The sequence below is a fragment of the Ruegeria sp. genome, assembly GCF_965199275.1.
GTDB lineage: Bacteria > Pseudomonadota > Alphaproteobacteria > Rhodobacterales > Rhodobacteraceae > Ruegeria.
In genome coordinates, this window is sequence record NZ_CBDAQX010000035.1 from 169126 (window position 1) to 226796 (window position 57671).

Annotated in this window: 53 protein-coding genes, 1 tRNA gene and 1 pseudogene (2 of these 55 only partly in view); 17 read left to right on the forward strand and 38 right to left on the reverse strand. The window is 57.8% G+C overall.

The genetic code is table 11. From position 1 onward, the window contains the following. The 8 genes from murD to mraZ all read right to left on the reverse strand — a co-directional run. Window positions 1–210: the 5' end (the start) of a UDP-N-acetylmuramoyl-L-alanine--D-glutamate ligase gene (gene murD / locus ACOERD_RS29430; protein ID WP_419741407.1), read on the reverse strand. It extends 1191 nt beyond the left edge of the window; only the first 210 of its 1401 coding nucleotides appear in the window; the start codon lies at window positions 208–210; its stop codon lies beyond the left edge, outside the window. Window positions 211–356: 146 nt separating this feature from the next. Next, a complete protein-coding gene (mraY, locus tag ACOERD_RS29435) occupies window positions 357–1439 on the reverse strand; it encodes a phospho-N-acetylmuramoyl-pentapeptide-transferase (RefSeq protein WP_419741345.1) in 1083 nt (360 codons plus the stop codon). A gap of 35 nt (window positions 1440–1474) precedes the next feature. Next, window positions 1475–2869 (reverse strand): UDP-N-acetylmuramoyl-tripeptide--D-alanyl-D-alanine ligase, encoded by a 1395-nt coding sequence (locus tag ACOERD_RS29440; RefSeq protein WP_419741346.1) that lies wholly within the window; start codon window positions 2867–2869, stop codon window positions 1475–1477. Further along, on the reverse strand, window positions 2866–4347 hold the full coding sequence (locus ACOERD_RS29445) for a UDP-N-acetylmuramoyl-L-alanyl-D-glutamate--2,6-diaminopimelate ligase (protein ID WP_419741347.1): 1482 nt from the start codon (window positions 4345–4347) through the stop codon (window positions 2866–2868). The genes ACOERD_RS29440 and ACOERD_RS29445 overlap by 4 nt, the downstream gene beginning before the upstream one ends. 22 nt (window positions 4348–4369) lie before the next feature. Next, window positions 4370–6157, reverse strand: coding sequence for a peptidoglycan D,D-transpeptidase FtsI family protein (locus ACOERD_RS29450; protein ID WP_419741348.1), 1788 nt, complete (start codon window positions 6155–6157; stop codon window positions 4370–4372). After that, window positions 6154–6522, reverse strand: coding sequence for a cell division protein FtsL (ftsL, locus tag ACOERD_RS29455; RefSeq protein WP_170374977.1), 369 nt, complete (start codon window positions 6520–6522; stop codon window positions 6154–6156). Before ftsL ends, ACOERD_RS29450 begins: the two co-directional genes overlap by 4 nt. After that, the gene (gene rsmH, locus ACOERD_RS29460; protein WP_419741408.1) at window positions 6519–7511 is read right to left on the reverse strand and encodes a 16S rRNA (cytosine(1402)-N(4))-methyltransferase RsmH; all 993 of its coding nucleotides are present in this window, start codon (window positions 7509–7511) and stop codon (window positions 6519–6521) included. The genes ftsL and rsmH overlap by 4 nt, the downstream gene beginning before the upstream one ends. Window positions 7512–7515: 4 nt before the next feature. Beyond that, window positions 7516–8019 carry a division/cell wall cluster transcriptional repressor MraZ gene (mraZ, locus tag ACOERD_RS29465; protein ID WP_170460901.1) on the reverse strand — a complete coding sequence of 168 codons (504 nt, stop codon included), beginning with the start codon at window positions 8017–8019 and terminating at the stop codon, window positions 7516–7518. A 780-nt stretch (window positions 8020–8799) separates the two neighbouring features. Between mraZ and ACOERD_RS29470 the strand changes: the two genes are divergently transcribed. After that, a complete protein-coding gene (locus ACOERD_RS29470) occupies window positions 8800–9147 on the forward strand; it encodes a DUF1127 domain-containing protein (protein ID WP_419741349.1) in 348 nt (115 codons plus the stop codon). Between the two features lie 374 nt (window positions 9148–9521). Then, entirely contained in the window at window positions 9522–9812 is a 291-nt protein-coding gene (locus ACOERD_RS29475; protein WP_419741350.1) for a DUF1330 domain-containing protein, read from the forward strand. Window positions 9813–9815: 3 nt separating this feature from the next. On the opposite strand, the gene ACOERD_RS29480 is transcribed toward ACOERD_RS29475, so the two are convergent. Continuing rightward, complete coding sequence (locus ACOERD_RS29480) at window positions 9816–12212, reverse strand: ATP-dependent helicase (protein ID WP_419741351.1); 2397 nt, start codon at window positions 12210–12212, stop codon at window positions 9816–9818. A gap of 180 nt (window positions 12213–12392) precedes the next feature. Between ACOERD_RS29480 and ACOERD_RS29485 the strand changes: the two genes are divergently transcribed. From ACOERD_RS29485 to ACOERD_RS29505, 5 genes and pseudogenes are all read left to right on the forward strand, one after another. Beyond that, complete coding sequence (locus ACOERD_RS29485) at window positions 12393–14171, forward strand: diguanylate cyclase (protein ID WP_419741409.1); 1779 nt, start codon at window positions 12393–12395, stop codon at window positions 14169–14171. Between the two features lie 39 nt (window positions 14172–14210). After that, a complete protein-coding gene (locus ACOERD_RS29490; RefSeq protein ID WP_419741352.1) occupies window positions 14211–15347 on the forward strand; it encodes an alpha-hydroxy acid oxidase in 1137 nt (378 codons plus the stop codon). Window positions 15348–15493: 146 nt separating this feature from the next. Beyond that, a pseudogene (locus tag ACOERD_RS29495) lies at window positions 15494–18931 on the forward strand (pyruvate carboxylase). A 73-nt stretch (window positions 18932–19004) separates the two neighbouring features. After that, entirely contained in the window at window positions 19005–19388 is a 384-nt protein-coding gene (locus ACOERD_RS29500) for an MAPEG family protein (protein ID WP_170468037.1), read from the forward strand. Between the two features lie 321 nt (window positions 19389–19709). After that, window positions 19710–19785: transfer RNA gene (locus tag ACOERD_RS29505), tRNA-Thr, on the forward strand. Window positions 19786–20310: 525 nt separating this feature from the next. Here ACOERD_RS29505 and istB (ACOERD_RS29510) read toward each other — a convergent pair. The 7 genes from istB (ACOERD_RS29510) to ACOERD_RS29540 form a co-directional block, all read right to left on the reverse strand. Next, window positions 20311–21042: an IS21-like element helper ATPase IstB gene (istB, locus tag ACOERD_RS29510; RefSeq protein WP_419737606.1), complete on the reverse strand. Its 732-nt coding sequence runs from the start codon at window positions 21040–21042 to the stop codon at window positions 20311–20313. Further along, window positions 21029–22531: an IS21 family transposase gene (istA, locus tag ACOERD_RS29515; RefSeq protein ID WP_419741353.1), complete on the reverse strand. Its 1503-nt coding sequence runs from the start codon at window positions 22529–22531 to the stop codon at window positions 21029–21031. The genes istB (ACOERD_RS29510) and istA (ACOERD_RS29515) overlap by 14 nt, the downstream gene beginning before the upstream one ends. Window position 22532: 1 nt before the next feature. Continuing rightward, complete coding sequence (tnpC, locus tag ACOERD_RS29520; protein ID WP_419737621.1) at window positions 22533–24239, reverse strand: IS66 family transposase; 1707 nt, start codon at window positions 24237–24239, stop codon at window positions 22533–22535. A gap of 55 nt (window positions 24240–24294) precedes the next feature. Beyond that, the gene (gene tnpB, locus ACOERD_RS29525) at window positions 24295–24648 is read right to left on the reverse strand and encodes an IS66 family insertion sequence element accessory protein TnpB (protein ID WP_419737608.1); all 354 of its coding nucleotides are present in this window, start codon (window positions 24646–24648) and stop codon (window positions 24295–24297) included. Continuing rightward, a complete protein-coding gene (gene tnpA, locus ACOERD_RS29530) occupies window positions 24645–25055 on the reverse strand; it encodes an IS66-like element accessory protein TnpA (RefSeq protein ID WP_419737609.1) in 411 nt (136 codons plus the stop codon). The genes tnpB and tnpA overlap by 4 nt, the downstream gene beginning before the upstream one ends. A gap of 284 nt (window positions 25056–25339) precedes the next feature. After that, window positions 25340–26956 (reverse strand): hypothetical protein, encoded by a 1617-nt coding sequence (locus ACOERD_RS29535; protein WP_419741354.1) that lies wholly within the window; start codon window positions 26954–26956, stop codon window positions 25340–25342. Between the two features lie 43 nt (window positions 26957–26999). After that, complete coding sequence (locus ACOERD_RS29540; RefSeq protein WP_419741355.1) at window positions 27000–28220, reverse strand: APC family permease; 1221 nt, start codon at window positions 28218–28220, stop codon at window positions 27000–27002. Between the two features lie 438 nt (window positions 28221–28658). Here ACOERD_RS29540 and ACOERD_RS29545 point away from each other — a divergent pair, with 438 nt between their 5' ends. Further along, complete coding sequence (locus tag ACOERD_RS29545; RefSeq protein ID WP_419741356.1) at window positions 28659–28814, forward strand: hypothetical protein; 156 nt, start codon at window positions 28659–28661, stop codon at window positions 28812–28814. Window positions 28815–28989: 175 nt separating this feature from the next. Here ACOERD_RS29545 and istB (ACOERD_RS29550) read toward each other — a convergent pair whose 3' ends face one another. From istB (ACOERD_RS29550) to ACOERD_RS29560, 3 genes are all read right to left on the reverse strand, one after another. Beyond that, a complete protein-coding gene (gene istB / locus ACOERD_RS29550; protein WP_419737606.1) occupies window positions 28990–29721 on the reverse strand; it encodes an IS21-like element helper ATPase IstB in 732 nt (243 codons plus the stop codon). Then, window positions 29708–30259 carry a Mu transposase domain-containing protein gene (locus tag ACOERD_RS29555; RefSeq protein ID WP_419741357.1) on the reverse strand — a complete coding sequence of 184 codons (552 nt, stop codon included), beginning with the start codon at window positions 30257–30259 and terminating at the stop codon, window positions 29708–29710. The genes istB (ACOERD_RS29550) and ACOERD_RS29555 overlap by 14 nt, the downstream gene beginning before the upstream one ends. Window positions 30260–30339: 80 nt before the next feature. After that, complete coding sequence (locus tag ACOERD_RS29560) at window positions 30340–32082, reverse strand: IS1634 family transposase (RefSeq protein WP_419737624.1); 1743 nt, start codon at window positions 32080–32082, stop codon at window positions 30340–30342. On the opposite strand from ACOERD_RS29560, the gene ACOERD_RS29565 reads away from it, so the two are divergent. Continuing rightward, window positions 32075–32257: a hypothetical protein gene (locus ACOERD_RS29565; protein WP_419741358.1), complete on the forward strand. Its 183-nt coding sequence runs from the start codon at window positions 32075–32077 to the stop codon at window positions 32255–32257. The two genes, ACOERD_RS29560 and ACOERD_RS29565, sit on opposite strands and share 8 nt — an antisense overlap. On the opposite strand, the gene ACOERD_RS29570 is transcribed toward ACOERD_RS29565, so the two are convergent. Then, window positions 32196–32750 (reverse strand): ATP-binding protein, encoded by a 555-nt coding sequence (locus ACOERD_RS29570; RefSeq protein ID WP_419741359.1) that lies wholly within the window; start codon window positions 32748–32750, stop codon window positions 32196–32198. The genes ACOERD_RS29565 and ACOERD_RS29570 overlap by 62 nt on opposite strands. After that, on the reverse strand, window positions 32737–34245 hold the full coding sequence (gene istA / locus ACOERD_RS29575) for an IS21 family transposase (RefSeq protein ID WP_419737605.1): 1509 nt from the start codon (window positions 34243–34245) through the stop codon (window positions 32737–32739). Before istA (ACOERD_RS29575) ends, ACOERD_RS29570 begins: the two co-directional genes overlap by 14 nt. Window positions 34246–34343: 98 nt before the next feature. Here istA (ACOERD_RS29575) and ACOERD_RS29580 point away from each other — a divergent pair, with 98 nt between their 5' ends. Continuing rightward, window positions 34344–34682 (forward strand): fluoride efflux transporter FluC, encoded by a 339-nt coding sequence (locus ACOERD_RS29580; protein ID WP_419741410.1) that lies wholly within the window; start codon window positions 34344–34346, stop codon window positions 34680–34682. A gap of 8 nt (window positions 34683–34690) precedes the next feature. Here the strand turns inward: ACOERD_RS29580 and ACOERD_RS29585 are convergent, their stop codons facing one another. The 8 genes from ACOERD_RS29585 to ACOERD_RS29620 all read right to left on the reverse strand — a co-directional run bounded on the left by ACOERD_RS29585 (window position 34691) and on the right by ACOERD_RS29620 (window position 40259). Continuing rightward, window positions 34691–35017 (reverse strand): cytochrome o ubiquinol oxidase subunit IV, encoded by a 327-nt coding sequence (locus tag ACOERD_RS29585; protein ID WP_419741360.1) that lies wholly within the window; start codon window positions 35015–35017, stop codon window positions 34691–34693. After that, complete coding sequence (locus ACOERD_RS29590) at window positions 35010–35642, reverse strand: cytochrome c oxidase subunit 3 (RefSeq protein WP_419741361.1); 633 nt, start codon at window positions 35640–35642, stop codon at window positions 35010–35012. Before ACOERD_RS29590 ends, ACOERD_RS29585 begins: the two co-directional genes overlap by 8 nt. After that, entirely contained in the window at window positions 35639–37324 is a 1686-nt protein-coding gene (locus ACOERD_RS29595) for a cbb3-type cytochrome c oxidase subunit I (protein ID WP_419741411.1), read from the reverse strand. Before ACOERD_RS29595 ends, ACOERD_RS29590 begins: the two co-directional genes overlap by 4 nt. Window positions 37325–37435: 111 nt before the next feature. Next, the gene (locus tag ACOERD_RS29600; RefSeq protein ID WP_419737675.1) at window positions 37436–37612 is read right to left on the reverse strand and encodes a hypothetical protein; all 177 of its coding nucleotides are present in this window, start codon (window positions 37610–37612) and stop codon (window positions 37436–37438) included. 28 nt (window positions 37613–37640) lie between these two features. After that, the gene (locus tag ACOERD_RS29605; protein WP_419737676.1) at window positions 37641–38309 is read right to left on the reverse strand and encodes a hypothetical protein; all 669 of its coding nucleotides are present in this window, start codon (window positions 38307–38309) and stop codon (window positions 37641–37643) included. Between the two features lie 3 nt (window positions 38310–38312). Beyond that, window positions 38313–39035, reverse strand: a complete 723-nt coding sequence (locus ACOERD_RS29610; protein WP_419737677.1) for a DNA methyltransferase — start codon at window positions 39033–39035, stop codon at window positions 38313–38315. 34 nt (window positions 39036–39069) lie between these two features. Further along, window positions 39070–39999 carry an IS1595 family transposase gene (locus ACOERD_RS29615; RefSeq protein ID WP_419739252.1) on the reverse strand — a complete coding sequence of 310 codons (930 nt, stop codon included), beginning with the start codon at window positions 39997–39999 and terminating at the stop codon, window positions 39070–39072. Window positions 40000–40061: 62 nt separating this feature from the next. Then, window positions 40062–40259, reverse strand: a complete 198-nt coding sequence (locus ACOERD_RS29620; RefSeq protein ID WP_419741362.1) for a cbb3-type cytochrome c oxidase subunit I — start codon at window positions 40257–40259, stop codon at window positions 40062–40064. Between ACOERD_RS29620 and ACOERD_RS29625 the strand changes: the two genes are divergently transcribed. Beyond that, window positions 40258–40473, forward strand: coding sequence for a hypothetical protein (locus tag ACOERD_RS29625; RefSeq protein ID WP_419741363.1), 216 nt, complete (start codon window positions 40258–40260; stop codon window positions 40471–40473). The genes ACOERD_RS29620 and ACOERD_RS29625 overlap by 2 nt on opposite strands. A gap of 2 nt (window positions 40474–40475) precedes the next feature. On the opposite strand, the gene ACOERD_RS29630 is transcribed toward ACOERD_RS29625, so the two are convergent. Then, window positions 40476–41681, reverse strand: a complete 1206-nt coding sequence (locus ACOERD_RS29630) for a cytochrome ubiquinol oxidase subunit II (protein ID WP_419741364.1) — start codon at window positions 41679–41681, stop codon at window positions 40476–40478. Between ACOERD_RS29630 and ACOERD_RS29635 the strand changes: the two genes are divergently transcribed. The 4 genes from ACOERD_RS29635 (at window position 41592) to ACOERD_RS29650 (ending at window position 46817) form a co-directional block, all read left to right on the forward strand. Beyond that, window positions 41592–42827 (forward strand): lytic murein transglycosylase, encoded by a 1236-nt coding sequence (locus tag ACOERD_RS29635; protein WP_419741365.1) that lies wholly within the window; start codon window positions 41592–41594, stop codon window positions 42825–42827. The two genes, ACOERD_RS29630 and ACOERD_RS29635, sit on opposite strands and share 90 nt — an antisense overlap. A gap of 404 nt (window positions 42828–43231) precedes the next feature. After that, entirely contained in the window at window positions 43232–44125 is an 894-nt protein-coding gene (galU, locus tag ACOERD_RS29640; protein ID WP_419741366.1) for a UTP--glucose-1-phosphate uridylyltransferase GalU, read from the forward strand. A gap of 40 nt (window positions 44126–44165) precedes the next feature. After that, the gene (locus tag ACOERD_RS29645; RefSeq protein WP_419741367.1) at window positions 44166–45596 is read left to right on the forward strand and encodes a mannose-1-phosphate guanylyltransferase/mannose-6-phosphate isomerase; all 1431 of its coding nucleotides are present in this window, start codon (window positions 44166–44168) and stop codon (window positions 45594–45596) included. Window positions 45597–45746: 150 nt separating this feature from the next. Then, a complete protein-coding gene (locus ACOERD_RS29650; protein WP_419741368.1) occupies window positions 45747–46817 on the forward strand; it encodes a DUF2793 domain-containing protein in 1071 nt (356 codons plus the stop codon). Window positions 46818–46849: 32 nt separating this feature from the next. Here ACOERD_RS29650 and fcl read toward each other — a convergent pair whose 3' ends face one another. After that, window positions 46850–47827, reverse strand: a complete 978-nt coding sequence (fcl, locus tag ACOERD_RS29655) for a GDP-L-fucose synthase (protein WP_419741369.1) — start codon at window positions 47825–47827, stop codon at window positions 46850–46852. Between the two features lie 10 nt (window positions 47828–47837). Then, window positions 47838–48962 (reverse strand): GDP-mannose 4,6-dehydratase, encoded by a 1125-nt coding sequence (gene gmd / locus ACOERD_RS29660; protein ID WP_209253444.1) that lies wholly within the window; start codon window positions 48960–48962, stop codon window positions 47838–47840. Window positions 48963–49128: 166 nt separating this feature from the next. On the opposite strand from gmd, the gene ACOERD_RS29665 reads away from it, so the two are divergent. Beyond that, window positions 49129–50433 carry a UDP-glucose dehydrogenase family protein gene (locus tag ACOERD_RS29665; RefSeq protein WP_419741370.1) on the forward strand — a complete coding sequence of 435 codons (1305 nt, stop codon included), beginning with the start codon at window positions 49129–49131 and terminating at the stop codon, window positions 50431–50433. A 9-nt stretch (window positions 50434–50442) separates the two neighbouring features. Here ACOERD_RS29665 and ACOERD_RS29670 read toward each other — a convergent pair whose 3' ends face one another. Next, the gene (locus tag ACOERD_RS29670) at window positions 50443–51303 is read right to left on the reverse strand and encodes a phytanoyl-CoA dioxygenase family protein (protein ID WP_419741371.1); all 861 of its coding nucleotides are present in this window, start codon (window positions 51301–51303) and stop codon (window positions 50443–50445) included. Between the two features lie 103 nt (window positions 51304–51406). On the opposite strand from ACOERD_RS29670, the gene ACOERD_RS29675 reads away from it, so the two are divergent. After that, window positions 51407–52297 carry a LysR family transcriptional regulator gene (locus ACOERD_RS29675; RefSeq protein ID WP_419741372.1) on the forward strand — a complete coding sequence of 297 codons (891 nt, stop codon included), beginning with the start codon at window positions 51407–51409 and terminating at the stop codon, window positions 52295–52297. Here the strand turns inward: ACOERD_RS29675 and ACOERD_RS29680 are convergent. The 5 genes from ACOERD_RS29680 to ACOERD_RS29700 form a co-directional block, all read right to left on the reverse strand. Further along, entirely contained in the window at window positions 52270–53349 is a 1080-nt protein-coding gene (locus tag ACOERD_RS29680) for a helix-turn-helix domain-containing protein (protein ID WP_419741373.1), read from the reverse strand. The two genes, ACOERD_RS29675 and ACOERD_RS29680, sit on opposite strands and share 28 nt — an antisense overlap. A 139-nt stretch (window positions 53350–53488) precedes the next feature. After that, entirely contained in the window at window positions 53489–54304 is an 816-nt protein-coding gene (locus tag ACOERD_RS29685; RefSeq protein ID WP_419741374.1) for a hypothetical protein, read from the reverse strand. A gap of 327 nt (window positions 54305–54631) precedes the next feature. Beyond that, window positions 54632–55102, reverse strand: coding sequence for a hypothetical protein (locus ACOERD_RS29690; RefSeq protein ID WP_419738688.1), 471 nt, complete (start codon window positions 55100–55102; stop codon window positions 54632–54634). Continuing rightward, complete coding sequence (locus ACOERD_RS29695) at window positions 55087–56313, reverse strand: phage minor head protein (RefSeq protein WP_419738687.1); 1227 nt, start codon at window positions 56311–56313, stop codon at window positions 55087–55089. Before ACOERD_RS29695 ends, ACOERD_RS29690 begins: the two co-directional genes overlap by 16 nt. A 172-nt stretch (window positions 56314–56485) precedes the next feature. Further along, window positions 56486–57671, reverse strand: the 3' portion of a protein-coding gene (locus ACOERD_RS29700) for a phage portal protein family protein (RefSeq protein ID WP_419741375.1). It continues 386 nt past the right edge of the window; 1186 of the gene's 1572 nt are visible here — the last part of the coding sequence; its start codon lies beyond the right edge, outside the window; its stop codon occupies window positions 56486–56488.

Below are 57671 nucleotides of genomic sequence, written 5' to 3' on the forward strand. Positions count from 1 at the left end.
CAGCGTGGCGATCTCATCAAACGCCCCATGGCGGCGCAGGTCGAGGCATTGAAACCCCTCCCCTTCAGCAGTTTCGCGCGCGGCCGGATTGTCGTCCCAACAGATCGCCTCTGCCCCACCGGCACGCAACGCGCGTGCCGTCGCCAAACCCGACCGACCAAGGCCCAAAACGGCGACCTTCTGCCCTGAGAAACCTTTGACCGGGATCATGCCGCCCCCTTCTTTCAACTTGAATGCGCGCCACACTGCACCGAAGGAAATCCCGATGGCAAGGGCGCTTTCAGGCTCGCGCGTCAGCGCGAGCCGGGCCCAACAGGTGGCAAGGGACCGCAGGTCCTCCGAACCTGGCGGGAGCGTTACCGAACTTTCAGCGTTGCCAGACCGATCATCGCGAGGATCAGCGAGATGATCCAGAACCGGATCACGATGGTGGGTTCTGCCCAGCCCTTTTTCTCATAGTGGTGATGGATCGGAGCCATCAGGAACACCCGCTTGCCGGTGCGTTTGAAGTAGAGCACCTGAATGATCACACTCAGCGCCTCGACCACAAACAGGCCGCCAACCACCGCCAGCACCAACTCGTGCTTGGTCGCCACGGCGATCGCGCCTAACGCGCCGCCCAGAGCCAACGATCCGGTATCGCCCATGAACACAGCCGCAGGCGGTGCGTTATACCACAGGAACCCAAGGCCGCCGCCGAACAGGGCCGAGGTGAAGATCAGAATCTCACCCGTTCCGGGTACGTAGTGCACATCCAGATACTCGGTAAAGTCGACGCGACCCACCGCATAAGCGATGATACCCAGCGTCGTGGCCGCAATCATCGCGGGCATGATTGCCAAACCGTCAAGCCCATCGGTCAGGTTCACGGCATTGGCAGAGCCCACAATCACGATAACGGCAAACGGGATGTAGAGGATCCCTAGATTGACAAGCGTATCCTTGAAAATCGGCACGGCCAGTTGGTTCTGCAAAGCCTCCGGATGATGCAAAGACGCCCAGAAGGCGGCCAACACGGCGATGATGATTCCCAGTACCAGGCGCATTTTGCCGGACACGCCTTTGGTGTTCTGCTTGGAGGCCTTGGCAAAGTCATCGGCGAACCCGATCGCCGCGTAAGCCAGCGTAACGAACAGCACCATCCAGACGTAAGGATTGTCCCAGCGCGCCCAAAGCAGCGTCGACGTCACCAGCGCGCCTACGATCAGCAAGCCACCCATGGTAGGCGTTCCGGCTTTGGAGAAATGCCCCTCGGGACCGTCATCACGGATCGGTTGGCCTTTGCCCTGCCTGCGGCGCAGTACGTTTATCAGAGGTTTGCCAAACAGAAACCCAAAGATCAGCGCCGTCAAAAAGGCCCCACCCGCGCGGAACGTGATATAGCGGAAGAGGTTCCAGAAATCCCCTCCGTCCGACAGGGCGGTCAACCAATACAGCATTACAGTACCTTTCTCACACGAGGCGCACGGGCGCGCTACCCGTCAAGCGCGCCCCCTTGCCCCATTTTCCGCAGACCGTCAACAATCCGGGCCAAAGTCATGCTGAGCGAGCCTTTCGCCAGCACGGTATCGCCGCTTTCGATCAATTCCGGCAGGTGTTCAGCCATCTCGGCGCTGGTTTCGAACCACAGGCCCTTTTTGGTATCCGGCAAAGCCTCGTGCAGCGCTTTCATCAACGGGCCTATACAGTGAACCTGATCGACCTTCGCCATCGCGCTCACGTCGGACATGCCAGCATGCATTGCGACCTTTTGAGGGCCCAGTTCCTTCATGTCGCCCAAAAAGGCGATACGGCGCGTTCCGTTCGAGGCGGCCAACACATCCAACGCAGCCTCCATCGAGGTCGGGTTCGCATTGTAGCTATCATCCAAAAGTTCGATCTTTCCGCCACTCGCCAACGACAGAGTTTCCCGAACACCACGCCCCTTGACCGGGGACCAACGGCGCAAACCGTCTATTGCCTGATCCAAGTCGACACCCATCTCAACACAAGCGGCCAACGCGCCCAGCGCATTCATCGCAAAATGAGTGCCTGCCGATTGGACGTCGAAGTTAAACAGGGTGTCACCAACCTCAGCCCGTGCGTGAACGGAGTCTGGTCCAGTCGTCACGTTTGTCAGGTTGTAATCTGCAGCCTGCCGACCGAACTCAACGATTCCAGCGCTAAGGCCTTGTGCTGTCTGGCGCAAGATACCCGCATGTTCGATATCAGCGTTCACGATGGCTGCGCCACCGGGTTCCAACCCTTCAAAGATCGCCGCTTTCTCATGCGCGATGCCGGCAACGGACTCGAACGCTTCGAGGTGCACGGCCGCCACCGTAGTCACCAAACCCACATGCGGGCGCGCCTGACGTGTCAGTGGGGCAATCTCGCCAGGATGGTTCATCCCGATCTCAATCACCGCAAATTCAGCGTCTTGCGGCATCCTTGCCAATGTCAGAGGTACACCCCAGTGATTGTTATAGCTGGCGACACTGGCATGGGTTTTTCCCTGCGTTTCCAGAATGGTGGCCAGCATTTCCTTGGTTGAGGTCTTGCCAACACTCCCTGTCACGCCCACCACACGCGCCTCGGTCCGGGCACGAGCGGCCTGTCCGAGTGCTTCCAGCCCGGATTGCACATCGTCCACAATAAGCAAAGGCGCATCTTCGGACACCCCTTCAGGGACATAAGACACCAAGGCGGCGCCAGCGCCCTTCTCCAGCGCCTGAGCTACAAAATCATGCCCATCCCGCGCGGCCTTCAACGCGACAAACAGGTCTCCCGGTTGCAAAGTCCGCGTATCAATCGACACGCCATTCACAGTCCAATCACTGGTGGCGCGCCCTCCTGTCGCGGCGGCGGCCTCTGCCGCAGTCCAGAGTGTCATGCTACCCTCCCGTCTAGGGCAGCCACGGAAATGCTCGCTTGTTCCACATCATCAAAAGGTAGCACCTGATCACCTACGATCTGACCTGTTTCATGGCCTTTGCCTGCAATCAGCAGCGCATCGCCGGGTTGCAAAGCGTCAATACCCCGCAGAATAGCCTCGGCGCGATCACCTACTTCGGTCGCCTCTGGCGCACCGTCCATCACGGCGGCGCGGATAGAGGCCGGGTCTTCGCTGCGCGGGTTGTCGTCAGTGACAAAGACGATATCGGCGTGGTTGGCGGCGGCCTTTCCCATCAGCGGGCGCTTGGTTGCGTCGCGATCTCCGCCTGCGCCAACGATCGCGATCAGACGTCCCATCACATGCGGGCGCAACGCTTTCAAAGCCGTAGCGACCGCATCCGGCGTATGGGCGTAGTCCACAAACACCGCCGCGCCATTGTCGCGGGTTGCGGCCAGTTGCATGCGACCTCGAACCGTTGTCAGATGCGGTAGGGTTTCAAAAACCCGCTCAGGATCGTCGCCTGCTGCGATGACCAGCCCACAGGCCAGTAGGATGTTTTCGGCCTGGAACCCTCCGATCAGGTTCAAGCGCGTCTGGAAGGTCTTGCCCTGCCACGAGAACCGCAAATCCTGCCCGGTCGAGTCAAACCGCTGGTTCATCAGACACAGGTCGGCCTCGCCCAGCCCGACGGTCAGCACAGACTGCCCCCGCGCTTCAGCAATCTTGCGCACCTGCGCACCCTTCGGGTCGCTCAGGTTGATGACTGCGGTGCCGTCTTGCGGCAGAACCCGGTCGAACAAGCCCATTTTGGCCGCGAAATAGGCATCGAACGTCTCGTGATAATCCAGATGATCCTGCGTGAAGTTCGAAAAGCCTGCCGCGGCCAGATGCACTCCGTCAAGACGGCGCTGTTCCAGCCCATGCGAGGAGGCCTCCATCGCCGCGTGGGTCACTCCATTCTCGGCGGCCTCAGACAGGCAGCGATGCAAGGTGATTGGTTCGGGCGTGGTGTGAGCCAGCGGCGCGGTCCATGCGCCTTCGACCCCCGTGGTGCCAAGGTTGACGGCGGCGTGACCAAGCTCGGACCAGATCTGGCGGACGAATGTGGCGACCGAGGTTTTGCCATTGGTTCCGGTGACCGCAACAATCGTCTGCGGTTGCGCACCGAACCAAAGTGCAGCGGACCCGGCCAACGCTTGGCGCGGGTCTTCAACCACAACCAAGGCAGCATCGGATGCGGCCAGTTCGGCCTCGGCGATCTGCGCGCCTTCAGCGTCGGTCAGAATAGCAGCAGCGCCCATGCGCAGAGCGAATTGGATAAACTCACCCCCGTGGACACGCGTACCGGGAAGCGCTGCAAACAGGAAACCGTCTTTGACCTCGCGGCTATCGACGGCCAGCCCGGTGATGTCGGGATTCGCGCCTCCGCGCGCTGTCAGGGCCAGTTGGCTGAGTTTCTTTGTTCTTGCGCCCATGACCCACCTGTTCTCTGGCACCTTAATTCGAGGTCAGGGTTATAGCAGCGCTCGCCTCAGGCTCAAGCCGGGGTCGCAGGCCCAAAAGCGGCGCGACACGGCCGATCAACTCAGCCGCAACGGGCACCGCAGTCCAACCTGCAGTGCGGCGTTTTTCGCCATAGGCCAGAATGGAGGGTTCATCCAAAGTGACGATCAGCACATATTTCGGATCGTAAGCCGGGAAGATGGTGGCGAAGGTGGCGATCACCTTGTCATCATAATAGCCGCCACGCGGTTTGGGCTTATCGGCGGTACCGGTCTTGCCCGCCACATCATAACCTTTGACCTCAGCAAAGCTCGCCGTGCCGTCCGTCACCACTTTGCGCAGCATCTTCTGCGCCTGACGCGCGGTGTTCTCCGACATCACCCGTGGGCCGTATTGAGGGCCATTGCGGCGCAGGATCGTTGGGCTGACATAGTGCCCGCCATTGGCAATCGCCGCATACCCTGACGCCAGATGCATCGGGCTGGTCGACAGACCGTGGCCGTAAGAGATGGTGACCGTGCTCAACTCACCCCATTTCTTGGGCTTGAGGGGCGCACCGCCTGCCGCTTCGACGATCTCGAACGGGGTGGGTTCGAACATGCCCAGCGTTTCCAGAAAGCTCTGCTGGCGTTTTGAACCGATCTGCAAAGCCAGCCGTCCAGTTCCGCGGTTCGAACTGTGAACGATCACATCCGCCACGCTGATCTTGCCATAGTTCTTGCCGTTGAACTCACCAATTGGGAAACGGCCAATCTTCATCGGACCGGAGGTGTCGATGATGGTATCGGAGTTCACCAATCCAAGCTGAACCGCCTGAGCGGCGGTGAAGATTTTGAAAACCGATCCAAGCTCATACACACCCTGCACGTAACGATTGAACAGAGGGCTATCTGACGGATCAAATCCCGAGGTTGGCGGGCGCGGACGGTCATTGGGGTCAAACGAAGGCAGAGACGCGGCCGAAATCACCTCGCCCGTATGCGCATTCATCAGAACCGCTGAGGCCCCCTTGGCGTTCATGATCTTCATCCCGCCATACAGCACCTGCTCGACCGCTGCCTGAATGGTCAGGTCGAGCGACAGTTGCAGCGGCTTGCTGCCGTTGGCCGGGTCGCGCAGATAGTCGTCGAACTTCTTCTCGACCCCGGCAACACCGATCACTTCGGCAGCACTCACGCCTTCGCGGCCAAAACCCGAACCGCCAAGAATATGCGCCGCCAGCTTCCCATTCGGGTAGAGGCGCATTTCGCGTGGCCCGAACAGGATGCCCGGATCGCCGATGTCATGCACCGCCTGCTTCTGCTCGGGCGAGATGCGTTTCTTAATCCACAGGAACTTGCGTTTACCGGTGAAGTCCTTGACCAGACGATCTTTGTCGAGATCGGGGAAAATCGCGACCAGCTGATCTGCCGCCGCAATCGGGTCAATCATCAAAGGCGGTTGGGCGTATACTGAGTAGGTATCCAGATTGGTCGCTAGTATGCGCCCTTCGCGATCAACGATATTGGCGCGCTGCATTGCAATCGAAGCACCGGGCGCACTGGCCAACGGCTCTTGCGCCTCTGACGTGGCCAGCATACCCATGCGGACGCCCACAACCGAAAAGGCGCAAAAGAAGAACAGGCCCAAAACTAATAGTCGCCCCTCGGCACGAGCACGGGCGCGGTCTTTCATCTTTTCATGGCGTTGGCGGATATTCTCGCGCTCGATGACCTTTGGGTTTTCACCCTTCGCGCGGGCATCCAGAACGCGGGCCAGAGGGCGGAGGGGAGTGCGGGTCATGGAATCTGCACCTCACCCAAGGCCTGAATATCGGTGATCGCCTGCAGCTCGATCGGGTCAACAACCGGCAGGTCGGGGTCCTCGGCATAAGCGATCTGGTCCGCACGTCCGAATTGCTCAGCCCGCAAGGGCAACAGGCCCATGCGTTCGAAATTCAAATCGGCCAGCTCACGCAGGCGATCCGGGCGATTCAGATAGGCCCATTCGGCGTTCAGAACCGCCAGCCTAACCTGCGCCACGCCGATCTCACCCTGAAGGGCCTGCATTTCTTTCACAACTTGCTGGGTCCGGTAGTTCTCCTGATAGGCCCACAAGGCCAATCCGAACACGGACAGAGCGGTCAACACATACAGAATACTCTTCATCTTGCCCTTCCCCCAAGTTGCGGCATCCCGATGGCGCGGGCGTCAATCTCCCCAGCCGGAGCCTCGGTACGGATCGCGACACGCAGCTTGGCTGATCGCGAACGCGGGTTTTCCTGCAATTCCTGCTCGTCTGGCCCGACGGCCTTGCGGGTCTTAAGCGTAAACTGCGGCAGTTCCTGTTCCATCTCGGGCGCGTACCGGTTGGCACGACCCGTCTTACCAGCCCGAGACTGGAAGAACCGTTTAACCATCCGGTCTTCGATGGAGTGGAAGGTCACAACGGCCAATTGCCCGCCGGGCTTCAAAGCCCGCTCGGCAGCCATAAGACCTTGAAACAGCTCATCATATTCGGCGTTCACTGCAATCCGCAGGCCCTGAAAACTGCGCGTCGCCGGGTGCGATTGCCCCGGCTTGGGACGCGGCAGGCAGGATTCGATGATCTCGGCCAGTCGCAAGGTCGTGGTGATCGAATCCTCGGCGCGGGCTTTGACGATGGCCTTGGCGATACGCCGACTTGCACGCTCCTCACCGTAGTGGAACAGGATGTCGGCCAATTGCGCCTCGGTCGCCGTGTTGACCAGATCGGCGGCGCTTTCACCCTCCTGGCTCATGCGCATGTCGAGCGGGCCGTCTTTCATGAAAGAAAAGCCGCGCTCGGCCAGATCCAGCTGCATGGACGAAACCCCAAGGTCCAGCACTACACCGTCGAGATCCTGGGCATACTCATCCAAGCGCGAGAACACTCCGGGCTGCATTACTAGCCGGTCGCCATAGTCACCCGCCCAGTCCGCGGCCATCTCAAACGCAAGAGGATCGCGATCCACGCCAATCACTTTCTCAGCCCCGGCCTCAAGCAAACCCCTAGTATAGCCGCCTGCGCCGAAGGTGCCGTCCAGCCAAGTGCCCTCCACCGGAGACACCGCTGCTAGCAAAGGGCGCAGCAGGACTGGAATATGTGGGTTAGAAGATGAGGAGACCGCGCAGGACATGCCGTTACGCGTCCCCAACGCCATCGAGATAGACCATCGGGTCGAAATCATCCGGCAGATCGTCCATCCATTCCTCGGCCTTGGCGAGTTCCTCGACCTCATAGGTCTCGGGCTTCCAGATCTGGAAGGTGTCACCGGCGGCTATGAAGAACGCCTCATTCTCTAGGTCGATCTTATTGCGCAGCTTGGCCGGCAAAACCAGACGCCCGGTTTCATCTACATTGGTGGGAAAGGACTGACCATGGAACATACGCTGAAGCATCTTGCGCTCCATCGAGCCACGCGGCAGAGCGTCGATCTTATCGTCGACCTCATCAATCGCCTGCATGGTATAGCATTCAAGGTATTTGCGGCGGTGGTCGCCATAGACAATCACAAGCTCAGGATTGTCACCGGGCTGCCAATTGGGATCAGACGATTCAAGCACACGGCGAAACGAGGCCGGGATCGAGACCCTGCCCTTCGTGTCCACCTTATGGTGGCTTTCACCTCTAAACCTGCGCGCCAAGACGACTGTCCCTTTCGCTTGCGCCCCACTTGAATTTCACGTTCCCCCGGATGAAAAACGGCGAGTTGATCTGCTGCCACTGATCAACCCGCCGCATTGGCCCGCTTTGCGGGATGTCCAGCTGCACGCGCCACCTGGGGGGGATGTCTGCTCGCCCGCGCGCCGGATCTCTTGAGTGATGAAAGCGAGATGCCTGTATGAAACCTGATTATTTTTGGTTGGGGTCGTTTGCTGCCCCTGCTGCCTCGTCCTCATCGGATGCATTAGGGATGACATGGGAATTCATGGAAATCAATAGGAATTTTTGGGCACCGTCTAGTACGGGCTATGAAAACAAGGCGGATTTTGAGCCAATTTCAGAACCAACACACCTCATATCGACATCTAAAGTCATTCGATCGCTAGATATGGTGACCCCAAGAACCTCCCGCGATCACCCATGATTTCCCAAAAAAATTTCGAATTCTCGGAATAAATGCCGACTGAGACCCGTCAGCAACGCAGAAATCAAAGAATCACACAGAAGGAAACCGCGTGGAATGTGGCCGCTTTGATCTTCTCCCACGAATTCCCAAGCCAAGATCCAAGATCGCTTGCTCGTGATCGAGTTGAAACAAAGCGTCCATTAAACGCACAAACTTTCGCAGCTGCGCTCAAACTCCGGGCAAGTCGAATGGTGAGAAGGAAACTTTGCTCGACCAAGACTTAGCGCCCAAGGTCCCGCAAACCCCAAAAAATCATGGGTGATTTCAAACCGAGACTGACAAGGCTCTGATATCCATGCATTTGCTGCATAGCAGCATTGACGTTGCGGGCTATTGTGCAATCGCAGCATTCACTTATTTTCATCCTCAAGCAAACGCTGGCACCGGTCAGCAAGACAAGAATGAACGGAATAACAAGATGGCAATGGCAACAAACACACCGGCACTTAAAGGCACTCACTTTGGCGGTATCACCACCATGATCGAGGCCGCAAAGACACGTTTTGCCCGCTACCGCCTGTACCGCCAGACGGTAAGTGAGCTGTCCGCGCTGTCGAACCGCGAGCTGGCCGATCTCGGCCTGAGCCGAGCAATGATCCGCGGCCTGGCCCGTCAGGCCGCTGACGACTTCACCGCGCGTTAAGCGCACAGGAATACTCGAGATCAGACCCTTCCTCCTCCCTTTAGGGTCTGTAATTAGCGGCGGCGTCTCTTCTCCTCCCTGACGTCGCCGCACCAAATACCGGCCCTGCGACGCCGGACCTAGACACACCGGGCTCTCCTCCTCCCTGCTCGGTGTTGAAAGCGCGCGGTGACGTCTTCCTCCTCCCTGACGTCGCCGCGTCTTCCTCATACCGGGCTCAAACCCGGGTTCAGATACATCGGGGCTCTCCTCCTCCCTGCCCTGATGTAGAAAAGAACGGCGGTTTCCCTTCCTCCTCCCTGGGAAACCGCCGTTTTTGCTTTTTGGGCAAACGGAATAAGATCGGCGCAGTTACGATTATTCAGGAGTGCGTCATGGCCGCCTATTTCATCGCCCAGATTTCCATTCAGGACCCGGACGGGTATCAGAAATATCTTGAAGGTTTCATGCCAATCTTTGACCGGCACGGCGGGCGCCTGCTGACCATTTCGTCAAAACCCGTCGAGATCGTCGAAGGCAATTGGGCCGGAGAAGGCATCGTGCTGATGGAGTTCCCAGACATGGCCGCAGCCCGGGCGTGGAAAGACGCCCCGGACTATGTCGAATTGGCCAAGATCAGACGCAAGACAGCAACGGTCAACCTGGTGCTAGTCGAAGGTCTCTAGCGCTCAGAACGGAACGTCGTCCTTCGCGGTCAGGAAACGGGAAACAACCTTTTTCACGCCCGCTTTGTCGAAATCGACTTCGACCTTATCCCCTTCGATGCCGGTAACCGCGCCGTAGCCGAATTTCTGATGAAACACCCGCTCACCCAAGGTGAAGCTGGCAATTGCCGTGGCATCAATCACCGTATTCCGACTTTCCTTCGGCTGGGAAATTCCATACTGGCCCTGCCGCGCCTGCATCCGCTTCCAGCCCGGAGAGTTGTATACATTCGCCTCGGCCGCGCGGGTTTCGATCGTCGCAGCTGGTTGCCCACCACCATAAAGCCCCGGAGGCGTCAGAACCTCCACATGATCCTCGGGCAATTCGTCGATGAACCGCGACGGCATCGCGTTCTGCCATTGCCCGAACACCCGTCGATTGGCTGCGAAAGAAATCGTGCAGACCTCCTCAGCGCGGGTAATGCCCACATATGCGAGACGCCGTTCTTCCTCGAGGCCCTTGAGGCCCGACTCATCCATGGAGCGTTGCGAGGGGAACAAACCGTCCTCCCACCCGGGCAGGAACACGGCAGGAAACTCCAACCCCTTTGCCGCGTGGAGGGTCATGATTGAGACCTTCGCCCCGTCGCCCTCTTGTTCATTGTCCATCACCAGACTGACATGTTCCAAAAACCCTTGCAGATTCTCGAAATTGTCCAGCTGGTTCACCAGTTCCTTGAGATTTTCCAACCGGCCCGGCGCTTCCGGCGTCTTGTCGTTTTGCCAATGCCCGGTATAGCCGGATTCGTCCAAGATGATCTGCGCCAGCTCGATATGCGTGTGCTCCGGCTCACCATAGCGAATGGGCGAAACCCCATCGTCAATGACCGAGTCGTCATCGACCTCGATCCGAGGCCCCCGCGTCAGCGCATTCCACCGCGCCAATCCGTCGATCAATTCGCGCAGAGCCTTGCCGCCCTTGCCCTTTATCAACTGGTTCTCAACCGCAATCCGCGCCCCTTCGACCAGAGATACCCCGTTCTCACGCGCCACAACCTGAATCGTCTGCTGCGCCTTGTCACCAAGACCGCGTTTTGGTGTGTTCACAATCCGCTCAAACGCCAGATCGTCCTCAGGGCTGACCACCAACCGGAAATAGGCCATGGCATCGCGAATCTCCATCCGCTCGTAGAACCGAGGGCCGCCAATCACCTTGTAAGGCAGACCAATCGTCAGAAACCGATCCTCAAACGCGCGCATCTGGTGTGAGGCGCGAACCAGTATGGCGATCTGGTCGAGGTTCATCGGACGCACACCTCGCGTGCCGCCCTGCATCGCGTCGATCTCTTCCCCGATCCAGCGCGCTTCTTCCTCACCATCCCAATGGCCGATCAGACGGACCTTCTCGCCGTCCTCGGCATCGGTCCAAAGTTCTTTGCCCAGACGGCCTTCATTGCCGCGGATTACATTGGAAGCCGCGGCCAGAATATGCGGGGTCGAGCGGTAATTCTGCTCCAATCGCACCACGAAGGCGCCGGGAAAGTCCTTTTCGAACCGCAGGATGTTGCCCACCTCGGCGCCGCGCCAGCCATAGATCGACTGATCGTCATCGCCCACGCAACAGATGTTCTTGTGCCCTCCGGCCAGCAGACGCAGCCAGAGGTACTGGGCGACGTTGGTGTCCTGATACTCATCCACGAGAATGTAGCGGAACCAGCGCTGGTATTGCTCCAGCACGTCCTGATGGGTTTGGAAAATCGTGACCATGTGCAGCAGCAGGTCACCGAAATCCACCGCATTCAACTCGCGCAGGCGGGTCTGGTACTGAGCATATAGCTCCACACCCTTGTTGTTATAGGCCCCGGCATCCGCGACCGGCACTTTGTCAGGCGTCAAAGCGCGATTCTTCCAGCCGTCGATAATTCCGGCCAGCATCCGCGCAGGCCAGCGCTTGTCATCTATGTTGGCAGCCCGCACCAGTTGCTTGAGCAAACGCAACTGATCATCACTGTCCAAAATGGTGAAATTCGACTTCAGTTCGACAAGCTCAGCGTGGCGACGCAGCAGCTTGACACAAATCGCGTGGAAGGTACCCAACCATGGCATCCCTTCGGCGGGCTGACCAAGAAGACGGCCCACCCGCTCTTTCATCTCCCGCGCAGCCTTGTTGGTGAAGGTCACGGCTAGAATCTCGTTCGGACGCGCCTTGGCAGTGGTCAGAAGATGCGCAATCCGTGTGGTCAGAGCTTTGGTCTTACCTGTTCCCGCGCCCGCAAGCATCAGCACCGGACCGTCCAGCTGCTCAACCGCTTCGCGCTGCGCTGGATTGAGGCCGTCCAGATAGGGCGTAGGTCGCGCGGCCATGGCGCGCGCCGATAGCGATGCGCCCTCAAAGGCGTCCATTTCATCAAAACTGCTCATATCGGCAAACTACGCTGGATGGGCCAAAAGGAAAAGGGTTTGTTCACGGCTTGTTCGCGCGAATTTTCCCTCGGGGTCATACAAATCTTAATCATTTTCGCGCCCCCACATGCAACGAAGTTAATACTCTGTCAAAACCTCTTGCCGATGCTGCTCCGCACTTTGTGGGAGAATGTGGGCATGGAACAGACGGCAAAAGCACGCCTTATTGGCAAGCTAAAGGTCTTTGTCAGCACGGCAGTGCTGGTCGCTCTGACAGCTTTGGCTGGTTGGGGGATATATACTCTGCCCGCACCTCTTGTAGACCGCATGCTGGAATCGGATCTGCGCCATCACGCCGTACGCTTGGAAAAGAAAGTGGAAAGCCAGCTTTTTGACGTCAAGACCAGCTTCGAACGGCATATCCTCAGCCAACATGATGAGGTTTTTCTGAGCTTGCTGCCCGAAACCTCGGATATCTACCGCTTCAAGCTGTTCGATTCCTCGGGTGAGGTGTTCTGGTCGACCCGCGATGGTGATGTCGGTTCGGTGATTACCAAACCTTATTTCACGGACGTGGTGGCCATGGGCAACCTGTTCTACAAGCATGAGGAAAAGCCCATTGCCGAGGTGGATTCGCTGAACGCCAACCAGTTGGAGAATCTGGACAGCAACACCCGCCACGTCGCCGAAATTTATACGCCTGTGATTCAAAGCGGAAAATTCCTCGGCGCGATTGAGTTCTATTCCGACATCACGGATGTGAGGAACCTGTTCATTGATCGGGTTCGCATGTCGCTGATCGCGATCAGTGCGGTGGTCCTGCTGGCCTTGTCGGCGGTGATCCTGATCGTACATCGTAACAATCGCAGGCAATTGGGCGTGCTGCGCGTGCGTGCGGAGAAAGAACGAGAGTTGATGGACGACCAACTGCGTCTCGCGCGCGAGGTCCGGTTGCTGGGTGAATTGAATGAATGGCTGCAATCCAGCCGCTCGCTGGACGAGTTGTTCGACATGGTCTCACGTTTCATGACGCATATACTGCCCGAGGCTGAAGGCAGCGTTTATGTCTATTCCAACTCGCGCGATGTTCTGGACGGGTGCGCCAGTTGGAACGGTGGCACCCACAAGGCGCATATCCACCCCGAGGGCTGCTGGGGCTTGCGCCGTGGACGGACCTATGAATTCGGTGCCTCCGAGATTGATTTTGTCTGCGAGCATGCCGAACCACATGACGGTCGGGCTTATTTCTGCTTTCCGATACTCGCGCATGGCGAAACGGTCGGCTTGCTACATCTGCGTGCCCATGAGGGGAAATGCGAGGCCTTTCGCGCCAGCAAGAAACTGGCGCAGCTCTGCGCGGAACAGATAAGCATGGCGATTGCCAATGTCCGGATGCGTGATCAATTGCATGACCAATCAGTGCGCGATCCTCTGACAGGATTGTTCAACCGACGCCACATGACCGACAGCCTCCGCCGGGGAATCAGCCGCAGCCAGCAGACCGGAGCACCGCTCAGCCTGATTGCAGTCGATGTGGACCATTTCAAGAAATTCAACGACACACATGGGCATGACGCGGGTGATATGGTTCTGCGCGCTGTGGGCGCCGCCTTGGAACAGGGCTGCGACCGCGATGAGATCGCCTGCCGCATCGGTGGCGAGGAATTCATGCTTATTCTCCCCGACAACACGCCGGATGATGCGGTGACACGGGCTGAAACCCTGCGCCAAGCGGTCGAGGCGGTGTCGGTCAGATATGGCGACAAGTCACTGCCTCGGATCACGATCTCGGTTGGAGTCGCGCATTACCCTGCACATGGGACGATGCCGCAAGACTTGATGCGAGCGGCCGATGATGCCCTCTATTCAGCCAAGGATAACGGCCGAAATCAAGTGCGCGTTGCAAGTGGGCATGCCGACTCGGCGGCTGAACGTCCGGGGCCAAAATCGCTCAAACATAAGCCTGACGCGGCGTGATCCCCTTGCCGAATCACAGTGTAGGTCGGATCAAACGCCATGGACCTGCACAGCACCTATCCCGGCATTGCCGACCTGAAACGACGCGCCCGACGACGGCTTCCGCATTTTTTTTGGGAGTATACCGAAAGCGGAACAGGGACCGAAACGGCCATGCTTCGAAACCGAACGGCACTGGACTCGGTACGGCTACTCCCCGCGATTCTAAAAGGTGAACTGGAATACGACACCAGCACGCGTTTCCTGGGGCAGGAGTGCCCACTTCCCTTCGGAACCGCGCCGATCGGCATGTCGGGTCTGATCTGGCCGGACGCAGAAGGCATCTTGGCGCGTGCGGCTGCGCAGGCCTCTTTGCCTTACACATTGTCAACGGTGGCCAGCCAATCCCCGGAGGATCTGGCCTCTCATCTGGGTGAAAACGCCTGGTTCCAGCTTTACCCGCCTAGGGATCCCGAGATTCGAGCAGATTTTCTGGCCCGCGCCCGACAGGCAGGATTTAAAACTTTAGTCCTGACAGCAGATGTTCCTGTCGCGTCCCGCAGAGAGCGTCAGACACGCTCAGGGCTGACCCATCCGCCAAGGCTGACGCCGAGATTGCTGGCCCAAGTCGCGCGGCGCCCCGCTTGGGCTTTTGGGATGCTGCGACAGGGCATGCCCAAAATGCGCACGTTGGACAAGTACATCGACAACACAAAATCGATGCCGCTCACGGCCCATGTCGGATACTTGCTGCGCACGTCACCGGACATGGAATACGTCAAACGGTTGCGAGATCAGTGGGATGGGCCCTTCGTAATCAAGGGAATCATGCGCCCCGACGATGTCGAAATGCTTGAACAAGCCGGGGTGGACGCGCTTTGGGTCTCAAACCACGGAGGGCGTCAATTTGACGGTGCCCCTGCCAGCATCGAAGTTCTACCGGAGATTCGCAGTGTTACCAGCCTGCCTCTGATCTTCGACAGCGGCATCGAAGGCGGGTTGGACATCCTTCGCGCTTTGTCCAAAGGGGCCGATTTCGTCATGCTTGGACGGGCCTTTTTGTATGGGCTGGCAGCACTTGGCCCCAAGGGACCAGCGCATGTGATTGACCTGTTAAGGCAAGATATGCTCGCAAATATGGGACAGATGGGCCTTGCCGACCTTACCCAAATCAAGACGATTCATCACAAAGATTGATGCTGCGACGCAGCAACGCTACAAGAAACGCGCGAACAATGGCCGTTTGCGAGCGTTAACATGCCGGTTATACCCAGAACCACTGATACACCTGCGCGTATTCTCCGCCTATGAACACGGCCGAAACACCAAGACCGGGACCCAAAATGACCGATTTCAAGAAGATCCTGATCGCCAATCGCGGCGAGATTGCCATTCGCGTGATGCGCGCAGCCAACGAGATGGGGAAACGCACCGTTGCGGTCTTTGCCGAAGAAGACAAGTTAGGCCTGCACCGCTTCAAGGCGGACGAAGCTTATCGCATTGGCGAAGGTCTTGGCCCCGTCGCGGCATATCTGTCGATTGACGAGATCATCCGCGTCGCCAAGGAATCGGGTGCCGACGCGATCCACCCCGGCTACGGCCTGCTGTCCGAGAACCCGGACTTCGTGGATGCCTGTGTTCAGAACGGCATCACGTTCATCGGCCCTAAGGCCGAAACCATGCGCGCCCTGGGCGACAAGGCCAGTGCCCGAAAGGTTGCCATTGCCGCTGACGTGCCGGTTATCCCCGCCACCGAAGTTCTGGGCGATGACATGGCCGCGATCAAGAAAGAGGCGGCCGAGATCGGCTACCCTTTGATGTTAAAGGCCAGCTGGGGCGGCGGTGGACGCGGCATGCGCCCGATCCTGTCCGAGGATGAGCTGGAAGAGAAAGTTCTGGAAGGCCGCCGCGAAGCCGAGGCCGCATTCGGCAACGGTGAGGGCTATCTGGAAAAGATGATCACCCGTGCCCGTCACGTCGAGGTTCAGATCCTTGGTGACAAGCATGGTGAGATCTACCACTTGTATGAACGAGACTGCTCGGTCCAGCGCCGGAACCAGAAGGTCGTTGAACGCGCCCCTGCCCCCTATCTGACCGAAGAACAACGCGCCGAGATTTGTGAACTGGGCCGCCGCATCTGCGCCCATGTGAACTATGAATGCGCCGGCACTGTCGAATTCCTGATGGATATGAACACCGGCAAGTTCTACTTCATCGAGGTGAACCCCCGCGTTCAGGTGGAGCACACCGTCACCGAAGAGGTCACCGGTATCGACATCGTGCAAGCTCAGATCCTGATCGCAGAGGGCAAGACGCTGGCCGAGGCCACTGGCAAAGCGAACCAAGATGAGATCCGCCTGAACGGCCACGCTCTGCAGACCCGTGTGACCACCGAAGACCCGCTGAACAACTTCATCCCGGACTATGGCCGCATCACCGCCTATCGCTCGGCCACAGGTATGGGCATCCGTTTGGATGGCGGCACTGCCTATGCGGGCGGCGTAATCACGCGCTACTATGACTCGCTGCTGACTAAGGTCACCGCTTGGGCACCAACCCCTGAAAAGGCGATTGCCCGGATGGACCGTGCCCTGCGTGAATTCCGCGTGCGCGGTGTATCGACCAACATTGCTTTCGTGGAAAACCTGTTGAAGCACCCGACCTTCCTGTCGAATGAATATACAACCAAGTTCATCGATGAGACGCCGGACCTGTTCGCCTTTAAAAAGCGCCGTGACCGGGGCACCAAGGTTTTGACCTATATCGCGGACATCACAGTCAACGGCCATCCAGAGACCAAGGATCGCCCCGAGCCGCGCGCCGATCTGAAAGAAGCCAAGGCTCCTGCCCAGAAAGCCGAACCCCAGATGGGCACGCGCAACCTGCTTGAGCAAAAGGGCCCGCAGGCCGTGGCCGACTGGATGAAAGCCCAGCGCCAGCTACTGATCACAGACACCACGATGCGCGATGGTCACCAGTCGTTGCTGGCGACACGGATGCGCTCGATCGATATGATCAAGGTCGCGCCCAGCTATGCCGCGAACCTGCCGCAGCTGTTCTCGGTGGAATGCTGGGGCGGCGCGACGTTCGACGTGGCCTATCGCTTCCTGCAGGAATGCCCGTGGCAGCGCCTGCGCGACCTGCGCGAGGGGATGCCGAACCTGATGACGCAGATGCTGCTTCGCGGCGCTAACGGTGTTGGCTATACCAACTACCCAGACAATGTGGTGCAAGAGTTCGTGCGTCAGGCCTCGCAAGGGATTGATGTGTTCCGCGTGTTCGACTCTCTCAACTGGGTTGAAAACATGCGCGTGGCCATGGATGCGGTCGTTGAAAGCGGCAAGATCTGTGAAGGCACCGTTTGCTATACTGGCGACATTCTGGACCCGGATCGCTCGAAATACGACCTGAAGTACTATGTCGGCATGGCGAAAGAGCTGCGCGATGCAGGGGCGCATATTCTTGGCCTGAAAGACATGGCAGGTCTATTGAAACCAGCCTCGGCCAAGATCCTGATCCGCGCTCTGAAGGAAGAGGTCGGTCTGCCGATCCACTTCCACACGCATGACACCGCAGGCATCGCCAGCGCCACCATTTTGGCGGCGTCTGAGGCCGGCGTCGACGCGGTAGATTGCGCAATGGACAGCTTCTCAGGCAACACGTCTCAGGCCACGCTGGGCACTGTGGTCGAAGCGCTGCGCCATACTGAGCGGGATACCGGCCTGGACATCAAGTCGATCCGTGAGATCAGCGATTACTTCGAGGCTGTGCGTGGCCAGTACGCGGCCTTTGAATCCAGCCTGCAGGCTCCGGCCTCTGAGGTGTATCTGCACGAGATGCCCGGCGGCCAGTTTACCAACCTCAAGGCGCAAGCGCGTTCCCTGGGGCTGGAAGAGCGCTGGCACGAGGTCGCGCAAACCTATGCTGACGTGAACCAGATGTTCGGTGACATCGTGAAGGTGACGCCGTCGTCCAAGGTTGTCGGTGACATGGCGCTGATGATGGTCAGCCAGGGCCTGACACGAGAGGAAGTGGAAAGCCCTGCAACCGATGTGGCCTTCCCCGACTCGGTCGTGGATATGATGCGCGGCAATCTGGGCTAGCCTCCCGGTGGCTTCCCGCCTGCGATCCTGCAAAAGGTTCTCAAGGACGAGGCCCCCAATACCGAGCGTCCGGGCCAGAACGTACCCGCCGTCGATCTCGAGGCCACCCGCGCCGACCTGTCCAAGCAGCTGGACGGCAAAGAGGTCGATGACGAGGATCTGAACGGCTACCTGATGTATCCGAAGGTGTTCCTCGACTACATGGGCCGTCACCGCACCTATGGTCCCGTGCGCACCCTGCCGACCCGCACCTTCTTCTACGGTATGGAGCCGGGCGAAGAGATCACGGCTGAGATCGATCCGGGCAAGACGCTGGAAATCCGCTGTCAGGCCATCGGTGAGACCGACGAGAAAGGCGAGGTCAAAGTGTTCTTCGAACTCAACGGCCAGCCCCGGGTCATTCGGGTACCCAACCGCCTTGTGACGGCCACCACACAGGCCCGCCCGAAGGCCGAGGTCGGCAATGCCAACCATATCGGCGCGCCGATGCCAGGTGTTGTGGCGACCGTTGCTGTCACCGCAGGCCAAGAGGTCAAGGAAGGCGATCTGCTGCTGACCATTGAGGCGATGAAGATGGAAACCGGCATCCACGCCGAACGCGACGCCGTGGTCTCTGCCATCCATGTCCAGCCCGGCGGCCAAATTGACGCAAAGGACCTGCTGGTCGAACTGGAATAACCAGTTTAGTTTTCAAAGGCACAAGGGCCGCTCGGGGAACCGGGCGGCCTTTTTCACACTCAGGAGGAACATGATGCTGTCCATCACCCCAGTTTACGCCTCGTTGCTGGCGATCCTTTACATTGTGCTGAGCTTCATGGTCATCAGCCAGCGCCGCAGTGACAAGGTCTCTTATGGCGATGGTGGCAAGCCGGACATGCTTAAGGTTATACGGACGCATTCCAATTTCATCGAATACACGCCCTTTGCACTGCTGCTGATCACCATGGTCGAGCTTCAGGGCGCCGGGGCGCTGATGCTGAACCTGTTGGGGCTCTGTCTGTTAAGCGGCCGCCTATTGCACGCCTACGGCTTTGGCCGCAGCCCGCAGATCGTGATTCTGCGTCAGATCGGGATGGTCCTGACCTTCACTGCTATCCTCGTTGCGGCAATTGCGAACCTCGTGTTGGCGCTTTGAGCCAAGCATCCGTATTCTTGGCGAGCGCCCATATTTTTCGACCCGATGCGATCAAGCTACGACGGAAGGATGCCAACGGTTCCATTGGCTGCCTCCAGTTAAAATCGGAGTGTATGAACAACGTTGCAAACTGAGTAAATTAGCGGGTTGCGGGCCAAAAAATTTTGCCATATACGCCTGCTCATCCAGTTGGCCGTTGCCCAGGGAACATAGACCAAAATGTTCAAGGTGACGCTCTAACTTTTAAAACTTAGCCTTTCGTGGCTTGATCTGAACGAGAAAAAGATCTGGCTCTACACCAAAGGACCGAGTTGAAAAAGTGCCCCTATAGCTCAGCTGGTAGAGCAACTGATTTGTAATCAGTAGGTCCGCGGTTCGAGTCCGTGTGGGGGCACCACTTTCATGCAAAAACAGTACGTTGCCCTGCTCAAATGGTCGGCTCACACCAATCTTTGGGAACAAAGGTCAAGAGCACTTGGTGACAACAAAGCTTTGCGCGTTCGAAAAATCTGAAAACTCTGTGCGCTGTGTGAACAACATTGCTGAACGCAAAATCGAAAGCCGCCATAGTCGATACTGTAGCGAGTTAGCGTTCATGGTGTGTTTCGAACGCGAGATCGGTTTCTCCTCCCTGAGATAGGGGCGCGCTTTGTTTCCAGCGCGCCCCGTCTTTTTTGGCACGATGTCACGCTTACCGACCCAACTCTGGCTTGCGTAGAAGCCGCGCTGTCAATCGGCATTGAATAATGACCCCCCATCGGCGTCCAAATTTGACCCCCCTTGGAGCTAAGAGGGGCGTTGAGGGGGTCGTGTTTAGGTTGATTCAGGAGGGGGTGGACAGCAGGTCAAACCGAAAAGAGAGCGTAGCTCGACTGAAGGTTTGACCTGCTGTCTGTTTTGAATTTATTCCCCGATTTCGAGGTTAGTCGCGGTGGTTAATTCGCCAGCTTTCGTTCCCGGTTTCGATGATATCGCAATGGTGTGTCAGTCGATCCAGGAGAGCAGTGGTCATTTTGGCATCTGTGAACACACTCGGCCATTCAGCAAATGCGAGGTTGGTTGTTAGCAGAATAGACGTTCGCTCGTACAGTTTGCTGATGAGATGGAAGAGTAATCGTCCACCAGACTCTGCGAACGGCAGATAACCGAGTTCGTCTATAATCACGAGGTCGACGCGGATCAGCTGCTCGCTGAGCCGCCCGGCGTTGCCTTCGCGATGTTCAGCCTCCAGCTTGTTCGCGAGATCCACAGCGCTGAAGAACCTGACCCGCCGGCGGTTATTGACCGCGTGGCCCCCGATCGCTGTTGCGAGATGCGTTTTGCCCGATCCGGTTCCACCGACCAGCACGCCATTCCTGGCCTGGTCCATAAAATCGCCGTCATGAAGATTGCGCACGACTTCCTCGTTGACGGGGCTGACCGTGAAGTCGAACTCAGGTAAGGACTTGCAGACCGGGAACTTTGCGGCACCCATCTGATACCGGATCGAGCGCGCAGTCTTTTCGGCCAGTTCGGCCGTGAGGAGTTCGGCCACGACCTGTTGGGGCCGCCAGTTGTTTTTGGCTGCGGCCTGCATCACTTCGTCAAAGCAGTTGACGATGCCTGGCAACTTCAGTTGACGGGCAAGTTCGAGAATTTCCTTACGCAGTTGCATGGGAGCCTCCAAGCCTGTCATAGCGAGCGCAATCCGCGATCGGTGCCATTTTCAGCTGCAGGTGGGCAGGCGGCTCAATCGCCTTTGGCGGCGGGGGATTGGTGCGCCGAGAGACAATGTTCAGGATCGCATCGGCCTTGCGCAGGCCAGATTTTAGAGCTTCTTCGCAGGCAGCCTCGACCACATCAATGTCGTGCTGGTAAGCAGCGAAAAGAATATCGGCAAGTTGCCGGTCTCCGTCGGATGTGCCCCGCAGATGGGTCCAGATCTGCGTCATTGCCGGTGGTAGGTCCCAGTCACGGAACGGTGCTCCATTGCGCAGAGCGCCAGGCTTGCGCTTGAGGACGGGCACATAGTGCCAAGGGTTGAAGATCGTTTTTCCTCGGCCGAAGCACCGTTCGTGCTCTCCGACAATCTCACCGTCTTGGCGCAGGACAATCCGCGTGGCGTAGACCTGCAACTGGACCTGACGTCCAACAGCTCTTGCCTCAACGCTGTATTTGTTTCTTTCGAAGTTGATCAGGCAGGTTCGGCTCACGGCGACCGTCTTTTCACGGAACCCGACGAAGGGCTTCTGCAGATGCGTCAGCAGCGGCTTTTCCTGCTGGAACTCCTCCCAGACCGTCACCTCCAGGTTTTCCGGATGCCGCAGTTCTTTTGCGCGTTTGATCGCGTCTTTTTGCAGCCGGGCATTCAATTCATCGAAGTCGGCCACCTCCAGACGCGGTGTAAAACTATAGGCGCGGCTCTCCTTGACCAGATTCTCAACCTGACCCTTCTCCCAACCGGCCGCGCGCGTACAGGCGATCGGGTTCACCAGATGATGAGAACACATCCGGGAGAATGCCTTGTTGAACTTTCTTTCCTTGCCCGACAGGATCGCATCGACGGCGGTCGTCATGTTATCGTAGATCCCGTTGATGCAGCCTCCACCAAAGAATTTGAAGGCCTCGTCGTGGGCATCAAAGACCATCTCCTGCGTCTCGCGCGGATAGGCAATGGAGAATGGCATGCGGCTATGGCAAAGTTTGAAATGGGCAACCTTCACGGTCGTGAGTGCACCGTCCATCAAAACCGTCTCCACACTCCAGTCGAACTGGTACGCCTCCCCAGGATCAAAGATCAGCGGGATGAACGCCTGCGCCTGTTGTCGGCCGTGCGCAATGCGCCAATTCTTTGTGTAGCGTCGAACACTGTCATACCCGCCGCCAAAACCATCATCGGAGAGTTCCTTCCAGATTTTGGTCATCCGCTTGCGGTGTTTCTTCGGAAGCGCCTCGTTCTCCTCAAGCGTTTCATCCAGACGCGCGCGCCAAGGCCCGAGCACCGGGTATGGCTGCGATTTGCGCTCATATTTGAACTCCGTCACTCCCGATCGGATTATCTTTCGAACCGTTGCACGGCTCAAATTGAGCGAACGGCAAATTTCCTTGATGCTCTTTTTTTCGATCAGGTGTAAGGTAAGCGTAACGAGGCACACACATGGCATTTCAGCTTGACTTTTGAAAGTTCCATGGCAGGAGCTCGTCGATACGGCTTTGGGGGTGACCGGCTGCTATTTTTTGGAGCGTTGAGGTCAGATATGCATTGGGTTCCACGCCGTTCAACTTCGCGGTCTGTATCAGAGATGCGATACGGCCCCAACTGGCGCCGCCTTCATCATGACCCGCAAACAGTGCGTTTTTCCGCCCAAGGGCAATTGGTCTTTGGAGATTTTCGACGTTGTTGGAGTCGATCTCAACCCGGCCGTCACTGAGAAAGACCTGCAAGCCGTCCCAATGTTTGTGAATGTAGTTGAGCTTTTCACCAAGTCTGGATTTTTTAGAGACCTGCAGGCGCTGCTCCTGAAGCCAGGTGCCGAACTCGGCAACCAAGGGCGCGGTTTGTGTCTGGCGCGCAGACAGGCGCTGTTCGGGTGGAAGGCCCCGAATTTCAGTTTCAATTGCGTAAAATTCGGCAATCCGACGCAAGCCCTCTGCTGCGATCCCGGACTTGTCGCGGTCAAAGACCTCCTTCAGTTTGCGGCGAGCGTGGCTCCAACAATAGGCGGCTCGGATCGGAGAGCCCCCTTTCCGCGTTGGCCGCATCAACCGATTATACCCCTGATACCCATCCAACTGCAGAACACCGTTGAACCCCTTGAGAAACTTCTCTGCGTTTTCGCCAGCCCGACCGGGTGCATAGAAATAAACAACCCCTGGTGGTGCATCGCCCCTCCAGGATCGGTCGTCACGTGCCAACGTCCAGAAATAACCGGTTTTCGTTTTACCCTCTCCCGGATCGAGGACTGGGACCGTGGTTTCATCCATGAACAGTTTGGTCGAAGACTTCAGGTGTTCCGCCAGCCGCTCAACAACCGGCTTGAGGTGGAACGCGGCCTTTCCGACCCAGCCCGCGAGCGTGGCGCGATGAATGTCGATGCCAGAGCGCACAAGTATCTGCGATTGACGGTACAGAGGAAGGTGGTCTGCATACTTGCTGACCAACACGTGCGCGATGGCCGCTTCGGTCGGAAGTCCGCCCTCGATCAGCCACGATGGTCCCGGTGCTTGTTTCACGCCTCCAGCACATGACCGGCAGGCATATTTCGGACGGACCGTTACGATCACACGCAACTGCGCGGGCACGATGTCCAGCCGTTCACTGCGATCTTCACCAATCTTATGCATCGCGCCGCATCCGCACGGACATTCAACACTGTCAGGTTCGATCACCTGTTCGATCCGCGGCAGATCTTCAGGCAGATTGCCGATATTGCGCTCAGGCGCTTTCCTGGGCTTTGCCTTTTTCTCTTTGTCACAGGATTGAGTGGCTGCCTCGCTTGAGGCCTCCGCCTCGCTGAGCGCAACTTCAAGATCTTCGGCCCCGAGATTACGCTCGTCCTGAGTTAGTTTTTCCGATTTCTTGCCGTAAAGCGCCCGCTTCAATTCCGCAATCAGGCTTTCATAACGAAGGATCAAAGCGTTTTGCTCTGCAATCTGTTGGTCTTGACCCGTTATCTGCCGATCTTGATCCGATATTTGCTGGGCCTGATCTGCAATGTGCGCCCCCTGATCTGATATGCAGGCGCTCTGCTTGGTTGTCAGTTCCTCCAACTCGGCAACCCGACGTGCATTGTCCTCGACAAAGGCCTGAACAGCCTCTTTATGTTCGGCGGGCAGAGCATCAAGATTGAAACCATTGGAGTCGGCAGTCATACCTGCGAGCATACACAGCCCGAACTTCTAAATCCTGCCCAATCAACCGCCTGATTCACTCTGCCGCAGTTGGCCGCCGCGTCTCGACAGGTTTGACCTTCCGCCAGTCCAGACCAGAAAAAAGCGCCTCAAACTGTGCTCTGTTCAGCGTCATCACCCCATCGCGAATAGCAGGCCAGACGAAGTCTGTATCTTCCAGACGCTTATAAGCCATAACCAGACCTGACCCATCCCAAAAAACCAGCTTCAGCCGATCCGTTCGCTTCGCGCGAAATACGAACACCGTCCCGCTGAACGGGTCTTCCCGCAGAACCGACTGCACCAGAGCACATAAGCCATCATGACCCTTGCGAAAATCCACCGGCTGTGTGCTGACCAGAATGCGCAACTTCTGTGCAGGGAAAATCATTCAACAACCCCAACCGCTCGGGCAATCTCGGCAATTCGCTGTGCCGATGTATCGGTGCCCAAATTGATCGACACCCCGCGGAAAACGATCTCGACCTTTTCCGCTGGTGACGATGGCGGGCGAACCTGCGGCTGAACACTTGCCTCATCACCGTCACAAAGAACCACGGGCGCAAACTCAACATGTTCATCAGGCTCCGGAGCTGGAAGCACCAGTTTCCCATCTTTTGCCAGACAACGCCATTCCGACAATCGGTTCGCATTGACCCCGAATTTACCAGCCACAGCTTTTACCGTCGCCCCCGGCTTCAAAGTCTCGGCAACAATGTATGCCTTCGCATCATGCGACCATCGGCGACGGCCATCAACTTGATACTCAACGCCCAACGAGCGGAGGAACTCCGTCATCGACTCCATGGAGAAAATCCTTATCCCTGTTACGATAAGGAAAATCTGACAGCGCAGGGGCTAGCGCGCGAGGCAAAAAATGGGTGAGCACCTCGTTACGCTTACGGTGTAAGCGACGCACTTTTCTAATAGTTTCCACGCAAATCATCCCGCTTGCCTCTCCATCGACTGCTCAATGAAAAGGATGTCTACAACCATAGGGAGGGGTCAAATTTGGACGCCGATTTCCCCGCTTAGGGGGTCAAAATTGCACGCTTTTCTACAAAGAGGCGGAAAGTCAGTGATCATTCGCTCGTTCGGAAGCGTGAGTTTTGAACGAAAAACACTGTGACCAGTGGAACGATCACCGAGATCACGGCCACGGAGATCAGCAAGTACCCAAGTTGACTGTAGTCAGCGGTTGACGTGACCTCACCGGTTTCCGGGTTTGTGACAGCGCGCGTGACGACGTATGTCTGGTTGAGGTATTTGGTGCTTAGGCTGCTGGCCGACAGAGCCATGTTTGTGAACGATGCCATCACCGCAAAGAAGGTCGCTTTCAACTGAACAGGGGCATTGCGTGCGATCCAAGCCAACATCGGGACCATGGCGATCTGTCCAAGCGGCGACTCAACGGCTGTATCAAGAATGGCAATGAACCTTGCATCGATAACTCCGCCGGTACGCGCCGCCGTCCATTCGTGCACGCCATAGTAGAGCGCAAGGTTGGGCAGGGCGAGAACGCCCGCCGCAATCGTCAGCAACACCACCACATGCGCAATGGAGCGATTGGCCATAAATGGTCGAAGGACGACTAACCCGAACAGGGCCAGCATCGAAGTCAACAAAGCCAATATTGCCAGGAATTGCTCATCGAACCCCAGTTCATCGATTTCAAACCATGTCAGGCCTGGTCCCGGTAGCGGCACAGCGCGGAATACAAAAATGATTGTCGCTGTCCCGATTAGGGCTTTAGCTTGGGCCGGTTCCAACTCTTTCAGCAGACGCGACATGAGGTAGAGGATCACCGTCAGGGAAACCGCAAAAACGGTCTCTTGCGCAAATTCGAAATCCGCGGTTCCCAGCACGATGCTAAGCAAAACGAATGCAAGACCGCCGAGCAATATGGACCATCTGACTTCGGTGGCTTCATCCGGCGTATGTGGCGGGTGGCCGCGCTTGACAAGCTGACGCTGGATAAAGCTGTGAAGAACCACTCCACTGACGGACAACACCGGTATGGCCAGAGCTATCAGGTATACTTGGCCATAAAGCGCAAGGCGTTCGGATTTTTGCAGTTCTTCGGTCCCAGAGAATATCCAGATGTTTACAGCCGCAACCGCCGCGAACCCGGAAATGATCGAAACTCTGCCCAAGGTTTGCATCGTCGTGTGCTGAGCACGGGTTTCTTCTGGCGTAAACGGTAGGCCGCGCTGGTCAACCTTTGGGACCGCCTCAACAGTCATGGCGTCAGCGACAACATCCTGAATGGCGTAGCCGGAAGGCGCCAAGAGGAGGGCAACAACATACCAGTCTTCCAACGGCATGAACTTGGACATCTGTGCAGGCGCGGTCACGAGACCGTACATTGTGAGCAAAGACAATGTGATCAAGGATGCGCCGAACAAGATCAGCAAGGACTTCCAACGCCAAAATAAGTCCACGACATGGCCAAGTGGCATTTTGAGGATCCAAGGGAGACCGGCCCAAAATGCAAGTCCTGCAACGAAAGAGGCGGATAAATCGAGATAATCTTTTAGAAAAAAAGCGCCTACGACCGAGGTCAGGCCGGACACGCCAGCCGCGAAATAGACCATCAGTGGCGGCAAATAAGACCATTGCAGCTGCTGAGCCAGATCCACAAACGTTCTATGCCACCAGGCCGAAAGCTTTGATCCTATGGAAGTTTGGTCAGTCGTCATATGCCGTGGCAGCTCGTTGAGGCCTTTGGGTCGTTGTATCTAGTTAGAGAAATCCAGATCCGAAAAGCAATGTACTGGTGATCACCCCAAAGATTGGTACCACAAGAGGAACGCGGAAGTGTTTGGCGGCCTCGTCCGGCTTCATCTTCAGCAGGATCAGCGCGACATTGACCAGTACAAAGACACCTAGAACGATCTGAGACGTGCGCTCTGCCAGAGTACCAATCGGTATAGTTTGGGTCAGCAGAACGATGATCGCCACGACCAGTAAAGTAGCGACAACTGGTGTCTGAGTTGCTTTCGGGACAACCGCCAAAACCTTTGGCAAATGGTCACGGTCCGCCAGGCCGTAGATCACGCGCGAGGCCATGATCATCTGGATCAGTACTCCATTGACTGTCGCCACAATCGCGACTGCGGAAAAGCCTTGTTTGATCACCTCGGGTGCGTTTGAAAACACAAGCGCGAGGGGGGCTGCAGATGTCGACAGAACATCGATCGGAACAACAAGTAGAACCGTCATTGACGTTCCCAGATACAACACGGTCGCCAGAACGAGCGTAAGTAAAATCGCTTTTGGGATCGTGCGGACGGGGTCTTTGACCTCTTCCGCGACATTGGCCATGTCCTCGAAGCCAACAAATGCAAAGAAGGCGAGGAGTGATGCCGCGAAAATGCCTCTCCACGCGTCGAGTTCAAGCGGCGGAAGCATCGAACTGATCCGGTATCCCTGCGGATCCTGAACCGACATGCCCCAGCCAATCACAAATAGAAGGCCTGCGATCTCGATGATCGTAATAACAGCCGCAACGAAGACCGACTCAGTTATCCCCCAGAGCGCGATTAGACCCATGATCAAAACGACGCTGATGGTCAAAACAGGGATCGCAAAACCGGTTAAAGCGTGCAGGTATGACGCTGCGCCAATTGCAACTGCAGAGGCAGAGATAATTCCAGAAGCTGCGACCGCGAGCCCGACGAAAACCGCCATCCATCTTTTCTGGAATCCCGCCTCAACATAGGCTGCTTCACCTGCGCTGACGGGAAATCGCGTTGCGAGTTCTGCATATGAAAGCGCGGTGAGTGATACGACAAGCGCGGCTACAACGAACGAAAACGCTGCAAACGGTCCGGCAATATCTGCTGTCGCGCCGACTAAAACGTAAATACCCGCTCCGACCGTTACCCCAAGGCCATAGAGCGTGAGCAACGGGGTAGTAAGGGCTCGTCTGAGTTTCTGTTCGTTTGGATCAACAGAGTTCATAAGCGATTTTCACCAACTGCTCATTCAGAACGTCGTCAGTGGCGTCCTTCCCAGTTTTGTCCGCGATTGGCGGAGCGGCGCGATCAGATGGTCAAAGTTGCACCGAATGCCTTGTGTCTCAACGTCTGGGCGCATAGGGCGCCAATAAACTACCTGGGGGCTCGCCACCACTTCTGCCGAGCCCCCAGTGGGTGGAACTTCCACTCCTTCAGAATTCCGTTCACCTTTGTGTTTGCTTGGGGACAGACCGGTGAACGTAGAACAAGCTGAAACATTCGTATTTCACTATGTGATTCCTGTTGGTGCTTTGATCTATGTCAATCAACTCGCGGCCGCAGGTCTGCGAGGCTGAATCCCAACCAACTGTCGTTTGTCGTCAGACTTAAAGACAAAGCAAACATGTAAGGGGGTTTTGAGATTTAGGGTGGAAGGCAATTCGTGATGCTCTGGAACCTGTTACCAGCCCTGGGCGGCATCGGCCTGTTCCTTGTAGGCATGCTGTTGATGACGGACGGTTTGAAGGCTTTGGCAGGGGCGCAACTGCGAGATATTTTGGGCCGGTTCACGTCGACACTGTCAATCGGCATTGAATAATGACCCCCCATCGGCGTCCAAATTTGACCCCCCTTGGAGCTAAGAGGGGCGTTGAGGGGGTCGTGTTTAGGTTGATTCAGGAGGGGGTGGACAGCAGGTCAAACCGAAAAGAGAGCGTAGCTCGACTGAAGGTTTGACCTGCTGTCTGTTTTGAATTTATTCCCCGATTTCGAGGTTAGTCGCGGTGGTTAATTCGCCAGCTTTCGTTCCCGGTTTCGATGATATCGCAATGGTGTGTCAGTCGATCCAGGAGAGCAGTGGTCATTTTGGCATCTGTGAACACACTCGGCCATTCAGCAAATGCGAGGTTGGTTGTTAGCAGAATAGACGTTCGCTCGTACAGTTTGCTGATGAGATGGAAGAGTAATCGTCCACCAGACTCTGCGAACGGCAGATAACCGAGTTCGTCTATAATCACGAGGTCGACGCGGATCAGCTGCTCGCTGAGCCGCCCGGCGTTGCCTTCGCGATGTTCAGCCTCCAGCTTGTTCGCGAGATCCACAGCGCTGAAGAACCTGACCCGCCGGCGGTTATTGACCGCGTGGCCCCCGATCGCTGTTGCGAGATGCGTTTTGCCCGATCCGGTTCCACCGACCAGCACGCCATTCCTGGCCTGGTCCATAAAATCGCCGTCATGAAGATTGCGCACGACTTCCTCGTTGACGGGGCTGACCGTGAAGTCGAACTCAGGTAAGGACTTGCAGACCGGGAACTTTGCGGCACCCATCTGATACCGGATCGAGCGCGCAGTCTTTTCGGCCAGTTCGGCCGTGAGGAGTTCGGCCACGACCTGTTGGGGCCGCCAGTTGTTTTTGGCTGCGGCCTGCATCACTTCGTCAAAGCAGTTGACGATGCCTGGCAACTTCAGTTGACGGGCAAGTTCGAGAATTTCCTTACGCAGTTGCATGGGAGCCTCCAAGCCTGTCATAGCGAGCGCAATCCGCGATCGGTGCCATTTTCAGCTGCAGGTGGGCAGGCGGCTCAATCGCCTTTGGCGGCGGGGGATTGGTGCGCCGAGAGACAATGTTCAGGATCGCATCGGCCTTGCGCAGGCCAGATTTTAGAGCTTCTTCGCAGGCAGCCTCGACCACATCAATGTCGTGCTGGTAAGCAGCGAAAAGAATATCGGCAAGTTGCCGGTCTCCGTCGGATGTGCCCCGCAGATGGGTCCAGATCTGCGTCATTGCCGGTGGTAGGTCCCAGTCACGGAACGGTGCTCCATTGCGCAGAGCGCCAGGCTTGCGCTTGAGGACGGGCACATAGTGCCAAGGGTTGAAGATCGTTTTTCCTCGGCCGAAGCACCGTTCGTGCTCTCCGACAATCTCACCGTCTTGGCGCAGGACAATCCGCGTGGCGTAGACCTGCAACTGGACCTGACGTCCAACAGCTCTTGCCTCAACGCTGTATTTGTTTCCTGACTTCCGACATTTTTTCGTATAAGTCATTGATATTATTATGCCTTGGTTGCCAAAAGGCACTACACGGACTTTTTTCGCCAGCGATTGTTTCGGAGTGTTGAGGGAGCTCAGGCTTTGGTCTGGCCAGTTTTTCGGGTGCGCCCGGGGGGTATCTTGAAAGGGGCTTCGTTCCAGGTCAGGCCGACGCAGGTGAGGATGCGTCTGGCATCGACCGTGGCATGGCTTGGCATGCCGTAGCGGTCAGGGGTGCCTTTGTGGCGCAGGATCGAGAGCTGCAATGCGTTCAACTCGTTGCGGATACGAGCCGGGCTCATCGGGTGTCCGAGCAGGTCCAGATGCTTGCGCAGGTGCTGCAGGCAGCAGAAGGCCATGTAGCAGATGGCGATATGGGCCCGGACCCGACGCGGCGACCAGTGATAGATGGGCCGGATTTTCAGATCGTGCTTGTTGGTGCGGAAGCAGGCTTCGATCTCCCACAACTGGTGATAGCGGGCAATGACGTCCTGTGCCTCCAGTTCGTCCGCACCATGAACAACAATGGCATGCAGCCCGTCCCATTGTGCCGCTGCCTTGATCTTTGCATCATCCAGCGTGACGTCCCCGCTGTCGGGGAAGGCCAGGAAGCGGCCATATCCCCGGCTGCTGAAGCTGCCGGGTTTGCGAGAGCGCTTGAGCTTCTTGTGCAGCTTTTCGATTGCCTTGTCGCGCTTGTGGGCATCATTGCGTGCCCGGGTGGGTGACCAGGTCACAATGACCCGCGCTCCCTCCTGGTCGATCACCTTGTACCAGCCCTTCTCGGTTGCCTCTTCAGAACCGTGTCCAGCCCAAGGCTGGCGTCCCTCCGGGCTCAAAATGTTCGCCTTCACGGCGGCCGGGGCGGACTTCATGCGATAGCCGAGGATGTAGGGCAGACCCTTGTTCTGCAACATCTGCTGGTTGTCCTTGCTGAGCATGGCGGCATCGGCCACGAACGTGACCCTGGCCACGTCGAAGCGTCCCTCCAACGCCTTCAGCGCAGCTTCCAGCGTATGACCTTCCCAGGTGTTTCCCGGGAAGAGTTCATAGCCCACAGGCAGCCCATCGGAGGTGACGATCAGCGCCAGCATGACCTGAGCGCGGTGATGCTTGCCATCCTTGCTGAAGCCCTTGGCCAGAAGATGATCCTGCTCGACCCCGTCCGCATCCTCGGCCGGGTCCTCGCGCTCGGTGTCAAAGGCCAGGGTCGTGCAATCGTAGAACAGCACGGTCACTGGCCCGCCCAGCAACTTCTCTGCCGCCGCGTGAGAGGTTTTGCAAATCCCGTCTATCACCGGCGTATTGATGTAATCCATGCTCCGATAGACCACGTCCAGATTGAGCGTGATGCCTGCCTGGTTCTCCAACGCCTCCACGGTCGCGCGCTTGCTCTCGGGCTGTGCGATCCGCGCCATAACCAGCTCTTTCACAATGCGATTGGCACTTTTACGCGCCGCCCCCAGAAGGGCCCCCCAACCCAGTTGGTCATACATCGTCCCCATGACATCCCGCAGACCCAGAGAGACCCGCGCCTCCTCACGGCACTCGGCAAGATCAACGCCAAGCTTGTCCGGCCGCGGAGCGCGGCGCACCAGCGCCTGCAGATCGGCATATTCCGTGGGCGTGAACAGTTCCATTTGCGGCGAGCGATCAATGCGTAATTGCTCCATCAAGCGGCCCGCCAGACGCTTGATATCCTCAATCTCGCTGTCGTTATGGGCCACACCCACATGGCGCAGGATCTTCTGGCGTACCTTGGAGCCGGTGCGGACGGATTCAACGATCTGGATCCGTGTGCGGTTGAGCTTTGCGTCATGTTTGGTGCGGATGAACATGGGCGAAGAGGTTAGCCATCTGAAGGCCCATGTCAATACTTTTTATAATAATGGGGCACTACAACGCGCCTCTGAGCAACCACACCTGAAAACAAACCAAAAACCCAGTCAGATCAACAAAAAGGTCGGAAGTCAGGAGACTCTGCGAACGGCAGATAACCGAGTTCGTCTATAATCACGAGGTCGACGCGGATCAGCTGCTCGCTGAGCCGCCCGGCGTTGCCTTCGCGATGTTCAGCCTCCAGCTTGTTCGCGAGATCCACAGCGCTGAAGAACCTGACCCGCCGGCGGTTATTGACCGCGTGGCCCCCGATCGCTGTTGCGAGATGCGTTTTGCCCGATCCGGTTCCACCGACCAGCACGCCATTCCTGGCCTGGTCCATAAAATCGCCGTCATGAAGATTGCGCACGACTTCCTCGTTGACGGGGCTGACCGTGAAGTCGAACTCAGGTAAGGACTTGCAGACCGGGAACTTTGCGGCACCCATCTGATACCGGATCGAGCGCGCAGTCTTTTCGGCCAGTTCGGCCGTGAGGAGTTCGGCCACGACCTGTTGGGGCCGCCAGTTGTTTTTGGCTGCGGCCTGCATCACTTCGTCAAAGCAGTTGACGATGCCTGGCAACTTCAGTTGACGGGCAAGTTCGAGAATTTCCTTACGCAGTTGCATGGGAGCCTCCAAGCCTGTCATAGCGAGCGCAATCCGCGATCGGTGCCATTTTCAGCTGCAGGTGGGCAGGCGGCTCAATCGCCTTTGGCGGCGGGGGATTGGTGCGCCGAGAGACAATGTTCAGGATCGCATCGGCCTTGCGCAGGCCAGATTTTAGAGCTTCTTCGCAGGCAGCCTCGACCACATCAATGTCGTGCTGGTAAGCAGCGAAAAGAATATCGGCAAGTTGCCGGTCTCCGTCGGATGTGCCCCGCAGATGGGTCCAGATCTGCGTCATTGCCGGTGGTAGGTCCCAGTCACGGAACGGTGCTCCATTGCGCAGAGCGCCAGGCTTGCGCTTGAGGACGGGCACATAGTGCCAAGGGTTGAAGATCGTTTTTCCTCGGCCGAAGCACCGTTCGTGCTCTCCGACAATCTCACCGTCTTGGCGCAGGACAATCCGCGTGGCGTAGACCTGCAACTGGACCTGACGTCCAACAGCTCTTGCCTCAACGCTGTATTTGTTTCTTTCGAAGTTGATCAGGCAGGTTCGGCTCACGGCGACCGTCTTTTCACGGAACCCGACGAAGGGCTTCTGCAGATGCGTCAGCAGCGGCTTTTCCTGCTGGAACTCCTCCCAGACCGTCACCTCCAGGTTTTCCGGATGCCGCAGTTCTTTTGCGCGTTTGATCGCGTCTTTTTGCAGCCGGGCATTCAATTCATCGAAGTCGGCCACCTCCAGACGCGGTGTAAAACTATAGGCGCGGCTCTCCTTGACCAGATTCTCAACCTGACCCTTCTCCCAACCGGCCGCGCGCGTACAGGCGATCGGGTTCACCAGATGATGAGAACACATCCGGGAGAATGCCTTGTTGAACTTTCTTTCCTTGCCCGACAGGATCGCATCGACGGCGGTCGTCATGTTATCGTAGATCCCGTTGATGCAGCCTCCACCAAAGAATTTGAAGGCCTCGTCGTGGGCATCAAAGACCATCTCCTGCGTCTCGCGCGGATAGGCAATGGAGAATGGCATGCGGCTATGGCAAAGTTTGAAATGGGCAACCTTCACGGTCGTGAGTGCACCGTCCATCAAAACCGTCTCCACACTCCAGTCGAACTGGTACGCCTCCCCAGGATCAAAGATCAGCGGGATGAACGCCTGCGCCTGTTGTCGGCCGTGCGCAATGCGCCAATTCTTTGTGTAGCGTCGAACACTGTCATACCCGCCGCCAAAACCATCATCGGAGAGTTCCTTCCAGATTTTGGTCATCCGCTTGCGGTGTTTCTTCGGAAGCGCCTCGTTCTCCTCAAGCGTTTCATCCAGACGCGCGCGCCAAGGCCCGAGCACCGGGTATGGCTGCGATTTGCGCTCATATTTGAACTCCGTCACTCCCGATCGGATTATCTTTCGAACCGTTGCACGGCTCAAATTGAGCGAACGGCAAATTTCCTTGATGCTCTTTTTTTCGATCAGGTGTAAGCGACGCACTTTTCTAATAGTTTCCACGCAAATCATCCCGCTTGCCTCTCCATCGACTGCTCAATGAAAAGGATGTCTACAACCATAGGGAGGGGTCAAATTTGGACGCCGATTTCCCCGCTTAGGGGGTCAAAATTGCACGCTTTTCTACACGTTACGCTTACGTTCTTCGTCATTGGGTGGCGTTGCGGATCACGCATGACCTCCCTCTCTCAACCTTGATAGTGAACGTGCTTGGCAGCCTGTTGCTTGGGCTGTGGCTGGGCTATCTGGGAGGCCCCGTCGACATGGGCGAGCAGGAAAAGCGGCTGGTATTCGGCTTTTGCGGCGGGTTTACCACTTTTTCCAGCTTCGCCTATCAATCGCTAGAGCTGCGACGCAAGCAAACTCTGGCTCTGGCCGCAGGCAATATCGTCGTCAGCCTTGTGATGTGTTGGGGCGCGTTGTGGTTGGGTCTCGTCATAACACGCTGACGTACCGGCTACATTGCGTGCATATGCATTCGGACCGCAAGGTTGCCCAAGATCCAGACCGTTCCGAGAATGATGATCAACAGAACAAGGGTCGAGAATAGGATCAGATCCAGATCCTCGCGGCTGCTGCGACGACGATCTATGTGCAGGAAATAGACCAGTTGAAAGATCAACTGCGCCAGACCCAACAGACCGATGGTCAGATACACTCCGGTCGTTTCAATACCAAACACCTGCGCAACGCCAAACATCGCAAGTGTTAAAAGCAGCGAACCTCCATAGCCGATGACATAGCGCCGCCGCTCGCGTCGATGCATTTCGGAGCGTTTATCCATAGGTCAGACCTCCGAAATAGACGATTGTGATGATGCCGATCCAGATCAGGTCGAGAAAGTGCCAGAACAAAGCAAGCCGCACGACGCGGGAGATGACCAGATCGATCATGCCCATGACCCGCAGTTGTATGCCCAAAACAATCAACCAAACACAGCCCGCCGCCACGTGCAGCCCATGCAATGGCACCAGCCCGTAGAAGGCAGAAAGGAAGCCGCTGCGCTGCGGGATACCGCCCTTCTCGACCATTGCCATGAAGTCCCGGACCTCCAGCACAAGGAAGCTGAGGCCAAGGAACAGCGTTACTCCGAACCACAGAATGATCTTTGACCGTGGCAGGTTGTATTTCAGAGCCAGCATGGCCAACCCAACGGTCAGGCTGCTGGTCAACAGGATCATGGTCTGCGCGAAGATGCTTTTGAGGTCGAACAGCTCGTGCGGGCCGGGACCACCCGCCTGCGCGTCGATCATGGTGATGTAGATCGCGAACATCAGGCCGAAATAAACCAGATCGCTCATCAGGAAGACCCAGAAGCCGAAGGTGACGACCTCGGACGCTTTATGAGCGCTAGCGTGGCGTTCACCGAGGTTGATGCCGGGATAGCTATGGGTCGGGGCACGTTTCATGTCACCGCCTCCATATCTGGTCGGGCAAGGCCTCGGTTATCCGTCGCTGTCTCGTGGTCGCGATCCACGGCGGTTTCGCTGTGAACCAGTGCAAGCCAGGCTTCGTGTTCCTTGCGGACCTCCTCGGCGGGAATGGTGATTTCGGTGCTGGTGTCGAAGGTCCAGAGGATGAAGGCAAGGATCATAGCAACCGTCATCAGCGCTGCCAGCCACCAGATCCACCAGACCAGCGCAAACATCCAGATGCCGCTGGTCACGCAGAGGATGAACCCGATCCCGGTATTGCGCGGTACATCGATATCCTCATAGGCGTCAGGGGTGGGGTAGGCCGTGCCGCGCTCTTTGGCGGTGGCGAAGTCATCCCGCGCGGTTACTTGCGGGATGATCGCAAAGTTATAGGGCGGTGGCGGTGCCGGGATGGACCACTCCAACGAGCGGCCATCCCAAGGGTCGCCCACAGGAACGCGGGTTTTGTCGCGGTCGCGGATGCTGACCCAAAGCTGGACCAGAACCGATAGCAGCGCGGCTGTGATGACCAATGCTCCGATCACCGCGACGATCATATAGGGGTGAAAGCTCGGGTCCTCCCAACTGAACGACCGGCGCGGCATGCCCATAAGGCCGACAAAGTAGAGCGGTAGGAAGGTCAGCATGAACCCAACAGTCCAGAGCGCAACCGTCACCCTGCCCCACCCTTCATGCAGGCGAAAGCCAAACGCCTTCGGGAACCAGTAGTTGTAGGCCGCCAGCAAGCCAAACAGCACGCCGGGCAGCAGAACATTGTGGAAATGCGCCACGAGGAACAAGGTGTTGTGGACCTGATAGTCGACGGTTGGGTTGGCCAAGATCACTCCGCTAAGGCCGCCAATGACAAACAGCATCAGGAAAGCCAGCCCATAGAGCATTGGAACCGAAAACCGGATACGGCCCCGCCAGAGCGTTGCCATCCAGTCATAGACTTTCACTCCGGTTGGAATGGCAATCAGCATGGTCGCGATGCCGAACACGGCGTTGATCAGCGCGCTTTGGCCCATTGTGAAGAAGTGGTGCAGCCAGACTGTGAAAGACAGGACCGCGATGGACATGGTGGCAATCACCAGCGAGGTATAACCATAGATGCGCTTGGCCGAAAAGGTCGCGAAAACCTCGGAATAGATGCCATAGGCGGGCAGGACCAGCAGGTAAACCTCGGGGTGGCCGAACAGCCAGAACAGGTTGGCGTAGTTCATCATGTTGCCGCCGAGGTCGTTGGTGAAGAAATGAAAGTCCAGATAGCGATCAGCGGCCAGCAACAAGGCCGCGACCCCGAGCGGCGGCATCGCAAAGACGATTAGGATTGAGCTGCAGATGATCGTCCAGCAATACATCGGCAGCCGCATGAACGTCATACCCGGCGCGCGCAGCTTGTAGATCGTGGCGGCAAAATTGATCCCGGTCAGAGTCGTTCCGATCCCCGACACGACGATGGCCCAGATCCAGTAATCGGGTCCCACACCAGGGTTGAACGCGGCCCCGGTATAGGGCGGATAAGCGGTCCATCCCCCGGTCGAGAACTCTCCGACCACCAGCGACACCATCAGCATCATGCCGGCCGAAACCGTCAGCCCCAGGCTGATCTGGTTCATCACTGGAAAGGCGACGTCCCGCGCGCCGATCATCAGTGGAATGACGTAATTCGCGATGCCAAAGACAAGGGAATTATATACTTAAGTAACATTTTTATAGTGGACTGTCGCATATTGACGCGATAAAAACGAAAACCGCGCAAGGTATTTTAGCACTCTGCGCTCTCTTTAATCAGGCTTCTTGATACTCATTGGCCGCATGAATGCAGCCCTGATTTCATCCAATGACATTTCAGGCATGTCGATTTCTTCTTCCAACTCAGCCTTGGTCGGTTGATATTTGTTCGATCTGATGTGCAGATCGGCGGGTTCAGGCAGGTCTGCATTGTAACGTTGGTTTGTCATGCGAATTCCTAAATTGAATACATTGGTTTTAGCCGAGAAGTTCTCGCAAGCGGGTTTGGATTGGTTCAATTTTAGCCAGTTCGGTCAACAAAAACTCTACGTTGTCGGGGCCGTCGGCCTGACGCGCCCGCACAATACTGTCGTAATCAATTTCCAACAAATCACAAAACTCCCGACCTGTCATTGCCTCATCGATTGAAATTCTCTTCTTGAATCCTTCCCAGATCGCTTGCTTGTCTTCTTGATTGAAAGCACAAAAGTGTGCCTGGAACCGATATTGAATATGCTGGGCGTTGCGTTGAATGAACCCGTGCATTGACTGCCTCTCTGCGCTAGCTTTTTTTGTGTCGAACACATGACCGTCCTTCAACTCAACTATATGGCAGTTTTGCTCGCCTTTTCGGCGCTTGAAAACCATAAAGTCAGGCTCTGATCCCGAAAAATCCAAGGTCCGACTTCGTTTAATTTCACGTTTTCGGGCAAGCAACACGCCCTCAGGCATGATTTCTTGTTCCAAAAAGGTGTCCAGATTAGGGATGTTGGGAACAGCTTCCACGATCATCGATTCCAGTTCTGACCCCGATGAGATTACAGCTGACTGTATCTTGCTGGCCAATTCACCTAACGCTTCATTCCCAAACAACCGGGCGTAAGAACCAGATGTGTTCTTTGGTTTGGCATCCCGTAATCGTGCCATAATCTAACCGTTCAAGTCGCAACCAAGGAAGGTGCGGCCATGGTTTCGTGCCGCTTGCAGAACCGAAAACGACCCGGCAGCCGGATCAATTACAAAATCGCCTTCGTGGCTCACGGCGGCCATGAGTTGACCTTGTATGTCTATTGGTTTGGAATGTGGGTGATCCCGCTGGGATACTTGTTCTTGAATTACATCTGGAATGTTATGTATTTTCCACACGCCTTTTGCCTTACGCGGCTGTTTCTGTAGTACTATGCAGTATTCTCCTCTGCGCCGAGTGCGATAGCCCATACCAAATGTACCCTTGTTCCACGTTAAAAGATCCACAATGTCCAGCCTCGTTCCGTCCAGCCACGGGTGAATACCTTGGCAAAGGTGAAACTTATCCACCCATAAAAAGAGATGGCCTGATGGGATAAGCGTACGATCTATTCCGCGAATAAAATTGGCGATGGCCTCCTCCGGCATTTGCTGTAGGGCGCTGCGGCGTTTTCCACGAACTTTGCCTTCGTTCCCATATGCCAGCTTTTCAAGCACGCCACGGTATTGGGGATCGAAGAATGCGACTGGAACTGCGTCCGCAGGTATAGCGGAAAGGAACTCAAGACCGTCCATCTTAAGGCGCGTGTTGGGCTTAAGGACATCGGGAAGCACCAGCTTTGGCACGGTCACCGTGCGCGTGTTGGAAAATACCCCGGCAGTACTTTGCGAAGTTCCGACGCTCATGACCGCGCTCCGCTATTCAATCCGTTATCCTCGATTAGCTTCTTGTAAGGCAGGTTCTTTCCAGCCATCCCATGCACAACGCCGCCCATTTGGTCGATTGTATCCTTTGGCCTGTTGTTGTGACGGTGCTGAAACTCGTCCACATAGCGTTCAGATGCTTGGGCGACATCTTGTGATAGACGCCATTATAACCCCGCTTCATAGGAGCCCAAAAGCTTTCCAGCCCGTTGGTGTGCGCCTGATCGCGGACATATTCACCCACTGAGTGCTTTACCACCTCATGCGGCCTGTCAATGCCCTTGTAGGCACTAGCCTCATCGGTATAGAGTGTTGCTCCTTCGACGGCATGCTCGTTCACAAACCCCTGCAAGGTCTCTTTGTCTGTGCTCTCTACCACTTTGGCAACAACCTGACCCGTTTCGCGATCCCTGATACCAGCAACAGCAGCCTTGCCAACAGCGCCACGTCCAGCCTTGAGTTTCTTCTTCGCGTGTTTGTTGCCTTCCTTGCCGCCTATGTAGGTTTCATCTGCTTCGACTGGGCCATTAAACCAAGGCATGTTTGCCTCCATTGCAGCCCGAAGACGATGCAGCATGAACCACGCGGACTTCTGCGTAACACCAAGCTCACGGTGCAACTTCATCGAAGATACGCCCTTAAGGTTAGTTGTGAACAAGTAAATACCAATGGCCCATGTGCGATATGGTAGCCGGGTATTCTCAAGGATCGTGCCGACCCGAACCGTAAACATGGGTTTTTTGGAGCACTCACGACACCTGTGCGTCATGCTTGGATGCCTGATGCCTGACTGCACGTTGAAAGAACCGCAATGCGGGCAAAACGGACCATCTGGCCAATGTAGTTCCTCAATCCACTTACGCGACTTTTCTTCATTACCGAACATTGCAGCAACCTGTAGGAAGGTCAGGCCCTTGCGGTTTGATTTTCCCGGTGCTTTTGTCATTTTTACACTCCTGAATGTTATTAAAATGTAACAAATGCGTCGGAGTCCGTCAATCATAAATGTTACTTAAGTATATAATTCCCAAAGACAAAGGGCACAGCGACAAAGAAAATCATGATCGTGCCGTGCGTGCTGAAGAGTTCGGCGAAATGCTCGGCCTCAAGGAAACCGTCGCCCGGCCCGGCCGCCTGTTGGGCACGCATGACAACGCCTTCCAGCACCCCTCGGGCCAGCATCACGATGGCAAAGACGATGTACATGATGCCGATTTTTGTGGTCGGCGCTGGTCAGCCAGTCGCGCCACAACGGCCCCCACAGCCGAAACCACGACAGGAGCAAGACAACGGCAGCCGCTCCGACTATGACTACGGCGGCGGCGGCATTGGCGACGATCTCATTTGCGTTGGGGTTCTGGATCAGTCCGGCAATGGGAAACGCGTCCCAACTGAGGCGGCCGAAGAAACCGGTGTCTGATGTCATTGGCCAACCCCTTGCCCGTATGATGCCGTTCCTGGCTGTTGATCGTGCGGCAGGGCTTGGCCAGAGTGATAGCGATGCAAAATCGACTGAAACAAATCACCATCGTCCACGCGGAAATACAAGGCGTTTTCAGGCATATCTGAGGTTCCGAGGGCCTGCTGCAACTCATCCCGGTCCGAGCGCATGGCGACGGTCTTATACGTCGCCTCATCCAACACGATACCGTTCTGGCGCACGCCTTCTACCCAAGCGTCAAAATCCTCCGCCGATAAGGCAAGCGTTTCGAACTTCTGTTTCGTGAAACCACGCCCGTTATATTGCGTATTCTCACCCTGCATCTGTTCAGGCCGATCGGCAACCAAATGCAGCTGAGTGGTCATGCCCGGCATCGCGTAAATCTGCCCGGCCAAGGCAGGGATCATAAAAGACTGCATTACCGTGTCCGTTGTCAGAGTCAGAGCGATTTGCTGTTTGACTGGAATACCCATCTCACCCACGGTCGCGATCCCGAGATCGGGATAGATGAACAACCATTTCCAATCGAGGCCCACGACCTGGACCTGTACTGCAGGTTCATCCCCAAAGGGAGCCGCGTAAGGGTCCAGACGATGGGTCGCTTTCCACAAGTAGACCGACAAAATCGTGACGATCACCACCGGAACGCCCCACATCACCATCTCGAGCTGGGGCGAGAAGTCCCAATCTGGCCTATAAGCAGCTGTACTGCCCTTCCGACGACGATATCGCAGCGCAATAAGCGGAACCAAAACAAGAACAGGCACAACAGCGATCAAAATCAACCACGTTGCCCGCAAAAGATGTGCCTTCTGCACCGCCGCGATTGGTCCCTGAGGATCCATGAAGCTGTCACTGGCGCCTGCGGTCCGGGCCGATGACACCACCACCACTAGGGCCATCAGCACCGCCGCCGATATGAGGGCCGTTCTGACCTTGGTCATAGGCGACTGTCCTCTTTCGCATCCCGTTTTAGTGCAACTATCGACAAAGGCAAGAGATTTCTCAAGGCTTTTGATTGCAGCCTTCAAGCTGGCACCAATGGTGCTCTGGTTTCGGTTGACTTGCAGGCATCGTCGGGACACAGCTTGGCTACGATGCGTATTCTCATTTTGACTATTTGCCTTGCCATCCAGCCCCTGGCGGCCAACGCGCAAGATCGCGCCAAGGTTGAGCGTCAGTTTCAAAACTGGTTGCAGGAAACGGTGTGGCCGCAAGCCCGCGCCAAAGGCGTTTCGCGCCAGACCATGACACGAGCGCTGTCCGGCGTGACTTTGAAATGGGACCTTCCCGATCTGGTGCCGCCGGGCAGCCCGCCGCGGTCATCAAAACCACAATCCCAGGCCGAATTCGGAGCACCGGCGCGTTATTTCAAAGCCGGCTCTTTGCAGGGCGCGACTGCTCAAGGGCGCAAAATGGCCAAACAGCACGCCGCGGTGCTTACCCTTGTCGAGGCAGAAACCGGCGTTCCAGCCCACATTATCCTCGCCATCTGGGGTCGTGAAAGCGACTATGGCCAAGTGGCAATCCCCCACAACGCGTTTCAGGTCCTCGCGACAAAAGGGTTCATGAGCACACGCTCGCAGTACTTCACAGCCGAGTTGCTGGCCGCTTTGCAAATCGCGGAAGCAGGGCATTTGAACGGTCGTGAGATGAAAAGCAGCTGGGCCGGAGCGCTGGGGCAGCCGCAATTCATACCCTCGAGTTTTCTGACTTACGCCGTGGACGGAGACGGCGATGCCAACGCAGATATCTGGCAATCCGAAGAGGACACGATCGCCTCGATCGCCAACTACCTGTCGCAGCATGGCTGGATTTCGGGCCGTGATTGGGGGTTTGAGGTTGTTGTGCCTGATACAGTCAGCTGCGCTTTGGAGGGTCCTGATCAGGGGCGCGCGATCGAGGAGTGGACCTCGATGGGGATCACGCGAACATCCGGCCGCCCGTTTCCAGCGCATGAACTGCCCGCCCAAGGGTTCCTAATGATGCCCGCAGGTCGAACCGGGCCGGCGTTTTTGGTGACCGAGAATTTCTATGTCCTGAAAGAGTACAACAAAAGCGATCTATACGCCCTGTTCGTGGGTCATGTCGGGGATCGGATTGCATTCGGCGTCGGAGACTTCACGGCGCGCTGGGGTCGTGTTGACTCGTTGTACCGATCAGAAATTGCAGCGATGCAAAGAGGTTTGGAACGCCTTGACCATGATGTCGGCGGTGCGGATGGGCTGCCAGGTTTCAAAACGCGACGCTCAATCGGACGCTGGCAGAAAACGCAAGGTCGGGCCGAGACGTGTTTCCCTGACCGTGCGCTTGTCTCTGAACTTGGTCAGTAACCAGCCCTAGTCAAAGTCAACAATGCTTGTTTTTCCCGATTATCGTTGCTCTTTGCGGGTCAGTTGACAGGCTTGCCCAAATTGGCTTGATGCACGGTCTTTCCATTGACCGGACGTATCTCACAGGCTTGGCGCGGCTGTTTAGAATCAACCCGTTATGGATGCATCGCCCAGAACGCGATACTGGAGCGCTTCAACGAAGCGACCTCGCGACTTTAGATACCAGCCCAAGAAACCAGAAACCGGCAACATAACTGTTTTTTGACTTGCCGTTCGCGCCATGGCACGATCTGACCGATTTAAGCTCAGGCCCTTCGGGTAATATTGAATGATCTGGCCCCAAAGCCTAAGAGGAATAACCCGACCGGTTTCGACCACGAGGGGCAACTAGATTGAGAGGCACTATGACACGCAAGGTCACCAAGGCGATTTTCCCCGTAGCAGGACTTGGAACACGCTTTTTGCCCGCGACGAAATCCGTCCCTAAAGAGATCATGACGCTGGTTGACCGCCCTCTGGTCCAGTACGCCATCGACGAAGCCCGCGCTGCTGGGATCACCGAGTTCATATTTGTCACGTCCCGCGGGAAATCCGCGCTTGAGGATTATTTCGACCATAACCTCGTTCTGGAACAAGAGCTGAAAGCCAAAGGCAAGGACAAGCTGCTGGATACGCTCAATGCGACAAACATGGAAAGCGGCGCCATCGCCTATATCCGCCAGCACAAGGCGCTTGGGCTTGGCCACGCTGTCTGGTGCGCGCGCCGCCTGATCGGGGATGAGCCTTTCGCCGTCATGCTGCCCGATGACGTTATCGCCGCCGACAAGCCATGTTTGCAGCAGATGATCGAAGCTTATGAAGAAACCGGCGGCAATATGGTTGCCGCGATGGAAGTTCCGCCAGAACAAACCAGCTCTTACGGGGTGTTGGATGTGGGCGACAATGTGGGCACGGTCGTGCGCACGCGTGGCATGGTCGAAAAACCTAAGCCTGAGGACGCCCCTTCTAACCTCGCAGTCATCGGACGCTATGTGCTTGGGCCATCAGTTCTGTACAATTTGAACCAAAAAAAGAAGAGCAGCGGTGGAGAAATCCAGCTGACCGACGCCATCGCCGAAGATATCCGCAACGGTGTTCCAGTCTTTGGCTACAAATTTGACGGACAGCGCTTCGATTGCGGATCGAAAGCTGGGTTCCTGCAGGCAACGGTCGCATTTGCCTTGGCCCGTGACGATCTGCGCGGTGACCTGAGCGCGTATCTGCACGACCTTGTTTCGGCAGAGAAAGCTGCCCAATAAGCGGGCGGTAAGACACACAAATGAAAGACGCTGTGCGATCATGACAACCGTATACCCAGTAATTCTATGTGGGGGTTCTGGAACCCGTTTGTGGCCGCTCTCCCGGAAAAGCTATCCCAAGCAGTTTGTGCCCCTGCTGGGCGAAAACAGCCTGTTGCAGGATTGCGCCCTCAGAATGCGTGGGCCAGAAGCTGCGCCTTACGCCAAACCTGTGGTCCTCACGAATGAGGCGTTTCGGTTCGTCGTGCCGGAGCAATTGACCGAGATCGGCATAGACCCCGGCCCGGTCCTGATCGAACCCGAGGGGCGCAACACTGCACCCGCAGTTCTGGCCGCAGCCTTGTTCCTGAATGAAATCGACCCGGATGCGGTTATGTTGGTTGCCCCCTCTGACCACGTTGTCCCCGATACCAACGCATTTCACGACGCGGTCATTGAAGGTTTACGCGCGATTGCCGAGCGTGGCGATCTGCTGACCTTCGGTATCACTCCGGATCGGCCGGAAACCGGCTATGGCTATCTGAAACTGAGCCAAACGCCCAAAACCCGCGCAGTCCCTCTGGATCGGTTCGTTGAAAAACCCGATCTCGAAACCGCCCAATCCATGCTGGCCGATGGCAGCTATCTGTGGAACTCGGGCATCTTCCTGTTCGCTGTTCGGGACATCATCGCGGCGTTCGAACAACACGCGCCTGCCCTTTTGAGCCCTGTCGAAAACGCTGTCGAAAACGCCAAGAGTGACCTTGGCTTCCTCAGACTGGATGCCGAGGCTTGGTCTGAGGTCGAAGACATCTCGATCGACTATGCCGTGATGGAGAAAGCGGACAACCTGAGCGTTGTGCCCTATGCGGCTGGGTGGTCGGATGTAGGCAGTTGGTCCGCGGTGCAAGAGTTGACCCATCCGGACGCAGATGGCGTCGCGACTTCCGGTGAGGTTACGGCGATTGACTGTCAAAACGTGCTGGTCCGCTCGGAATCTTCGGCGCAGGAAGTTGTTGCGCTGGGTCTGCAAGACGTGATCGCCGTCGCCATGCCCGACGCAGTTCTGGTCGCCAGCATGGACAAGGCGCAGGACGTCAAAAAGGCCGTGACCGCGCTGAAGGCCAAAGGTGCGAAACAGGCCGAATCCCTGCCCGTGGATCACCGCCCTTGGGGCTGGTTCGAAAGCCTGGTGATCGGGGACCGGTTTCAGGTCAAGCGCATCCACGTCCACCCCGGCGCGGCGCTCAGCCTGCAATCGCATCACCACCGGTCCGAACACTGGATCGTGGTGGAGGGCACCGCCAAGGTCACAATCGACGAGGAAGAGCGTCTGGTTTCTGAAAATCAGTCTGTCTACATTCCTTTAGGTGCGGTCCATCGGATGGAAAACCCCGGCAAAGTGCCCATGGTTCTGATCGAGGTCCAGACAGGCACGTATCTGGGTGAGGATGACATCATCCGCTATGAGGATATCTATTCACGCAGTTAAACTGTTTAATTCAGGTTCTTGCACTAGATTCAGACAAAAAGGTAAACGGAAAAACCTCCGGGCGTTCGCTGCGGTCAGATAGATTTCATGCGCCCTGCGGCAGGGTAGCGCGCAACGAAATGTCGGACCGACAGCCTAAGGAGGACGCCCGTGTCTCAGACCTCACCCCGATTGAACCTGCCGTTTTTGCAGCCGTCTCAGGCGCAGAAACATGTCACCCATAACGAGGCCCTGCGCCAGTTGGACCTCGTGGTGCAGCTGAGCGTCGTGTCGACCAGCAGCACAAATCCACCCGCCGCCCCGGAACAGGGTGAGATTCATGGGCTGGGTGCAAACCCGACCGGAGATTGGGACGGTCATGCGGGTGAATTGGCTGCCTGGATTGATACCGCTTGGCATTTCCTGATCCCGCAGACAGGCTGGCGCGCCTGGGATCAGACCGATGGACAGGTGAAACTGTGGGACGGTAGCGCGTGGGTTAACCCTCCGGTCGAGACGTCTAACTTGCCCGGTGTGGGTGTGGCGACAGGCTATGACAGCACCAACCGCCTATCCGTTCGCGGCCCCGCAACGCTGCTGAGCCATGAGGGCGGAGGGCACCAGCTGAAGATCAACAAGTCGGGTTCTGGCGAAACCGCGTCGCTGCTGTTTCAGTCCAACTGGACGGGTCACGCCGAGATGGGCCTTTCCGGCAGCACCGGATTCTCGATCAAGGTGTCACCGGACGGCGGCAGTTGGACAGACGCGCTTCGCCTTGATCCCGCCACGGGTATCGCCAGCGGCGCCGCCGTTCAAAACAGCCCGACGGATACCACGGCCGGACGCCTGATGCGGGCGGACTATGGCTATGGGCCCGGCAATCTGCTGGGGTCGGTGTCGGAAAACACGGGCACTCCGACGGGTGCAGTGATCGAGCGCGGCAGCACCGCAACAGGCGACTATGTCCGTTTCGCCGATGGCACACAGATTTGTACCTCGACCCTGACCGACACAGGTTGCACCACCAGTGACGGCGCGCTGTTTGCCAGCACGACCGAGACGTGGACCTTCCCGGTCGCTTTTGCAGCGACCCCATCTGTCAGCGGCAGCGGCGGCGGCACGGGCCGGTTCTTGGGGGCCGACGAACCTTCGACCAGCCAAGTGGTGTGCAAGGTTCTTTCCACCAGATCAGATGCAACAACCCGCGCACCGTCTATCACCGCGATTGGACGTTGGTTCTAAGGTAAATGGCCCGGACCTTGGGGTTCGGGCCTCTATTTCGCGCGAAGATCGCCCTGAGACTGTTCAAGAAACCAAGCGTAGGTTTCGCGAATACCGTCCTCAAGCTCGATCGAAGCCGTCCATCCCATATCCGCCAGACGTGACACATCCATCAACTTGCGCAGGGTCCCATCGGGTTTTGAGATATCCTGCGTGATCCGCCCCTTGAAGCCCGTGACCTGCGCCACCAGCGCCGCAAGTTCGCCAATCGAGATGTCAGACCCGCACCCGACGTTGATATGGCTAAGCATCGGCTGCGTGTTCGCCTCGTAGATGTCACGCGGAAGGTCCAGCACAAACAGTGACGCCTCGGCCATGTCATCCACGTGCAGGAATTCACGGCGGGGTTTGCCGGTGCCCCAGATCACGACCTCATCCACACCATCCCGCTGCGCTTCGTGGAAACGGCGGATCAGGGCGGGCAGCACATGGCTGTTTTCGGGGTGGAAATTGTCGCCCGGCCCATAGAGATTGGTCGGCATGACCGAGCGATAATCCACCCCGTGCTGCCGGTTGTAGCTTTCGCACAACTTGATCCCAGCGATCTTGGCCACCGCGTAGGGTTCGTTGGTGGGTTCCAGAATACCCGTCAGCAGGGCGTCTTCGCGCATCGGCTGTGCCGCCTCACGCGGGTAGATGCATGAGCTGCCAAGCTGGAGTAGGTGTTTGACTCCGGCCTCAAATGCCTGATGGATCACGTTGCATTCGATCATCAGGTTTTTGTAAATAAAATCAGCTGGGTAGGTATTGTTGGCATGAATACCACCCACCTTGGCCGCAGCCAGCACAACCACATCGGGTTTCTCAGCCTGCATGAAGGCGCGTACCGCAGCTTGATCGGTCAAATCCAGTTCGGAATGCGTGCGGGTGATCAGGTTCAGGGCCTCTCCAGCCGCCTGCCGATCCTGCAATTTGCGCAGGATGGCTCCGCCAACCATGCCACGGTGCCCTGCTACGTAGATTTTGCGCATGGTTGAGTCCTCAGCCGTTTTCCAAGCTCACGGGCATCTCATATCCGTGTTGCTTCAACAGAGCGTGGCGCTGGGCTGTCTTGAGGTCTTCGCGCACCATCTCTTCGCACATGTCCTGTACCGTCAACTCGGGCACCCAGCCCAGTTTCTGCTTGGCTTTGGACGGATCACCCAACAGAGTCTCCACCTCAGCCGGACGGAAGTAGCGGGGGTTGATCCGCATCACGACATCCCCAGGCTTCAGCGCCGGAGCCTTGTCGCCCTCTACAGCTTTGACGGTTGCAATTTCATCAACGCCTTCGCCGGTGAATTCCAGCGTCACGCCCAGCTCGGCGGCGGACCACTCGATGAACTGACGCACGGAATATTGCACCCCGGTCGCGATCACGAAATCCTCGGGCGTGTCCTGCTGCAGCATCAGCCACTGCATGCGGACATAGTCCTTTGCATGGCCCCAGTCCCGCAGGCTGTCGATATTGCCCATATGCAAGCAATCTTCGAGACCCTGCGCAATATTCGCCAGGCCGCGCGTGATTTTACGGGTCACGAAGGTCTCACCCCGGCGCGGGCTTTCGTGGTTGAACAGGATGCCGTTGCAGGCATACATCCCGTAGGCCTCACGATAATTCACGGTAATCCAGTAGGAATAAAGCTTGGCCACAGCATAGGGCGAGCGCGGGTGGAACGGCGTGGTCTCGCGTTGAGGTGTTTCCTGCACCAGCCCATAAAGCTCGGAAGTGGAGGCCTGATAGAAGCGGCACTTCTCCTCCAGTCCCAGAAACCGGATCGCTTCGAGAAGACGCAGCGTCCCAATCGCATCCACGTCAGCCGTGTATTCGGGAGACTCGAAGCTGACCGCCACATGCGATTGGGCCCCGAGGTTGTAGACCTCATCAGGCTGCACCTGCTGGATAATCCGCGTCAAGTTGGACGTGTCGCTCAGATCGCCATAGTGCAGATGCAGCTTGGGATTCGGTTCGTGTGGATCCTGATATATATGGTCGATCCGCTGCGTGTTGAACGACGAGGCGCGCCGCTTGATTCCATGCACCTCATAGCCTTTTTCCAACAGGAACTCGGCCAGATACGATCCGTCTTGACCGGTAATACCGGTGATCAATGCCGTTTTGGTCATAGATGTGCCTCGTTTCCATAAATGCGTCGGTTCGAAGTCTCAAAAACAGCAAGACCGTATGGAATGCAACCCAAGGCGACAATCTGGCATTGCACCTGACGACAATTTCTTTGATTGTGCAGGCGCATTTCGGCCGAGACTACGAGACTAAAAGAGGAATTCGAGCTTGCGTATTGCGATGATCGGCACCGGCTATGTGGGTTTGGTGTCAGGGGTGTGTTTTTCGGATTTCGGCCATGATGTGATCTGTGTCGACAAGTCCGAGCAGAAAATCCAGATGCTGCAAGCCGGTGAGGTTCCGATTTATGAGCCGGGGCTAGACACTCTGATGGCTAAGAACGTGGCTGCCGGACGGCTTAGTTTTACGACCAACCTGCAAGACGCCGTAGACGGGGCGGACGCGGTTTTCATCGCCGTAGGCACACCGACGCGACGCGGGGACAATCACGCGGATCTGACCTATGTGATGGCAGCAGCCGAAGAGATCGCCAATGCATTGACCGACTATGCGGTGATCGTGACAAAATCCACCGTGCCCGTCGGTACCAACCGCAAGGTGCAGCAGGTCGTCACTGCCGCAAATCCGAATGCGCAGTTCGATGTGGCCTCGAACCCGGAGTTCCTGCGTGAAGGGGCCGCGATCGACGACTTCATGCGCCCTGACCGGGTTGTTGTCGGCGTGGAAAACGACCGTGCTGCCGAGGTCATGGCCGAGATCTACCGCCCGCTCTACCTGCGAGATTTCCCGATCCTGACCACCGATCTGGAAAGCGCCGAGATGATCAAATACGCCGCTAACGCGTTCCTCGCGACCAAGATCACCTTCATCAACGAGATTGCCGGCCTCTGCGAGAAAGTGGGCGCCGACGTCAAGGAGGTTTCGCGCGGCATCGGGTTGGACGGCCGGATCGGAAATAAATTCCTACACGCGGGGCCCGGCTACGGCGGCTCGTGCTTTCCCAAGGATACCGCCGCTCTGGCCCGGATCGGGCAGGAACACGCGCATCCAATGCAGATCACCGAGGCCGTGATCCGCGTCAATGACGGTGTGAAAAAGCGAATGATCGACAAGATCCGCGACGCTTGCGACGACAGTTTCAACCGCAAGACCGTGACGGTGCTGGGGGTGACTTTCAAACCCAACACCGACGATATGCGCGACGCCCCGTCCCTGACCATCATTCCGGCCCTGATCGGCGGTGGGGCCAAAGTACGCGTGGTCGACCCGCAAGGCCGTGCCGAGGGTGAGACGCTGCTGCCCGGCGTGGATTGGTGTGACGACCCATACGCGGCGGCCAAGGATGCGGACGTCGTTGTTCTTCTGACCGAATGGAACGAGTTCCGTGCCTTGAACCTAAGCGAACTTGGTGGAGCGATGAAGACGCCGCGCATGGTGGATCTGCGCAACGTCTATTCTCAGGACAGTGTCGAAAAAGCAGGTTTTGAAACCTATGTGGGGGTCGGGCGTTAACCGCCCACCTCAACCTGCATAGAGCGGAACCGACGCGTCTGCCCCTTCGGCCAGTGCTTTGCTCTGATCCCGCCGCACTTGCTCATACGTTGTTAATGCATCGGATGAGAACAATTCTGTAGGTGCTTGAACTGGCACAAAATTGCTGTGTCTGTCCGACCCTCTCGCCAGCAATGCATAGTCTCGGTCCGCCACCAATTGTTGCGCGCCCGGGCTGAGATAGCGGATGGCCAGTCCGATCCGCCGGTCCTCGGACTGGTTCGGCCCTGAACCGTGGATCGTCAGCCCGTGATGCAGCGACATCTGACCAGGCGCGAGTTCGATATGGGTCTTGTCGGTTTCGGCAACTTCGATGGCCACCTCTTGCCCGCGGGACAGCAGGTTCGTTTCCGAATAAGTATCGGTATGCGGCAAGATCGGGTTCTTGTGGCTGGCGCGCACGAAATCCATACACCCGCTACTTACCGTCGCCGGGGACAGAGCGATCCAGGCCGTGACCTGATCCGGCGTTTCCCCCATGCCCCAATAGGTCAGGTCTTGATGCATACCTACCGTTTGCACGGTGTTGGCTTCCTTGATGAAAAACTCGGCCGACCAGATCATGATATCAGGGCCCAGAACGCCCTCAACCACATCCAGAACGCGAGGATCCTGCGCGATCCGCGTCGCCAGTGGCATGACCAGATGCGCATTGACCCGCTTGTAGGTGTTCAAGGGCAAGGGCAGATCAGCCTCCAGCCAGTCACTCTCAATCTGTTCAAGCTCGTTTCGGAAACCGGCGGCCTCGGATTCTGAAAAGACGGAGAGAGGAAAGAGATAGCCATCCTCCCAATACTGGTCGGATTGTTGCTGCGTTAACGTCGTCGCCATGGGGTCACCTACTCACTGTATGCGCAAAGGGTATCCGCGAGTGAGAACACGTCAAAACCAAACCTCTTGCCCGTCAGGATAAGTTTAGCTTAGCCTGCGCTGCATGTTGCCTCGCATCCCATCCCTCAACTGGTTACGCGTGTTCGAAGCAGCCGCCCGCACGGAGAGTTTTTCCCGCGCAGCATCGCAGTTGAACATGTCACCAGCCGCCGTCAGCCAACAGGTCAAGGCACTTGAGTCCCGGCTAGGCACGCCGCTGTTTCACCGCCATGCCCATGCTGTCACGCTGACGGAAGCCGGACGTGCCTACCTGCCCTCGGTCCAGCAATCCCTGCTGATGCTGGAAACGGCCACCACCGGGTTGTTCGGTGAGACGCGGGAACAGAGGTTATACGTTCAGTCGGTTTTGTTGTTTGCCCATGGTGTCTTGGCCAAAGGCCTGCCCGCATTTCAGGCCGCGCATCCTCAGATCAATCTTTCGCTCACCACCGGCAATGCGAATTCGGATTTCACCAACCAGTTCACAGATCTACAGATCGTGTTTGGCAATCCCGCGCTGTTTGGCACTGAAGGAGATGAACTGCTGTACGAGGTTCTGTTTCCCGTCGCCCCGCCTGAGATTGCTGCACAGATCCGTACCCCGCAGGACCTACTGCAATTCACCCTGATCGAAGTATCGACCCATCGTGCCAGCTGGCTCTATTGGTTCGAAGCGCTGCGTCTGCCGGCGGGGCAGGCCCGGTTCTTCTTTGCTGACAACTCGATCATGGCGGCCGAGCTTTCCGCCTGCGGGCTTGGGATCGCACTGGCCCGCGCGCCCGCATCCGACCGTATCATGGAGGGGTCAGGACTGGTGTCTTGCCTACCCGACTTGCAGGTCAGCGGGCAAGAGGCCTATCACCTGATCTATCCCTCTCGTACAGATTTACGCCGGCCAGCCCGCCTGTTCCGCGACTGGCTGCTGGATTACAGCGCCGCCGTCCAAACGCGGTAACGACCCTGACCGGTGACTTCGCGGACCAAACCGCGGCGGGTGAAGCGGTCGATGTTGCGCTGTACTGCAGCGCGCGAGGCTTGTGTAAGTTCCTCGGCAAGAGGGGCCGAGACCATGGGCCAGGCCCGCAAAGCGTCAATCAGCAATGGCGGCGTACGACCGCTGAGGTCGGCTGTTGCCTCTTTAGCCCGCGTCTCCCACGCGTTGATCCGGTCGAGATGCAACAAGGCTGCGAGGGCCGCCTGCCCGGCCCCGCGAATCCAGGCGGCCAGTTTTTCCTCGGGCGACCCAACACCACGCAGCGCGCCCGGACCGGACAGCGCCAGCGGCATGAAAAGCGCCCCGCCCCGCCCCATCGAGGCCGCATGCCGCGCGGCAATGACGGCCGCCTCTGTATCCTGACCGGGTCCTTGAGAGACAGCCCGCCATGCATGAAAGGCGATCGCGGCCTGAGTGACGGGGTGCAGCGCCTCGACGCTGCGCATCACGTCCGACAGGTCTGCAATGGCCTCCGGCACCTCTTCGATCCCTTGCGCCATCCGGTCCAGAAATGCGGTCAGCCCGGCCTCCCACCGGTCATGGGAAGGCGACGCACCGGATGACAGGCGACGCACCGCCCACCCTGCCCGATACAAGGCTTGCACATCATCACCAGTTGCTCCGATCCTCAGACTTGTCCAAAGCGCCAGACGTTCGACACTGATCCGGTCCCCCGTCCACCAGCCCAGATCGGAGACATCCATCAAGGCCAGACGATGGGTCCACCCTTCCGGCCCCGCCCGCAGTCGCTCATCCAATGCGCCAAAGGTCACCGCCAAATCCGCAAGCTCGGACGACAACCCGGATTGCGCAGCTTGCCACTCTCTGGAATCGAACAATTGCCGTTGATCGGCCCGAGGGCCGGGGGTTAGGAAATCATCCTGTGGCGCGTCTTCCTCGGGTGGGAGAAACCAAAGATCCTCCTCATCCTCGGGGTCACCATCATAGATGCTGCGTGGCCCGAGGTCTTCGGCCTCATCATCAGGTTCGGATATGAGGGGTTTGGGCTTCATACCCGCATTCTTCGGCTATTTCCGACCAGTCACAAGGGGTTTTCCATTTGGATGACCAGCTTTCCCGACATGTATTGGAAATTCCGCCCAAAAGGCCGGGCATCCAAGTCCCGTCGCGGATCTAGACTTCAGAGCAGACTTATCCCTGACAGCCGCCCATCGCCCACCGGCGCAGGTTGACCTTCAAACCACCGCCAAACGGATGCTGCTTGGCCACGTTGCCTGCCGCTGGGCGTTTGACATAGGTCTGAGCCTGATCGCACAGGGCCTCATGCGTCCACTGGTGGCAACTCGAACAATTCTGATCTTTCCACAACTCATCCGGCAGCCCGTCAATCGGCGGGAACTGAGGCGAGCCTGCGACCAGTTCCTCGATCGACTTGCCCCGGACATGAGTGTTGCCGAATGTCAGGATGGATTTCATGGTGACCGCTGCTCCGGCGTCGATGCTGCCCGAATTCTGCGCCTCGGGCGCTTCGACATTGGGTTCTGCTTTGCGCGTCACAGTCTCGCTTTCCAACTGAAGGGCCGCCAGACGCTCGACCGCCTGATCGGCAAAGGCGCCGCTGGGAAAGCTGTGAAGATAGACTTCATAAGAATGGATCGAATCGTCCACCTGCGCCAATTCATACATCAGACGGTCCGTCTCGGTCGCTTCCGGGGCCTCTTGCGTTGGCGTGGGCGTGGGCAGAGTGCCGAAAGACTCGGCCAAAATCGTCTGCAGCAGATCATTGGCCTGCGATGCATGAACACTGTCTGGATAGGCCCGCTGAAACAGCATGATCTTCACCGGGTCGCGGCTGTTCACAGCCTCCTGCCACTGTTCTTCTTCGGTTTGCTCCGGTTTCGCGATCAGTGTTTCATTCGCACGTGCAAAGGCGAAATCCTGCGTCAGGGACGAGGTATCCCACGGCGTTTGCAGCCCCCGCTGTGCCCCGACAGAATTAATGCTCAATCGGGCCTATCCGGGCCTATCCGGGCCTATCTGGGATGAGGGGCGTTAAACCGCGCAGAATAAGGGGTTTTTCGGGTGCTTGAGGAGGCGTGACGATGAGGGCTCAAAATCGGGCTTGCGACAGTGATTTGCCCAATCTCGACCGCTCAGTGGTTCAGATCGCCGGAAAACGCTGGTTTTTTCTTCGCATTTCAGGGCCCGGAATCGGGCGGATTTTCCACGATCTGCGCAGGCCAGAACACCCGGATTGCGCCGATCGGTCAGAGCGCGTGGCATTGGCGTTTAACGGGGCTTTGAAGATGCGTTTAGGGCCTGTGTTAGGGCGGTTCAGGGACGGCCCCACCAGTCGGGCGGTTCGATCCCGAGGATGTCCCATGGCGGTGTCCAGGCCTTGCCCTCGGCATCAGGCCATCCCTGCCGGGCTGCGGCCTCTTCCTCAGGGGTATCAAGGCAGTCGATACCGTGCAGATCGACCCATGCGGTGATCTGCGCAATGGCCTCGCGGACGCAATCCCGCAATCGGTGAATCTCTGCGGGTTCGGGCAGGCCCGCACCCCAGGGGAACCGCAGGCCGTTTCTGACAGCCCCGATGGAGCATCTCAGTTCCACGGCGAATCCGGCGCCGCAGGTCGGTTTGCCGGATTTGAGTGTTTGACGGAGCCAGTCCACGGATTGCCCTGGCTCATGATCGTAGAGGAAATCACCGAACAGCCGATCATCGAGCTCTTCGCGATCGCGTGGGTCGCACTCGGTGAGACCGTGCCTTTCGAGGTCTTCCCATGTCAGGAAACCAGCCATTCGAGAAGTCCTGCGATCAGTTGCTCCATGCGGTCTTCGCCAAAGCGCATCAGGTTGACGCGGCTGCCCCCGGCGATGGCGTGAGCATAGTTGACGTAGCCTGCGCGGTCCAGTGCGCTGGCGGCGGCATGGGAGGCCAGCCGCTGCATGGCGGGGGCGTTCATGTCGAGACCGGCCGCTTGCTCGTTGATGCGCAGCGTGGCCAGTTGCCAGAGGCGATTGGCGGTGTGGCCAAGCCCGGGGCGGGGATCGGTGGCGCGGAAGAGCGAGCCATCATGGCCCACGGCGACGACGCGCACGAGGCCGGGTCGCTTTTCCAGCTGCTCAAGATCAACAGATGACAGGGCTGCGGAATCGGGATGATTGTGCACGACGCCGATACGGCGGGCCGGGTCTCTCAATATGTCGAGCATCTCCGGAGACAAGTCGACCCGGTCTCGCGCGCCCTCCACCCATTCCACGGGTGCGGCATTGCCGCCACGCACGGGGGTGTCGGCGTCGAGATCGATGGCGGCGAGATGTTCATTGCCGGTTCTGAGGCCGCGTGCGCGGGCTTCGTGGATCAGCCCCAGTTCGATGCCGCGCGCCACCGGGTCCAGGCCCTCGGCGATGGCATCATGGCGGCCCTGCTCGGCGAGGAATGTGGCCCCGGGGTTGGTCTCAAAGCCCGGCGTGATGCCCTTGGGAACCTCAAGGCTGCGCCCGGTGCGGGGATCGGTCAGGCTGCGGGTTTCCATTGGTGGCTCGGTGGCGACGGTCAGGCCCCGGCGTTCCAGCGCGCGGGCGGAGAGCTGGCGGGTGGTACAGGCGCAGAAATAGCCGTTGGGCGGGAAATGCGCGGCCCACCAGATATGATCGACCGGCACAACCAGCCCGTGGAAAGGCTGATGCGCCGCGCGGCGGCTGGCGCGCTGGAGCTGGATATATTCGAGATAGGGAAAGACCTCTTTGGTGCGCTGGATGCGCATCCAGCGTCCGGCGGCATATGCGGTGCGCAGGTTGGTGTCGAATATGACGGCAAGGCGGCGTTTCGAGCCAAGCTGTACGATGCGGGTCTCGCCGGTGAGCGGATCGGTCATGCTCTTGCGGCCCCACCATCCGGCGGCCTTGAGCTTTGGCTCCAGCGCCGCGCGGAACTGCTCCATGGTCCAGCCCCCGGCGATGGCCTCGTCCACGGCTTCGCGGATCGTGGCCAGCAGATCGTCCTGCATCGCCTTGGCGACCACGAAGCCGCGCGCATGGGAGGCGCCCCACCAGTCGCGCCAGGAATAGCGCCCTTCAGGCGGGGCGTAGCCCTTGGCGCGAAAGAACTCTATGGCTTCCCGGGGCTGAAGCGCTGTGGCGGTGGCCAGTGGCGTGAGATCGATCGGGTCAGCCATGGGGTCACGCCTCCGGATCGCTTTCGGGCATCACCGGCGCATCGGCGGTGCCTGCGAGCTGGGCTGCAAAATCAGCGCGCGCGTAAAGCCCGGCCAGCGCTTCGGCGGCTGGGTGGGTGGCCAGTTCCGCCAGCCGGTCGCGCAACGCTTGAAGCGTTTCCGCCTCATCCAGTGCGCCCTGAACGGGAATGAGCGTGGCAGCGGCGGCCTCTGTGGCAATATCGGGGCCGATGAGATGGCCGACCAGCCCGGTGATGGCATCACCCGGGGCGCCGCCGGGCGGCGCGGCAAACTCTGCGGTGGGATCAGACATGTCGGGCGGCCTGTCGGGCCGGGGGGCCGGCTCTTCCCAGACCCCACCATAGGTCTCTTCGATATAGCTGCGCGCGGGGCGCAGGCCGGAGGCCTGGGTGATGTAATAATCGCGTTTTGCGCGGATCTCGAGGTCCTCGGGTGGTGCGGTATCGCGGTAAAGCCGGGGCACGGCAGCCCCGGGAAAGTTCCAGTGGGTGAGCCATGTGGCCACGCTGGCGTGCAGGCATTCGGAAAGCCGGTGTTCGTCACTGGCGATGAGGGCCTGAAGGGTTTCATTCTGGACCCTGGCTGTGCCCACATGCTGGCCGATCTCGGAGGTGGCGTGCTGGCCCACCACCGCTTCGGCGATCATGCGGTCCAGAGCGGACAGCATGGAGCGGAAGTCTCCGCCCCCCGAGCCGGCCCCGCCCCCCGAGCCGCCGGAGCGGGCGGCGGCCAGCGTTTCCACCGACTGGCCCTCGGGCAGCGCGATGCAACTGGCTGTCACCGCCTGTCCCATGATTGCCAGCAGCGCATCGATCTCCGGTTGCAGTGCATCCTGTCTGTATTTGCCCACCAGCACCGGCGCCCCGAACTTCTCCAGCGCCACCGACCACATGCGCAGCACCTGCCGCTTGAGCCAGACCGGCCAGATGCACCAATGCGCGGCCCCCAGCCCGAAGGGTTGCCCGCCATGGCGCGGCGGGGTGCGGTGCAGGATGTATTTTGCCGGCGGCAGCGGGATCCCGGCCGGATGGCTCCGGGTGATCAGCAGCGGCTCGAGCGTGGTCCGGTCATGGCGGATGAGGCGCGGATCGCGACTGCGGATATCGACCAGCCGGACGCGGTGCCCCTCCACCGCCCAAAGGCATTCGGAGATCGCATAGCCATACCAG

Coding starts and splice junctions, on each gene's coding strand:
- ACOERD_RS29560 (WP_419737624.1), bottom strand. CDS start 32,082: ATGTTCATCCGCACCAAACATGACGCAAAGCTCAACCGCACACGGATC.
- ACOERD_RS29695 (WP_419738687.1), bottom strand. CDS start 56,313: ATGCAGGACGATCTGCTGGCCACGATCCGCGAAGCCGTGGACGAGGCC.
- ACOERD_RS29675 (WP_419741372.1), top strand. CDS start 51,407: ATGTTGCCTCGCATCCCATCCCTCAACTGGTTACGCGTGTTCGAAGCA.
- tnpC (WP_419737621.1), bottom strand. CDS start 24,239: ATGACTGCCGACTCCAATGGTTTCAATCTTGATGCTCTGCCCGCCGAA.
- ACOERD_RS29610 (WP_419737677.1), bottom strand. CDS start 39,035: ATGAGCGTCGGAACTTCGCAAAGTACTGCCGGGGTATTTTCCAACACG.
- ACOERD_RS29450 (WP_419741348.1), bottom strand. CDS start 6,157: ATGACCCGCACTCCCCTCCGCCCTCTGGCCCGCGTTCTGGATGCCCGC.
- istA (WP_419741353.1), bottom strand. CDS start 22,531: ATGCCATGTGTGTGCCTCGTTACGCTTACCTTACACCTGATCGAAAAA.
- ACOERD_RS29680 (WP_419741373.1), bottom strand. CDS start 53,349: ATGAAGCCCAAACCCCTCATATCCGAACCTGATGATGAGGCCGAAGAC.
- ftsL (WP_170374977.1), bottom strand. CDS start 6,522: ATGAAGAGTATTCTGTATGTGTTGACCGCTCTGTCCGTGTTCGGATTG.
- ACOERD_RS29635 (WP_419741365.1), top strand. CDS start 41,592: ATGCGTATTCTCATTTTGACTATTTGCCTTGCCATCCAGCCCCTGGCG.
- ACOERD_RS29485 (WP_419741409.1), top strand. CDS start 12,393: ATGGAACAGACGGCAAAAGCACGCCTTATTGGCAAGCTAAAGGTCTTT.
- istB (WP_419737606.1), bottom strand. CDS start 29,721: ATGCAACTGCGTAAGGAAATTCTCGAACTTGCCCGTCAACTGAAGTTG.
- ACOERD_RS29625 (WP_419741363.1), top strand. CDS start 40,258: ATGATGCCGATTTTTGTGGTCGGCGCTGGTCAGCCAGTCGCGCCACAA.
- ACOERD_RS29590 (WP_419741361.1), bottom strand. CDS start 35,642: ATGAAACGTGCCCCGACCCATAGCTATCCCGGCATCAACCTCGGTGAA.
- ACOERD_RS29605 (WP_419737676.1), bottom strand. CDS start 38,309: ATGGCACGATTACGGGATGCCAAACCAAAGAACACATCTGGTTCTTAC.
- tnpB (WP_419737608.1), bottom strand. CDS start 24,648: ATGATTTTCCCTGCACAGAAGTTGCGCATTCTGGTCAGCACACAGCCG.
- ACOERD_RS29615 (WP_419739252.1), bottom strand. CDS start 39,999: ATGACAAAAGCACCGGGAAAATCAAACCGCAAGGGCCTGACCTTCCTA.
- ACOERD_RS29645 (WP_419741367.1), top strand. CDS start 44,166: ATGACAACCGTATACCCAGTAATTCTATGTGGGGGTTCTGGAACCCGT.
- ACOERD_RS29475 (WP_419741350.1), top strand. CDS start 9,522: ATGGCCGCCTATTTCATCGCCCAGATTTCCATTCAGGACCCGGACGGG.
- ACOERD_RS29565 (WP_419741358.1), top strand. CDS start 32,075: ATGAACATGGGCGAAGAGGTTAGCCATCTGAAGGCCCATGTCAATACT.
- ACOERD_RS29600 (WP_419737675.1), bottom strand. CDS start 37,612: ATGACAAACCAACGTTACAATGCAGACCTGCCTGAACCCGCCGATCTG.
- fcl (WP_419741369.1), bottom strand. CDS start 47,827: ATGCGCAAAATCTACGTAGCAGGGCACCGTGGCATGGTTGGCGGAGCC.
- ACOERD_RS29570 (WP_419741359.1), bottom strand. CDS start 32,750: ATGCAACTGCGTAAGGAAATTCTCGAACTTGCCCGTCAACTGAAGTTG.
- tnpA (WP_419737609.1), bottom strand. CDS start 25,055: ATGACGGAGTTCCTCCGCTCGTTGGGCGTTGAGTATCAAGTTGATGGC.
- ACOERD_RS29555 (WP_419741357.1), bottom strand. CDS start 30,259: ATGACTTATACGAAAAAATGTCGGAAGTCAGGAAACAAATACAGCGTT.
- mraY (WP_419741345.1), bottom strand. CDS start 1,439: ATGCTGTATTGGTTGACCGCCCTGTCGGACGGAGGGGATTTCTGGAAC.
- ACOERD_RS29690 (WP_419738688.1), bottom strand. CDS start 55,102: ATGGCTGGTTTCCTGACATGGGAAGACCTCGAAAGGCACGGTCTCACC.
- istA (WP_419737605.1), bottom strand. CDS start 34,245: ATGATTTGCGTGGAAACTATTAGAAAAGTGCGTCGCTTACACCTGATC.
- ACOERD_RS29535 (WP_419741354.1), bottom strand. CDS start 26,956: ATGACGACTGACCAAACTTCCATAGGATCAAAGCTTTCGGCCTGGTGG.
- galU (WP_419741366.1), top strand. CDS start 43,232: ATGACACGCAAGGTCACCAAGGCGATTTTCCCCGTAGCAGGACTTGGA.
- ACOERD_RS29440 (WP_419741346.1), bottom strand. CDS start 2,869: ATGACACTCTGGACTGCGGCAGAGGCCGCCGCCGCGACAGGAGGGCGC.
- ACOERD_RS29480 (WP_419741351.1), bottom strand. CDS start 12,212: ATGAGCAGTTTTGATGAAATGGACGCCTTTGAGGGCGCATCGCTATCG.
- ACOERD_RS29620 (WP_419741362.1), bottom strand. CDS start 40,259: ATGTACATCGTCTTTGCCATCGTGATGCTGGCCCGAGGGGTGCTGGAA.
- ACOERD_RS29540 (WP_419741355.1), bottom strand. CDS start 28,220: ATGAACTCTGTTGATCCAAACGAACAGAAACTCAGACGAGCCCTTACT.
- ACOERD_RS29670 (WP_419741371.1), bottom strand. CDS start 51,303: ATGGCGACGACGTTAACGCAGCAACAATCCGACCAGTATTGGGAGGAT.
- ACOERD_RS29585 (WP_419741360.1), bottom strand. CDS start 35,017: ATGGATAAACGCTCCGAAATGCATCGACGCGAGCGGCGGCGCTATGTC.
- ACOERD_RS29470 (WP_419741349.1), top strand. CDS start 8,800: ATGCATTTGCTGCATAGCAGCATTGACGTTGCGGGCTATTGTGCAATC.
- ACOERD_RS29500 (WP_170468037.1), top strand. CDS start 19,005: ATGCTGTCCATCACCCCAGTTTACGCCTCGTTGCTGGCGATCCTTTAC.
- gmd (WP_209253444.1), bottom strand. CDS start 48,962: ATGACCAAAACGGCATTGATCACCGGTATTACCGGTCAAGACGGATCG.
- ACOERD_RS29445 (WP_419741347.1), bottom strand. CDS start 4,347: ATGGGCGCAAGAACAAAGAAACTCAGCCAACTGGCCCTGACAGCGCGC.
- rsmH (WP_419741408.1), bottom strand. CDS start 7,511: ATGTCCTGCGCGGTCTCCTCATCTTCTAACCCACATATTCCAGTCCTG.
- ACOERD_RS29490 (WP_419741352.1), top strand. CDS start 14,211: ATGGACCTGCACAGCACCTATCCCGGCATTGCCGACCTGAAACGACGC.
- istB (WP_419737606.1), bottom strand. CDS start 21,042: ATGCAACTGCGTAAGGAAATTCTCGAACTTGCCCGTCAACTGAAGTTG.